This is a genomic window from Microbulbifer epialgicus, assembly GCF_041447265.1.
Classification (GTDB): Bacteria; Pseudomonadota; Gammaproteobacteria; order Pseudomonadales; family Cellvibrionaceae; genus Microbulbifer; species Microbulbifer epialgicus.
The window spans coordinates 1-57,671 of sequence record NZ_JBGMEK010000005.1 but is presented as its reverse complement, the minus strand read 5'-3'; the positions used below and the strand labels follow the sequence as shown (position 1 = coordinate 57,671).

The following is a 57,671-nucleotide window of genomic DNA, read 5'->3' as shown; positions in this document are numbered from 1 at the left end:
ACTGAAGGCTATGTACATGCGGGGGAGCAGGGATTTACCCGCAGTTTGAAAACCCACCTGGATACTCTGCTCAAGGAGGGTGTTGAGCCACCAGAAGAGAGTGCGGCCAAGTTGAGGCGCAGTTTGAAGGAGATTCGAAGGTCACTTTGCAAAGCTGAGCGCCGTTTTTCGCGATCGCTACGGATGGCAAGATTTTTGGGGCCTGCAGGTATGGGTGCATGGCTGGCTCGCCTGGGTGGGTCGCTATTCCGGCGGCGGCTCAATATGGATGGACTGGGGGGATTACAAGAAGCTATCGGTCAACTGCGCCAGCATTTTGAGCAGCAGGCTGCTAGCTATATTAATGCCTGTCGCAGGGAGAAACTTGTCCGGCTGTTAAACAAAGAGAGAAGTAGCCTGGTTAAATTCCATCAGGCTCTGAGGGCAAGGACTTCTAAAACCCAGGCGGAACGATTTGCCAAGACTAACATGAATTTGGTCTTGCAAGCCTATCCTATTTGGCTGGCAAGCCTGGATGAACTCAACGAGATTTTGCCATTAATGCGCGGCATGTTTGATCTGGTAATTTTCGATGAGTCCACCCAGTGTGATATTTCAAGTGCGTTACCTGCACTGTACCGAGCCAAACGTGCGGTCGTGGTTGGTGATGGCAAGCAGCTGCGACATATTTGCTTCCTCCCGGTAAAGCAACAGCAGCGTCTATGGGAGGAAGTCGTTCAGTGTGGAGAACTACCTGCATCTTACAGTTATCGGGATCAATCTCTACTTGATCTGGTATCGGACAATCTGGCTAGCCAGGATGCGGCAACACTGCTTAATGAGCATTATCGTAGCCAGCCAGAGCTGATAGCTTTCAGTAATCACGCTTTTTACGATGATCGACTCAAAATAATGCAGGCCCGCCCTGGGAGTACCCAGGAGCTGGCCCTCTCCTTCCACCAATTAGAGGGACGGCGAGCCAAGGCTGGCAGAAATAGGGTGGAAAAAGACTGGGTTATTGCTCAATTACGTAATTATTTTGATCGCTATGATGACAATTCTTTGAAGCCTTCTATTGGTGTGTTGTCCCCTTACAGGGAGCAGGTCGATTACTTGGACAAGGAAATTTCCAAGGCTTTTTCCGCGGCAAAACTGCGAAGTTTTTCGGTGCGGGTTGCTACGCCCTATGGTTTTCAGGGGGAGGAGCGCGATGTAATGCTTCTTTCCCTTAGCCTTGATGACCAATCCCTGCGGGCTGCTGCTTATCTCAATCGTGCCGATATGTTTAATGTGGCCGTTACAAGGGCCAAGGAGGAACAGCGGGTAGCATACTCCATTAACCCTGAGCTGTTGCCTCCCGGGCATCTACTGCGTCGCTATTTATCCTTTGTACCAGCTAATCTTACGGTGTTGCCAAGTGGGGAGTTTTCCTGCGATTTTGCCAGGGAGGTAAGCGCGGAGCTTGATGCGGAGGGTATCGCTCACTGGATTAACTTTCCTATTGCGGGTCAGCGAGTCGATGTGGTGTGTGAGTACCAGGGAGTGATCCTGGGGGTGGATCTTATTGGCTATCCGGGAGAACACCAGCAGCATTTCACCACCCAGGTTTACAAGATACTGCACCGGGCGGGAATTCGGGTTTTGCCACTGCCTTACTTTAATTGGGTTGAGAACAAGCGGGCTTGTATCGAGCGTCTAATTGTAGAGCTTCGCGGAGCGTTGGTGGAGAGAAGTCAGCAGCTGACTTAGGCAATTAACCTGATTATGAAATGAAAGTTGCGCCGGGGCTGCTAGGCTTTAAGAAAGTCCAGTTTAAAGCCTCAATGAGTGCGCTTATGAAATTGTGGTTGTTGATTCCCTGCCTCTGGGTTTCTAGTGTGGCGGCCGTCGATATTATTGTTGTGGATGCGCAACAGCAGCAGGGTGTGCGAAGCCCAACCCTAAGTTTTTGCCAAGCGCGATTCTATGAAGAGGACAAGGGTAGGCTTTACTGTAACTGGGCAGTCAACTTTCGCTATGCCTGCTTTGTCTGGTGGCCTACCAATAAGATAATTCCGGCTGGAGCGAAGCTGGCTGAGCCAGTGGTTGTTGGCAAATGCGGTAATGGTGAGCCGGTATACAAGCTTCACCACTACTAGCAGAGTATTATTAACAGAGTGGTAACGGGCTCTAAAAGGGCGATGCTGCACCCGAGCAAGTCTATTGAAATCAACCAGTTTTACCCAAGAATCTCTTGAGTTTTCACTCGGTGATCTGTCCCCTCGTTTCCCTTCTTAACCTGTCTGCCACTCAGGCTGAGGCAAGTGTGACCCAGTGTGCTGGCACCGGAATGAGGGAAGTGTTAGCTTTTGTCCTGCTCGGTATAGAGCCCTCGATCTTGCATTTCCCGCGCTTGTTTGAGGATTTCAGGCATGGCGCTGTCTTCAACAGATAAAGCATCAATGATGGCCGCCAGCAGATCAGCTGAAAACATGCATTTGCTCACTTTGCTACGCAAATTCTCAGTGGTCATTGAAATCCCTCTATCGGCCAGGGCCTGGGCCAGATCTCCGTAACGCATACCCTTCAAAGCCATAGAGGCGCGCACATAACGGGCAATGGCCTGCTTGTAAGGAGCCAATGCTTGCTGATTGCCGAGGCTTTGCTTGTGGTCCATGGGCTCTACTCCGTTACAGTTGATATCACCAATGTGGTAAATACTATCCTTATGTGTATTATTTGCAACATAAGTTTGAAATAAGTTATTGACCGTCTTTTTTTTGATGCTATATTTGTGACCAATATTCCACAGTGAGGGAGTTCAGATGACCTGGAATCATGAGAACCTGCGCCAGTTGGCGGAAAACCACACCGGATGGGTGGTGGAATCTGAGGGTGACTGCCTCAGCATTTCCAATGACGAGGGCGTCGATGCATTTGTCTACGTGGGTGAGAAGCAGATCGTTGTAGAGAGTATTCTGTTTCCGGTAAGTCAGGTTGATGATGTGGCTGCGTTAAACGAAATGGTTCTTCAGACGCACCAGTTGGTTCCGCTGACTGCGATAGCCGTAAAGAATATCGGTAGCCATAGTTACTATGTGGCCTTTGGCGCACTGTCTGTGTCCAGTAAAGACGAAGTCGTTATAGAGGAAGTTGAAACCCTGTTTTCCAATGTTGGGGACTTCCTGGATTTATATGCGGATCATTTTGAAATGGAGGGTGTAGCATGAGCTTGAGAAAAATCTGGACTGCCTTAAAGGGTGCGGTAAATGAGGGAACTGAAGCGGTTGCAGACAGCCAGTCCATACGCATTCTCGATCAAGAGCTGCGTGAGGCAAAAGATGAATTAAAAGCCTGTGACGAGAACCTGACTAAAATCATGGCCAAACGTAAGCTGGCAGAAAATAAAGTAGAGTCTCTGCGGGCGGATATTGAGACCTATAGCAATCACGCGATCAGCGCTAGTGAGAAAGGTGATGATAGCTTGGCTCTGGAGTGCGCTGAGCGTGTTACCGAGCTTGAGGCTCAGCTAGAAACTGAGCAAAGCCTGCTGGAGGGATTCCTCAACTCCGAACGTTCTCTGAAAGGCAATATTTCCAAGGCCAAGACCAATGTGCGACGTATGGAGCAGCAGATTGATCAGATCAAGGCTACTGAGTCTGTACAGAAAGCACAGGTTGCGGTTTCCTCCCGCCACATGGGCGCTAATAGCAGGGTAAAGACTGCCTTAGATAGCCTTGACCGTATTAAAAGCAAGCAGCAAGAGCGCGCGGCGGAGCTGGAAGCAGCAGAAGAACTGGCCACAGAAGAGAGTGGTTCGAGCCTCGATGCCAAATTGAAAGCAGCGGGTATCAAACCCGGAGGCCAGGTCAGTGGCAGTGACAAATTGGCACAACTGCTGGCGAGCCGCGAAAAGGCCTGATCCAGTGCTGCTATTTAAAGTGCGACGCCTTCTGGCGTCGCTTTTTGTTAAGGCAAATAAAACAACTATTCTCATTGCCGTTCTGGGCTATGTGGCTGGCAGCTATCTGCTGCTGAGTGCCGCGGGGGAAAGTGAGATTATTGCTCCCCAAAACTTTATCTATTGGCTGGTGGTTACCGCATCGACGGTGGGTTACGGCGATTTCTCGCCGGTTACACTAGCAGGAAAAATCGTGGTGGCGGGCTGGGTGATTCCCCTTGGGTTGAGCCTGTTTGCGATGGTGGTTACCCGGGTGGGATTTGCAGTTTCTGAGTTTGTGCATAGAGGAAAGAGAGGCTTGCGCATGACAAGTAATGTCAATCACACGGTCATTATCGGCTGGAATGGAACACGAACTCTGCGTCTGATTGAACTTCTGCTTTCCAAAACCAATGGCACGACGTCAGAAATAGTGCTCTGTGTAGAGGCTGATATTGAAAATCCCATGCCCGGCAAAATTGACTTTGTGCGGGTTGAATCTTTTGCCCATATCGAGAGTATGCGGCGCGCCGGACTTGCAGAAGCTGCGAGAATTATTATCGATAATCCCCTAGATGATGTCACACTCACTACGGCCCTGTTTTGTGATAAGCACAGTCCTAATAGCCATAAAACTGCCTATTTCCAGGATGAAAATGTGGGTGAGCTATTGCGTGCGCACTGCCCGAATATCGAATGTATTCCCTCGGTAGCGGTGGAGCTGTTAGCTAAGTCCTCGCTGGACCCAGGTTCAGCCCGTTTACACCGTCAGCTGCTGGATAGCACTTATGGAATGACACAGTACAGTGTAGAGTATCGAGGGGAGCAGCCACTGCTGTTTGGTGCCCTGTTTGATCATTTCAAACAGGATTTGTCCGCAACACTAATCGCTGTGCGCCGCAAGGATGTAGTAAAAATAGATGTAAATCCTGCGCTGGCAGACCAGGTTGGTCATGGGGATATGCTGTACTACATTTCGGCCAAGCGACTGGATGAAAAGCGCTGCTTCGATATAAAAATGAATGAAGGGGAAGGTGTTGGTACATGTTTACCAAACTGATCAATAGATTCAAAGGAAAAGATACGCCGGTGGCAAGAACGCCGGAAATTATGGGATTACGACTTGGGGCCAGCTTTGAATTGGACCCGTTGACGATTCGCCTGATTTTGGATGAACTCACCATTGAGTCCTGTTCTCCTACACAGATCATTAAAGCGGCGGGCGTTGTAGAGCTCGACGGTACCTGGGTTTACCGCTTTTATACCGACGATGATGCCTGGCTTCAGGTTGTTGCTGAAGGTGGTCAGGGTGATGAGCACGTGGTGGACGTTAAGCTATTCCACTTTTACGATACTCTGGATGTCTCCAATCAACAGGCGTGGGATAACCTCCTGAAGCGTGAGATTGGAGCTGAAAATTACCAGTTGCGGGATCGCTCTTATAGCAGGGTCTGGACTTCCGCGGGCGATTATCACAACCCAGTGCATATGGCGGAAAAGACCTATGATGATGGGGGGGACTATTCGGTAACAGATCAGTTCACCATGTTGTTCGAACGCGAGCTTTCTGATCAGCGCACTGAATCTCTGTTTCTTTCCGCCGAAGAGAAAGAAGAGGAGGCGGGCTACCTGAGTCGTAGTCTAGTCATTAGTACCGGTATTACACTGACACCTTCACAGCTGACTATTCACGGATAATAAGGAGAAGTATCAATGGACCAGCCTTATGATTTACTGACTGGTATTGTTCATTTTGCGGCCTACTTTGGCCTGTCACTGGTATTTTTGATTGCCTTCAAATTTCTCTATGCGCTGGTTACTCCCCATGATGAGTGGAAATTAATTCGAGAGGAAAAGAATACGGCCGCGGCGATTGGTTTTGGTGGTGCGGTGCTCGGCTTCGCTATTGCTGTTGGTGGTGCTGCCAGCAACTCTGTTTCCATTATCGACTTTGCTACTTGGGCGCTAGTTGCATTGATCGCACAGTTGGTTGCTTTCGCCATTATCCGTTTCGGGTTTATGCCTCGTATCGTTGAGCGTATTGAAGACGGGGAAGTGTCCGCTGGAATTATGCTGGCTGCCACAACGATTTCTGTCGGTGTCCTCAATGCCGCCTGTATGAGCTACTAAGCGGGAGTGAGGATGAAACGTACTAAAAATATCAATCTCGCGCGGATGCGCAAAGGTCGGGGAGTAAGTTTTGTTCTGCGCCCCTTGGCAATTGGTGTGGCTGCAGCTCTCGTCGGCTGTTCCTCTGATGAAGAAGTCAAAGTGGTTTCCTCGGTTGAGGACTGCGTGGACAATACTCAATTGGACGAGGTCCAGTGTGAGGCCGCCTACCAGCGGGCGCTGGAGGAGGCTGAGCGCACCGGCCCCAAATATGCCAATCTCTCCCAGTGTGAAGCGGAGTTTGGAAATTGCCGCGAGTCCAGTAGCGGTTTCTGGATGCCTCTGATGACCGGTTTTATGGTTGCCTCACTATTGGATAATGACAGGCGCCATTACTCATCTGGTTACTACAACCCCGTCTATCGTTACTCTGCCTCTGGTTCCCGTTATTATGATCGATTGATGACTGCGGATGGGCAGGTTATTGGTCGCTATGGCAAGTCATCCTATACGGTTGACAAGAGAGCGATGGACCCGAAACCCAAGGTAACCAAGACCGTCTCCCGCGGTGGCTTTGGCTCTGTGGCTTCAGCTAAGTCCAGCTGGGGTGGAGGTCGCTCTAGTAGTGGTTCCCGAGGCTGGGGAGGCTGATTTAGTGTTGAGGTTGCCGATTGGCGAGCGCCCGCGCTGGCAGGAGCGGGCCCAGGAGTTTGGGTTTCACTTCCACACCATGTATGGCGAGCCCTATTGGGATGAAAGTGCCTACTATCAGTTTTCCCTGGAGCAGATAGAAAAACATATAGAAGAGCCCACCGAAGAAATCCACCAGATGTGTCTGGAGGTTGTGGCAAAAGTGCTGGAGGATGAAGAGCTGTTGCGGCATTTTTGTATCCCCGAGCAACACTGGGACTTTGTGCGCAGCTCTTGGAAAAACGGTGATCCCAGCCTGTATTCCCGTCTTGATTTCGCCTATTGCGGGCAGGGGCCCGCAAAACTCTACGAAAATAATGCGGATACGCCTACCAGCTTATACGAGACTGGATTCTGGCAGTGGCTCTGGTTACAGGACAATGTGGACCGGCGAGTCCTGCCACTGCAGTCGGATCAATTCAATAGCCTACAGGAAAAACTGGTTAATCGTTTCCGGGACTTACAATTTCTTACTCCTGGCCGTGAGCTACATTTTGCCTGCTGTAAAGATACAGAAGAGGATCGCGGCACGGTGCAGTATCTGCAGGACTGTGCCAGTGAGGCCGGTATCGCTAACCATTTTGTCTTTATGGAAGATATTGGTTGCGATGCGGATGGTTTTTTTACCGATATGCAGGACCAGGTGATAACCTGGATGTTCAAATTATACCCTTGGGAGTTTATGTTCCGTGAGGAGTTTGGTTCCTTGCTAGGTACCAATAATGTGCGCTGGTTGGAACCGCCATGGAAAGCTATTTTATCCAATAAAGCACTACTTCCAATGCTGTGGAAACTTTTTCCCGGGCATCCAAACTTGCTGCCCTCGTTTTTTGAGAGTGAGTTGGATAAGGCGGCTGACTTTCCCGAATTGGTGAAAAAGCCAATTTTTTCACGGGAGGGAGCCAATATTTCGATTGTACGTGCCGGGGATGTGCAATTGTTGTCTGATGGCCCTTATGGTGAGGAGGGGTATATTTACCAGGCTATGCATCCCCTGCCAAAATTTGGTAAAAGTTTCACCTTGGTGGGTAGCTGGCTGGTGGATGACTTGGCAGCTGGTATATCAATTAGGGAAGATGAAAATATGGTGACTCAGGATATGAGCCGGTATCTTCCGCACATCATTCTTTAGAAAGTTAGTATTGGATATTCACTCACGCCACATCGCTGTTGTAGACAAAGTTATCTAAACTTGTCACTGCGGTGTGTGTTAATTTTCTATTCTGTTATTTCGTCGGTTCCAATAGGCCACTGGTGATCATCTCTTCAATTTTCTTGCTGAGTTGTTCGTAAGTAAAAGGTTTTTGGATACAATCGAGTACTCCATCGGTAATGACTTCTTGGACTTTGCTATCCACACTGTAACCTGTGGAGAGTATCGCTTTTACTTCAGGATTGATACGTCGCAGGAAAGCGAATAATTCCTGGCCGTCCATGCCGGGCATGATCATATCTAAAATTACCAGATCTACTTGATCGCAATGTTGGCGATAATAGGTGATTGCCTGCTCTGCTGTAGCAAAAGTTACCACACTGTGACCATTCATTTCGAATAGGGTTTTTGAGTAGCTGCGAACAATGGCCTCGTCATCAACCACCATAATATTCAGCTTGCTTTTCGCCGAAGATGCAGCCGACTTCTGGCTTGCTGTATTTGGGTGGGCTTCCGATATTGGCAGGTAGAGTTTAAAAGTGCTGCCTTTCCCCTCATGGCTATAGCACTGAATTGCGCCCTTGTGTAAGTGGATAGTGCCATGCACCGCGGCGAGGCCGAGCCCGGCACCACGTCCACTTTCCTTTGTGGTAAAAAAAGGTTCAAAAATTCTCCGGCGGACTTCGGGTGTCATTCCCGTTCCATTGTCACTGATGGTAATCAGCAGGTAGTGTCCAGGCTGCACTTCAAAATCTGCAATTGTTGTGGTTTTAGCAATGGCCAAATTGCTGCTGGCAAAACGTAGGGTGCCGCCACCGGGCATAGCATCTTTTGCATTGATGCCGATATTCAAAAGGGCGCTTTTCAGTTGGGCTGGATCCCCGATTACATGGGGACGATTAGCTTCTAGAAACTGTTCAATGCGTATACGCCGGTCGATAGTACGTCCCAGCATGGCACAGACATCGCGGGTAATTTCGTGGGTGTTGCAATCCTTCAGTTGATAGTTGCCCTTACGTGCAAAAGTGAGTAACTGTTTGGTTAGCTCCGCCGCGTGACGTGCGGTAGTCAGAATATGGTTGGTGTATTCACTGATGCGAGGATCTTCCGCGATTTGCTGGATCACCTCTGCATAACCGCTGATCCCGTGGATCATATTATTGAAGTCGTGTGCGATACCGCCGGCCAGCTCACCGATAGCCTGCATTTTTTGTGCCTGGCGCAACTCCTCTTCCAAAAGCCGCTGTTTGGTAATATCTGTCCCAATGCTGAGAATACCGTTGGGGCGCCCCTTCTCGTCGGACAGAATTTTATTGGTCCAGGCAATCCAAACCCGTTTGCCGGATTTGGTGACATTTTCATTGATATTGTAGCGATGCTCTTGAGGATGATCACAGATATCATCAATTAGCTTGCGTAGATCACGGCCGCTGGTTTCACTGGCGGCTACTATGGTCCCGACCAGGTGTCTGCCAATAATTTCTGCCTCTGAGTAGCCAAAAAGCTGCTGTGCGTACTCATTGAAGGAGGTGATTCGACCATTTCTGTCACAGCGCAAAATGATAGAGTTCGCATGCTCCACCAACTCCCGATAGCGCTCCTCACTCTTGCGCAATGCCTCATAAACTTGGCTGGAGTCGAGGCTCTTTGCGGGTGCAACGGGGGAGGATGGAAAAATCGGCAAATTGCTTTCCTTAATCACTTGTTCTCCTCCTGAGTTATCGTTGAGCATTTTTTCACCAGAAATTGCACCACGAAGCAATCAAAAAGTATATAGGTAACTAATTCGTTTTTTGATTTAGGGCACAGTCTTTGCTGACAGGCAGTTATTTATAGGCCCTTTTGTAATTACGTGTTTGTGCTGGTGTGAAGCAGATCAACAGCCCTGGATGGTGCGAGGAGGCTCATAAATAAACTGTAAGGACAGCTGATACCCAAAACTTTTGTATGGTCAAGTAGTGGCTAAGGCCGAACAACCTGATAGCATTCGCCGCTACATTCGAAACCATTGGATGAATTACTATGCAGCTGCATTCTCGAGTTTTCGGGCGCGGTATCGCGGCTCTGCTTTGTGCCTCGTTGCTGCTATCCGCGTGCGGAGAGAAAAAAGTCGAGAGCGAGCAAAGATCCCTGGATTTTGCGCGCCTGGACGCCTTCCCTTCGACCTATTCTGTTGCTCAGTCCCAGCCTGTCCTGATTCAGGGGGCGACGCTGCTTACCGGCACAGGGGAGCAATTGGAAAACGCTGACCTTTTGCTGGAAGACGGCAAAGTTGCCCAGGTTGGCAAAGATCTAAAGGCACCTAAGGGAGCCTTAATCGTCGATGGTAAAGGCAAATGGGTCACGCCCGGTATCATCGATGTGCACTCCCATCTGGGCGACTACCCGGCACCATCGATAGAATCTTCTCAAGACGGCAATGAGATGACCTCGCCTAATACGGCACAAGTGTGGGCTGAGCACTCCGTATGGACCCAAGACCCCCAGTTCCCACTGGCACTGGCTGCTGGAGTTACCACTCTGCAGATTCTGCCGGGCTCCGCCAACCTGTTCGGAGGCCGCAGTGTGACCCTGAAGAATGTGCCGGGTCGCAGCGTGCAGGATATGAAATTTCCCGGTGCCCCCTATGGTTTAAAGATGGCCTGTGGTGAGAACCCCAAGCGCGTATACGGAGGTAAGGGTACTTCCCCTTCTACGCGTATGGGGAATGTAGCCGGTTATCGTAAAGCCTGGATCGAAGCCAGTAACTACAAGAAAAAGTGGGAAGACTACGTCGAGAACGGCGGTGATGAGCCTGAGCGTGACCTGGGCCTGGAAACCCTGGCGGGTGTGCTGAATGGCGATATCCTGGTGCACAATCACTGTTATCGCGGTGAGGAAATGGCCGTGATGATGGATGTTGCCAAAGAGTTCGACTTCAAGGTTTCTACATTCCACCACGCCGTTGAGGCCTACAAAGTGGCTGACCTGCTGGCAGAGAACGATATTTGTGCAGCGATGTGGGCCGATTGGTGGGGATTTAAGCATGAAGCCTTTGATATGACCGAAGCGAATATTGCGATTGTCGACCAGGCCAAAGCCTGCGCCATGATCCACTCCGATTCCGGTGTGGGCGTGCAGCACCTGAATGAAGAGGTGGCCAAGGCGATGACTGCTGGCCAACGCGCGGGCTTTGATATCCAACCCAAGGATGCCGTCGTCTGGATGACTTCAAACCCCGCTAAGGCGTTGGGTATCGAAGAAAAAACCGGCAGCCTGGAGAAGGGCAAGATGGCCGATGTTGTGGTTTGGTCTGGCAACCCCTTCAGTGTTTACACCCACGTTGATCAAGTATTTATCGATGGTGAACTGATGTATGACCGCGCTGATAAGCGCCAACCGCGCAGCGATTTTGAGCTGGGCATTCTCAATGCAGAAGGAGAGCGGCAGTGAAAAGAGTAGTTGTTTTTTGTACGCTGGCTCTCGGAGTACTGGCAGCTAGTGCCCAGGCGGAGAGTATCCTTATCAAGGGTGGCAAAGTGCATACCTTGGCAGGCAAAGGCAGCCTGGAGTCTGCCGATGTACTTGTTGTCGATGGTAGAGTGGAGCAGGTCGGCCCCTCCCTGAGTGTTTCTGCTGACCGGGTAATTGATGCACAAGGCAAAGTAGTCACTCCGGGAGTGATAGCACCGGTTTCCGAACTTGGCCTGGTGGAAATCAGTGCTGCCAGCTCGACAAATGATCAGTCGGTGACTGGTGAGAGTATCGGCAGTGCATTTAATCCGCTGCCCGCTTACAACCCTAAATCCACTTTGATCCCCTTCAATCGCGCAGGCGGTGTAACCAGTGCTGTAGTCTTCCCAGGCATTAGCACCTGGGATGACGGTGCTATCAAAGCCCAGCGCGTATTTGCTGGACGAAGCTTTGCCATTAAGTTGAATGGTGAGTTCGATAGTATTGAAGCCAAAGATGTTGCCCAGAAGGCCTATTTGGGTGAGGCCGGCGCGCAGTTAGCCGGTGGCAGCCGTGCTAACGCCTATGCCAAGGTTGAGAAGGCACTGAGTGAAGCTAAGGAGTACCGGGAAAATCGCGCTGCCATTCGTCGTGGTGAGTGGCGTGAGCTGGATTACAGCTTGGCGGATCTAGAGGCTTTACAGCCGGTGATTAGTGGTAAGGAACCCCTGGTCATTACCGCCAATCGTGCCAGTGATATTCTCGGCGCTATTGAACTTGCCAAAGCCTCCAATGTGAAGCTAATAGTGCTGGGAGCAGCCGAGGGTTGGATGGTAGCGGATCAGCTGGCCGAGGCCCAGGTGCCAGTGGTTATCGATGCTATCAATAACCTGCCGATTTCCTTTTCTAGCCTGGGTGCGCGCCTCGATAATGCGGCGTTACTGACCAAGGCTGGTGTAAAAGTAGCTATTAGTGGGCCCGATTACGCCTCCACTCACAATGTATATCTATCTCGCCAGTCCGCCGGCAATGCCGTTGCTCACGGCCTGCCTTATGAGGAAGCCCTGAAGTCTATTAGCAGCAATGTGGCTGATATCTTCAATCTGCAGGGCGGCACCCTGGAGCAGGGCGCAATTGCTGATATCGTAGTTTGGAGCGGTGATCCACTGGAAGTTACCAGCTACCCGGAACAGGTATTGATTGAGGGTGAACCCCAATCCCTGGTAACCCGTTCCACCCGCTTGCGCGATCGCCATTTGAAGCCCACCAAGGGACACGGCTTTGGTTACCAATATTAATTGGCCCGGCCAATGTAGGTATTAAAAGAGCGGGCATTGCCCGCTCTTTTGTTATTTGCTTCCAGGCAACTAAAACATTGAGCAAAAAAGCCCTGTGTATTGCATAGGATCTGTGTGGCGGCAATATGGTCTTTACAGCTATATTCCAGCAGTCTGATGAATAAGAAAAAGGACGGACCTAATGGCCTATGTTACGGCACTTTATACCAGCCTCTGTGCATTCTTGATTGTCTACCTTGCACTGAGGGTAGTGCAGTTTCGCCGCACTAAGCGTGTGGGAATTGGTACTGGTGACGATCGCTCTAATGAGGTTCGTGTGAGAGTGCATGCGAATGCGGTTGAATATACACCTATTGCACTATTGCTCCTGCTGGTTGCCGAACTGGGTGGCCTGTCACATGTCTGGCTGCATGTGTTCGGAATTTCATTTGTTCTTTCCCGAATTTTTCATGCGTATGGTCTCACTGCAGGTAAAGGTGGAACACATATGGGACGCTTTTGGGGCACTTTGATCAGCTGGGTTGTGATACTGGCCTTGGCGGTAGTCAATATTGTTATGGTTGTTAAGGCTCTATAACCTTAATAAAGGTGGGTGCCGATGGTTAAGAGAGGTAAGAATGGCCAGGGGCACCAAGGAGCTGCCTGATAATTATTGAGGGCACTCCAATAAAAAGGCCCGGCTGAACCGGGCAGAGTACAGGGATGAAACTATAAGCGCTTACTGGTTAGCTGCAAAAGGCGTGACGGTTTCGTCTGAGGTTTCTTCAGTGCCGCTTTCTTCTTGCAGCAGGACTTCAGGCTTGCCTTTGCAGGCCTTTGCCAGTGCATCGCGACGCTTGGCCAGTAAAAGGCCAATCTCTTCGCCAACTTGCTCATCAATACCTTCGATATGGCGCTCAATCAGTGAAGTGATATTGGCAGCCAGCTCCAGCATCTTATCGTGTTCTTCAGCATCTTTTTTGTTGTCGAACATTGCTCCGTCTCGATCGCATTTCCAAACAGCTACTACAGCCATGATGTGCCTCCCAATTGCCTGTAAGACATTCCAGATTGTTTGTATAGCCATACGGTAACTGTATAAATATTCAGTGTCAACGAGCGAAGGCAATAAATAGGCGGGAATTTGATTGCGGTCAGGGGAGTAACGCTTGCGATAGCTTGACCGCAAAGGGCTTCCAAGGCTGTCATAATATGAAACCGCGGCTCGGCGTACTCCCCCCAGGCGCCGGGCTGCAACCTCCGCTCTCACAGGCCCGTACACCGGGCCTGTTTTTTTAGGAGTTAAGAGTAGGGAAGCGGGCGCGGAGGCGCCCAATGAATCAGATAGTGAGAACCAGTCGCGCGGCCAAGGCGATGAGTAGCAAACCGAACATCTGTTGGACGCGATGACCAAGGTGCTTACTCACAAGTTGACGCTTGCGGCTGGCATGCACTGCCAGGGCGATGATGCAATACCAGAGGGTATCTATCCCGGAAGCTACTGCGGCCATTCCCAGTTTGGTGGTAAGAGTCTGTTGCTCCGATACAAACTGGCTGAATAGGGCAGTGAAGAATACCGCAATCTTGGGGTTAAAAAAGGCCACACCAAAGCCCTGGGCAATCGCACGCCGGGTACTTTGTTCTGGTGCTTCCAGTTTAGTGGTGCTGGAGCCTGGTGCCGGTGCGCGCAGGGCCTTCCATCCTAAGTACACCAGCATGGCAGCGCCGGCCCACTGCAAGATACTGAACAGCAGCGGTGAGCTGGTAATGAGAACAGCAAGGCCAAAAGCGGTGAGAGCCGCATAGATGGCGACACCGGCTCCATGGGCAATTGCACTGGCCAGCCCCTGCTGGAGCCCCGAGGCGGAAGAGCGCATAACGATCAGGAGACTAGGGCCGGGAGACATGGCCCCGAGCGCACAGATACCTGCGAGTGATAACCAACCAAGTAAATCCATTATTTAAAGCCGCCCCCCTGTGCCAGCCACTGTAACTCTTCTTTTGTAGATTCGCGGCCGAGTGCCGCGTTGCGGTGCGGATAGCGCCCAAACTGCTCAATAACCGCCTCGTGGGCTAGAGCATATCGATAATGGGTCGCAAGGTATGGGGCAACGCTCTGGTCACCCCGGTACTCTCTCTGCAACTGGCCGAAGTATGCCACGGAGCGTCGTTGCATCGGGAGTTTTTCACTGTGTTCCAGTGGCATGCCAACAAATATTTGCTGGAATAGGCCGAGACTTCTAGTGTCTCCGCGCCGCAGAATGCCTTCGGTGATATCTAGGGCGAGCGGATCTCCTGCAAAGGCCTGATCGTTGCCGCGATAGATATTGCGGGCGAACTGATCGCAAAGAAGTATCAGGGCTAGCTCGCCTTGCAGGGTCTGGCGCCAGTGGTTTAGCTCGCCCTCAAGGGCCTGGTCGGTGATCTCGCTGAAATCTTGCTGTATCTCTAAGTCCAGCTCTGGCGTCGCCGCAAACCAGCGCTGCCGCTGCACTTTGGTCGGTGTGAAATCCAGTGCTGGGCTGCCAAACCAGAATGTTAGGACTTCCTTTATTGAAGACATCGATTTGAACTCGCTGCAATGAATCCCGGATTATTGCGACTTTTGTGCCCGCAGGTCCAGGGTGGGAAGAGCATAGTGCTACCGAATAGGTGGCGGGAAAAAAATTTTATGCACCTGCATCCAAAGTTGGTACTGGCCCCGTCATAAAGGTGTACAAGGAGAAGCGATCTGGAGGTCACAATGTTTACTGCGGGATCATTTAAGAGGGTACAATTTTGCGCCGTACTAGTACTGGCGCTCGGCGGCATGCAAGCCGTGCAGGTCAGGGCGACGGATCTGGGGTTTTCTGTGGAAGACATCCACCGGCAGCTTACTGAGAAGACCGAACAGCACTTTATATTGAAGCTTAATGAGTGCAAAGCAAAGGGCGATTCTCAGGACATCAGATCTCCCTATCCGGTGCGCATTGTGGTGGATAAGCCCCAACAAGGCGCCACGCCAAGACCCATTACAATAGGCCGATTAACGGTCATATAAAGCCAACAGTGGTTTTGAATCCCCCGACGGTGCAACAGCACAAACAATGAAAAAGATCAGAGAGCAAACAATGAGAGCGAGAAATTCACAATCCATGCGGGCAGGTGTTCGCTGGCTGGTAACCCTGGTAGCTGCATTTGCCGCTTTGGGTAGCTGGGCACAGGATGACAATATAGCAATGCCTGAGCCTCCAGCTCCCCCCACGCTAGATGCCGAAGCACCGGAGGCCCGCAAGCCCGATACACGGGTGCGCATCATGCACGATAACAACGGCGTACTGACCATTAAAACCCAGGCAGAGGATGGTGAGCGCAGTGAAGTTAGGGTGGATCTTGGCTCAGAGTTTGGCGGCCCCTGGAGTCAGCGAATCATTGAGAAGCTTGAGAGTAAGGGGATTCTCGATGAGCGCGGAGAGGTGGTTGAGGAAGCCCTCGACAGTGTCCCGGATAATGTTGAGATCGGTCTTTCCAAAAAATATGACTCTGCATCCAGTAACCGGGAGGAATCTCACACTGGTATAGATTTCCACCAGGTAGTGACACTGCCGGTGCTGGCTCTGCTCTGTGTCTTTGGTATGCCGGTGCTAATTGTCTGGTTGGTAACTCATAACAGCTACCGCAAGAAACAATTGGTAGTGGAAAATATCAACCGCATGGTCGCTGAAGGCCGCGATGTTCCGCCTGAAATGCTGGATATGCTTGAGGGTAATAGCCCCAGGAATCCTGCCGACAGAGGTATCACTCTCATTGCGGTAGGTGCTGCGGTGTTTATCTGGCTCACGGCCCTGACTGGTTTTGGTGTAGGCAGTCTGGGCTTGATCCCACTGTTTATCGGCCTGGCCCGCTTTATTAACTGGAAGCTCGATAACAAGCAGGCTTAGGGACCGGACTATGGACCTCAATGACGAGGAATTAATCAGGCGCGTCGTCGAAGACGGGGACCAGCGGGCATATGCCCAGCTAGTTCGTCGCTATCAGTCACAGCTGCGATTCTCGCTCCGTCAGCTGTGCGATGGTGACCAGGGTCTGGCGGACGATATGGCGCAAGAGGCTTTTATTAAGGCCTATAAGGCGTTGCCGGCATTTCGGGGGGATGCCCGGTTCAGCACCTGGTTATACCGTATCGCCTACAATCTCGTCATGAGCCACAAACGCAAGAACGCCCCGGAAGTGAACCAGGATGCGGTCGATCGGGCTCAAGCGGAAGAGACTGTGGAAGAGTCCCTGCAACTGGGTATGGCAAGGGACTTGAACTCTGCTATGGACAGCCTGAGTGAAGCCCAACGTCAGGCGATACACCTATGTATGCAGAGGGGCTTTTCCCATGAGGAGGCGGCAAGCATTATGAAGTTGCCGCTGGGTACGGTAAAATCCCATGTAAATCGCGCCAAGGCCAAGCTGCGTAGCTTGCTCCAACCATGGCACGAGGAGGTGGTTAATGGTTAATTTTGAACAGCGGAATACAAAGGGTGGCACCTTGAGCGATGTTGCGATAGAGGGCAAAGATCCACAGTTCGATGCCTGGCTAAGCGAACAGCTGCAGTTCGATGAGCCCTACCTGGACGACGATGGCTTCTGTGAAAGCGTGATGGCAAAACTGCCTGCGCCCTCCAAGCAGAACGAACGCCGCGCCAGTCGCGTCCAGTACATCGCCGTGCTGGCGGCCTCGGGCATCGTTGCCTGGCAATTCCCGTTCGGCGAAGTGTTGAGCGAAGCTGCGCGCCAGTCCATCAGTCTTTATAGCCTGGTGGGCGTGGGGATGCTCTCCTCACTGGTAGTGATGGCTGGCGGTATTTTTGCTGCACGCCGCTGAAGACTTCGATGCTCGAAGAAAAGAGCGTTACTTGAGGTTTTTGCCTGCCTCTAGCTGTGTATGAGGGGCGGGCTGATTCAATTTTAGCTTTCTATTCGCACCCCTGACCCGGCCTCCCTGTAACAGATAGCCTACCCCTAATTAAGAGTCTGTATTGTCTATGCCCATTGATTAGGGTTGCAGGAGAGTACAAGCAGGCCCTATTCCCTGCCGATTTTCGTTTCTTTAAGGTACTGACTAGTATCAAGGGGGCGGGCTGCCCGTAGGCAGCATTTAGGGTTTTTGTTCAGCTGATACCCAATTCTCGCTCGATTTGGGCTTTACGCCACACGGAATAATTTGGGGGATATTTTGCTTCTTTAGTGTTATCGGCAATTATCGCACGTCCCATGCTGGGCCAGCATAAAACGGCCAGTACTCGTGGGGCAATTACTTGAAAGACCTTCGGGGGCCCCATCAGGGTTTTTAGTTTCTGTACAAGAGGCAGCCAGGAAGCAGGGACTACCTGCTCGGCAATCGCCCAGGAAGCCTGGGGTTCACTACCTAACTGTTTGGTAAGTGACTCATAGCGCAGCATTGCTGCGCGTAGGGTTGCTTGTGGAGGTGCTATTATCACTGCGCGGGCTCTCCGCTCGGCACATAACAGGCATATTTCTTTGGGTAAGCCGCTGCGCTCAGCCAGCTCTGGATTCAGTGCCCAGTCACTAGCCTTTATATGGCACTGGCATATTGAGCAGGCATACTTTGGATTGGAAGCAGTAAACAGTGAACTTACTTTCTGTGGGCGTTCATCATTTCGCCAGAAGAGAGGGTATTTTTCAAAAATAGTGCTGGCAAAGTAACGTGCGTAGATTAACCAATCAATATCGGTAACTGTCCCAAATCGGTCTTTGTGCACCAGATCTGGAATATCCAGGCTATACAGGTGGCGCAGGCAGTGAGGGCAGGGCTTTAGTTCGTCCTCTGGAAAAGCCTTTTGTGCGGCAGTGTAGTCGCTGCTCGCCCAAAGTGGTCCCTGGTAGTTGCCCACAGTGGGGCATTTAGGGGAAATATGAATTTGCCCAAAAGAATTTGCCTGTGCATAAGAGATTTGTTCAAGGCCAAACACAAATACTGGAATGCTTCGGTAGCGCCAGCCACAGGCGAGGCTGTCCAGGTCCGAGTGATCCAGCTGAATGCCAGAGAGAATAGCATTGGCCAGGCTATTTCTATTTGGCTTACTGGTAATAGATAGGTTCAGTTTAGGCTTGCCAGCGGGCGGCTGGTGAGCACTGCTTCGCGGAGTAGATGATGCTACTACTATTGGCTTGAAACTGTGCGGTAACGCTTGAGTTTGGCGATTATGGATAGGCTGAAAGTTGGTTAGCTTCACAATGCTTCCTCAAGGATTTGCAGGATATGGCTCTCAGAGTCCCGCACTACCCGGAATGCAACCCTGCGGGAGCGATCCGGATCTTCTATACCATTGGCATTGAGTACTGGGCGGGCGGAGGAATAGCCTACAGCTGCAACTTTTGCGCGGACCAGTACAGCTTGGGGTGGCGGTAGTAGTGAGTGGGCATACTGCATCACTGCCCTTGATCGCTGCTGTGACAGACGTAAATTATGAAAGTAACCTTCTTCTGGTGCGGATTGCTCACCCCACTCAGAACTTGTATGCCCTTCAATTTGGATTGCCGCAATAGAGTCCATATAGGGAGTCAGTGCGGCAATATACCGAGGTACAAATGAGGACATAATCTCCTGGGCATTGTCACTCAGGGTAAAATCCCCTGTTTTGAACAGTGCGTCACTATTGTTAAAGGAGATGGCGAGGGTTTGCTTATCCAGGGATGCCCCCCAGCGATCCAGATCGTGAGAAAACTCCTGCTGTAGGGTTTGATAGATTGCCAGCTGTGTATCGCGATAAGACTCCGCAAGCTCTCGGATCTTGGCACGTTCATCTATCAGGGAGCGCATCACAAAGACGGCAATACAGAGAAACACCATCATCAGGCCGGCCATCATATCGGATAGGCTGATCCATTGGCTTTCACTGGATTCGCTGCTGGAGTGGGCGCCCTCAAACATGCTCCTCTCCGACCACCTGCTTCACTTGATTGTCGATTCGTTTCATTTGCTGGATTAATTGGCGAAAATCCCTTGAGAACTCACCGCTCAAGGTGCCCAGCGCATCCCCCATCGCCGCCATTACACTCTCTACTTCACTATGTAAACGTTGATCCAGCAGTTCATATTGTCGTTTGATGCTTACGTCTGCATTGGTCAGGTCATGAGTGATCACTTGTGACAATTCAGTAATCATCTGTTGGTGGGTCTTGGCGATAAGTTGTGCAAGCTCAACCATTGACTCTCGATGACTGTTTGCAGTCTCTTGGATAATGTTGGAGAAATGGTTGGGGTCGATATTGGTCAGAACATCGGCGAGAGCCACAACTTTGCTGGTTCTTTGCTCAAAGACCTTAGCCTGGGTTTCACTCAGGGAGATAAGGTGTTGAACTTGAGTGCCCAATTGCTGATTTGTCTTATCAATCCCCTGGGTGAGGGATTCAAATTTGGGCGCTATTTCAGGAATCGATTTTTGCAGTATCTCAATTGAGGCCTGTTGTTCATTCAGCATCACAGATATTTGCTCGGAGTGGGCGCGTTGTTGTTCAACCAGTGAAGGAATAACGTTGAAGATCTCCGGTAATTCGGTAATACGTTGGTGTAACTGCAAAAGGTTTTCTTGAGCGCCGTTAATTTCGATTAGCAGGGATGTGGTTTGTTCACGGTAGATCGCTGCAAGCTCAGCGTGCTGCTCATGCTGATCGATTAATGCTTGTAGGGCAGGGGATACTGCTTCCAACTGATGAATAAACTGTTGCAGGTTGTCACCCATTTGTGCGTTCAGACCCTGATTAAACTCCTCCACAACCGAGGTGAGTGACTGTAAAACCTCTTTACTAATATTGTGTTGAAACTTGGCTAAATCCTGTCGCTGACCATTAATTGCCAGCAAAAGATCATCTACAGTGGCCTTGGCTGGCTGTTCTTTACTAAATATTTGGAAAATGGTACGCAAAACCAGTGAAAGGAACAGGCCCAGGATACTGGTCATAAACGCGGTTTCGAGACCCTGCATTAGCCCTGAAATCGAGGTATCGATATCAGTTAGGTCGAAGCCATAGATACCAAGAATAATACCGATGAAAGTGCCAAGTATACCGAGAGCGGTCAGTATGGATGGAGTTTCTTTTACAAAGCGTGGAAACTTGCCAAACGGGTAGAGGGTCAAAGCTATAGTGCCAAGGGCAAGCATAACTATAAGAAAGGTGTCGGTTACCTGCTCTGGAGATAACTTGGTCAACCAGTGGTAGAAAAACTGGGTCATTATTGATCCTTTACAACTTTCTGCATTGTTATTTCGTGATAAAAGGGCCCATTGGGTATCCGCCCAGTGCCCTGACTAAGTACTTTCATTTGCGGTAAAGATTTCACCACATCGGTAATGGTGCGGAACTTTGCCTGCTTATTTCCGGCGGGGTGAATATAGGTCCCAACAAGGCCAGACTGCTGAATCTCGAAAACACCGCAGTTGACTGGAAGACGCTCTTGCTTGAATAGCAGAAAATGCATCACGCTACCATTGCTGAGGTATTGATAGAGGGCATTAGTAATTAATTGAATTTGCTCAACGGAAAAGAAATTGAGTAGATCCCAAAGCAAAATACAATCCAGGTTTTCAGGCAGAGTGGCCTGTCGCAATGCAGCTTGCACCGCGCTATCAAAGGGTACCTTGCGACTACATTGCCACAGAATTGCAGAATAGAGATCCGAGATAAATAGTTCACCCACTTCTCGTTGGAGGTACTGCATATTCCTGCCAGCCTTTTTTCCGACATCGAAAGCCTTACTGACGGGGGAGCGCTTGATGTGTGCTAATGCTGTGTCGAGAGCAGTTAAGGGGAGTTCAGTGAGAGTTGTCTGCCTGAAAGCGGAGATTGCGCCTGAGGCTCCCCCAGCCCGTATAGCATTTTGTGACTTCACGTGGCCATACTCAAACATCAGCTCGATAAGATCTTTACGCATGCCTTTCCTGTGTAGGAGAGAGGAGCGCAGGGAAAAGTTACCCATGGTTTTCATCAGGTTAAGTGAAGAATACCGATACGTGGGTAGCGGCTCTTTCAGTGCTAGAGCTTCAGAATTAAAAGTAAATCCAGATAGGCGCTTAAAGTCGGCGGGTGCTTTAGGCATTGTGCCGGTGTAAAGCATCGTATGAAAGATAGTACCAGGCTTTAAGTGAGGGCGGATTTCCTCAATTAGCTGTGTAATAAGCTCGGGTTCCATAAAGTTAAATAGATCCCAGCAGAGCACAACATCAATTTTAATCCGTTGCGGCTTTCTGGTTAGATGTTCAGAGAGCCGTGTGGCTCGGGTTTGCGCATCAAATGAACAGGTGTCAAGCAGAAGGCTACGTAAATCTTCAATAAATGTCTGGCAAGAAAGCTCCAAAAAGGTTTGTGTGGTGCCGAATGAAAGGCATCCCAAATCCAATACTTTGCCACCGGGCTGAATGACTTCATCCACCAAGGCGGCAATACCAAACGAATGATGCTGCAACATATTTCCACATTAAAAGCTAGAGCCCCGGCAATAGCCGGGGCTCGTACTGAGGTTTATCCGAGGTAGTTAACTCAGCTCTCCTCTGCTTCCTCTTCGGTCTTCTTAGTGCCGAACAGGTAGTCGCTGGTATCGGACAGGCGGGATGAATCACTGGCAGTTGAGCTGCTGGAGGTATAGGAAGAATTGCTCTGCGAGCGATTTGCGGGTTTATCTTCTGTTGCCGGCAGGTCTGGGTGTACCAGTCGGTCTGAGAATTCCTTGTGGCGTTCCTTCATTTCGGAGTCGGTATCTACCATATCCATGGAACCACGGAATTTACCACCATCATCCAGTTTGATTCTTGGCGCGATGAGATTGCCATTTACCTGAGCAGTATTTCGGATCTCGATCAGTTCGTCAGCAAGAGCGTCGCCATCCAGGGTGCCTTCCACAACAATATTTTTTGCGTGAATATTTGCAGTCACCGCACCGCCGGTACCGACAGAAAGGTTGTGGCCAACCATGATAACGGTACCGTCAACGGTGCCTTCTACATGAAGATCTTCAGTGCCAATCAGCTCACCACGGAAATTAATACCCTCGCCAAGCACTGATTTGGCGCCTGAATTCGAGAGAGATGATTGCTGTTCACTAGCGCTCATGCCTGCTAGAAAGGGTGTGGAGTCATTTGTTTTCTCAGTGCTCATCTAAATAATTCTCTTCGTTGTGGAAAAAGTCAGCTATTGAGTCTCTTGTAATCACGCCCACAGTTGAAGTGTTATCGGTGGGTTAGGTTATACGTCGAGGTGAAAAATCACAGGTACCCCATGTGAGAGTAGAGTTCTCATAATGGCAGTACATACATGTCTATTTTTTCGTAAAAACCTGAATGCCGCTATACAATTATCTTCTACTATTAAGGATTTCTCTTTCTCCTATTCCATGCTCTTGACGATGGAGCATTTGTTTCATTCAGCTGGAGAATTTTTGTACATGTATTTTCATTTCTACATTAATCGTTGGGTAGATTTTTTATACTATTTCTGAGCGGCTTCTTCTTTCCACAGGTGTTTGGTGTCAGATTTAAAGGTTAGTCCTGACTAATGTGAGCGCTCGCTAACACCGATTATGCTAAGCGATTTACAAAACTTTACCTGTGACTCTTGTCTGTATAAAAATAGTCCTACTACCTAACGACGACTGACCTCTACGATTGTTCACTATCTCGTCGCATTCTTACTATTACATTAAGCTGTAATTTGTAAGTAAATATTTACTTTCTGGCGTGGAGGGCATACTGCTTATTGTCTGCTGATGGGTATTGCGCCCTGCCGGGCACACATCAATATGATTGGGTTGTTACTACCTTACAGCGAGCTAGCTACCGTAAAACGGTTCGGCAATCAATCAAGCTGACCTCGACTTGAATGGGCTGAATTTAGCACGAATTGCACACAAAAAGTGTGACATGGAGCACTTTTTGCTTGGCTTAAAGCTGACTGTAGATGCATTGGTCTATCCTGATCAATAGTGCCGTATATTACCAAGGGGTTTGCAACGGAAAAAGTTGAGCCAGCTCTTCATGGTGGTTGAGATGTAAAAATTTTTGAAAATTTAACGCCTAAGGTGCAGGTAGTAGCTTTTTGTAAAAAGACGATACCCCTAATTCTTGGCGCTGATGATAAATATTTCAGCAAGAAACTATTTTATAGTTGAGAGTTTTTCTATCCACTTCTGAGTGCAATTTGCATGTATATTTTCCCCTTTCTTTAGAGGTTATTAATGGATGAATGGTTTTAAGAATGTTTATTCCTTGGTAAATAACTTTTTGCCGGAAGGCCTGCTCAAGACACTTCAAGATGAATTTTCAGATCTAAGATTTACAAGGAGGTCTGGAGGGATACGCAATGCAGAGAAAAAGAATAGTTCTATAGCGGCCCTGGCCAAATCAGAATTGGTTTTAGGGTTAGTTCAGAAGTATTTAGCCGGGCCTCCTCGGCTAGTAAGGAGTATCCTGTTTGATAAAAACGAGAGGAGTAACTGGCTTGTTACCTGGCATCAGGATAAAACTGTAGCGGTTTCCTCTAAATTTTCTGAGCTCGGATGGGGCCCCTGGACTATTAAGGACAGCGTTCATCATGTACAGCCCCCTCTATATGTTCTTAAAAAAATGATTAGTATCCGTATTCATCTGGATGGTGCTGGCGTTGGTAATGGTTGTTTAAAGCTTCTTCCTGGTAGTCACCAACATGGGATATTTCAACAAGATGAAATAAACAAATATGTTAAAGAGCATGACCCGATTGCTTGTGAAGTGACGTCCGGTTCTGCACTAATAATGTATCCGCTTATTCTTCATGCATCAGATAAGGCTTTACGCCCTAAACGCCGGAGAGTAATACATTTGGAGTATAGCTGCTATGAGCTACCATCTGGCGTTACCTGGGCATAGTACTACCATAATTAACTCATAATTTAATACGAGTTGAAGACCCTGGTTGTTACATATAAGAAAAGGGAGTTAAGGTCTATATTCTACAATGCCGGGTTGCTTGAACCAGGCCCGGTATGTGTCTAGCTGATAATTATTGATTTATTTCTCTCTAGGCGATTTCGTTGGTTCCTGGAAGGTGCTGCTGGGTCAGAAGGAAAGAATACACTGCATTCGAGACGCGCTGCGAATACATCCCTGTAAGCTTGTAATCGGCATCCATGCTTCATACGGTCTATTCTTCGCTCCCCCCTTTTAGTAAGGCGTGCCGGATGTTATGTGTTTGGAGAAGTGGTCTTTAAACATCCATAGGATTTGACGCTTTTATGTAGCAGGTATTTGTTGTTGGGAGTGGCTTTTCCATATTTAAAAAAATAAAAATATATATTTTGTGAATTTTTCTTTTTAATGGTATTTGGAGTTGCTAGAATCTTGGGTGGCCAAATATAGGGTTGATTTATTGGGTCGGGAAGCAGGTTTGTTCCTCCTGTTATTGTAAGGATAATTAAGTTAAAAATGGTGAAAAATGAATATTCAAATAATAAAGTTTTTAGCAAAATTGGCGATTATTTTCGGAGTTTTTCAAGTTCAAGCATTTGAACCTAAATCTGATTTTCCGGTGAGTTTGGAGCGTGTTCGTCATTGCCAAAACTTTTTTTGTACTCGGCAATATACTCAACCTGAGTATCATGCGTGGGAGCAAGAGGGTGTCAGTAACACCCATCAGTTATACACTCAGATTGCCAGAATTCGGCAGCCTGAACGGGAAGATGTGCGAAATCTGGTATTTATTTCTGCCGGACAGCAGCCACCGGGATATGGTTCTGAAAGTGCTGTAACAGGTCAGGGGGATAACTATAAAAAAGACTGTGGGATCTCAGAAAGATCCTGTTCTCGGAGTGTAGATGGTCGCTCACTTGCTCGGCAGGTGCTGGATTCAGAGCATTTTCCTGCAGACGATACTTTCTTTGCTGTAGCCTTTGATGCGCAATTTAACTATTTGGTGAGCAGTAGTGAGAAATCTCGTATAGAAAGGGCCTACCTCAATTGGCTAAAATCAAAAGCTTACGTTTCAAATCTTGAAACCATCTACTTGGCGGGATCATCTAGGGGTGGTTGCTTGGCAATGCGCTTGGCTAAAGCGCTGCGCAATGATCCAGCCTTTCGTAACATCCGAACTATAGTTCATAGTTTTGATGGAGTCTGCAAGTGGGATCAAAATGAGATGGGTGTAACTTCCTCATTTTTTCGCAATCCAGGAAATACAAACTATTTGAGCTACTATACAGATCTCAATGCTCAGTTTCCCTATAAAGACAACTTATATATCCGACAATTGGCGGGAGGTGATGAGGTTATTGAATTAACAGGAGTGCACTCTTTTGTTTATACGGCAACGGATATCAATTTAGGGTGGTATACTCAAAAATGGGTCGATTTGAGTCATATTACTATCGATCGAGATATGAGTCCGACCGTGAGAGATCAGACCGTAGTACCTTTTTTGCAACACTTGGACGAGGTTCTTTAGTCAATCGTCAGTATTTATACTTGATTTGGAGTTAGGTTTTTATACTTTTTTTAGGTTTATTGGATGGAAGATGAGGGCAGCTGGGAAGTGGTCCTCGTTGTGTGTGGAGGTTGTTAATTCATATCTTATCATTATGTCTATACGGGAAGGATAATAATCGCCTGCTAGTCTATTTAATATAGCCAGCCTGTCCTGAAAGAGATCCCTACGTATACAAACAGAACGGAGAGAAGTGTTACTGGAATTATATGGTAGGCGAGAGCCCTCAGGTTTTGGGTGGAGAGATTTGGAATGACCCTGAGTCTTGCGTCAATAGCAAGGAGGAATGTACAGCCCAATATGATAAGCTTGTATGAAATAAGTCTCGAAACCGGATTCGAGAAGTTAAACCATTGGGATATATCGGGCAAGAGATTGAAAGCTAGATAGATACCGGAAAAAATCTGTAGAAGAAGGGCAGGAATACCAATTTTCTCATAGCTTCTTTCAAACCTTGAGATAAATTCAATATCATTATTTCTCAGGGCGAAGGGGAGGATGGTGCATGCCAGCACCAGATGACCTCCAGTCCAAATGGTTGCACCTAGCAAATGCAAAAACAGTACTACCTCGTACATCTTAACCTCAGTTACGAATCCTTTGTCGGGCACTATATCGGCAAATTTAATTAATGCCTACCAGTTTTTAGAGGGCTAGTGAAATATTCATTAATATTTTTCTTGTGAGAGATGCCGGGTGGGCTTGCTTGCTACTAATAAGGCTGCTCATATGAATATGATGGTATTTGATAGTGTTTTTTCGGGGGTGTCTCTAAAAAAATACTAAAAAGTTGATGTGGATCAGTATGACTTGTCAGGGGTAGAGGTAAGGCCTAAGCCTATTTGTTAGGTTCTGAGTGGGACAAGGTCAGTGGACGCCGCAACTGATACTATCTTTGGTAAACATCGGCAAATAGCAATTGTTAATATGGTGAAATCGAAAGCCAGCGAGATGGCCCTTGTTACTCCTAGGTTCGAGTTATCCCCACAATTCGAGCGAAAGGAAATAGCATGCCGCTTTGAAAAACTAACGTACTACTGGGTCAGAAGGAAAAAATACACTGCGCTCGGGACTCGCTGTGAATACATCCCTGTAATCTCGTAATCGGCATCCATGCCTCATACGGTCCCGAGCGCAGTGTATTTTTTCCTTCCTAGTATGTTTTGCGACACTGTCAATATCGCAGTTTTGGGGTTCCCAAGTACCTCTATATGGAATATTAAAGGGATCAGTTGCACAAGAGCTGTACAACTATATTTGGGTTTATTGCGGTCCGCCTTGTTACAGAGTGGTAGGGCTAAATGCCCAAGCATACCAGATGCATCTTTCGTGAAGGTACTGTGGAAGGTGCCAAATTCAAAGCTGTTGGGAGTTGTAAAAGTTAAGACGGACCAGAGAGTGTTACCGCTATTCTGCTGTCTTCGGAAGAAGCCATTTGGGGACAAAGAGTGCTGCGCAAATTCGGTTGACGTTGATGTCGACACAATTCAAAAGTATGTGAAGTAACAGGAAAAGCTCGACCAGCGGCAGCCCCAGTTGGATCTACAGAAATAAATCCAGGTTGAGATAATTCACGGCCAGTCTTCTGAGAGGCTTGGCTTTATAGCCCCTTTTAAGAGGCAGAGGAAATTCCGCATTCAAAGAATACGGATTTTTACTCTTGTAAACAGCCGGCTAAGGTGCAAAGTCAAGTTGCTAAGACAATCCTTGCGATCTACAGAGCTTCCCAGGATTTCATCTCCCTTAAAAATCAACCTGCTCCCAGTCTGCAACTGTTTCCAGAGAAAACCGCTGGCCCTTATCGGCGGTGTTGCACTGATAAATTTGTAGTTGTTCCCCGTTATCAGCACTGGTCCCGGGAGTGTCAATACAGTATTTCCAGTCTTTGTCTCTATTTTGAATGATACTGCTTTCCTGCACCTGCCATTTTTCTGAATTCCCCCCATCGCAATCCCACAGGTGCATCTTATCGCCATTATCTGCATTACCTGAGTTGTAGTCCACGCAGTATTTATTATTACCCTTGGGTCTTAATTGTCCTTCGGCGGTATAAACAAATTGTTGGTTGTTGCTGGAATTGCAGCTACTCAAGGTTAAATCTGAACCATTGCTATAACCCTGAGCCACATTGAGACACAAACTGGAGTCCTCTGTAGAGCGGATACGGAAATATCCCGGCAGGCTTCTTCTTACACCGACAAAAGGGATAGCTTGGATGGTGTAGTCAGGTGTGTCAGCGACAGTAATTGGGTCTATACCAATTACTGTAGCGCCGTGGGCCACAGCGAGATAGGCATAGCCGAAATCGGTGTTGTTAAAATCTCCAGAGCTGCTCCAAAGGTGCATTAGCTGTTTGCTATCGGATGCCTCATTCGCGGTAACCTGATAGTGATCGCCCGCTTTAACATTCCCGCAAAATATCTTTTTGGAGCTGCTGGAGTCCATTGAGTCAACGGTGCTGGAAAACTCCTCGGGGTCAGCAGTGTCGATGTCCGGGCAGAGGAAGGCTTGCAAGGGGTAGCTATACAGGGCTGACTCCATCCGGTTATTAACGTTACCACTCTGCCCCCCAGTAAATATCACCAGTACCTTTTTGTTCTCGGATAATAGCTCTCCCACCGTGGGCCAGCCGGTCTCCCTTAGGGTATCGCGGTAGTTTGTTGAAGTTGAGCTCTCTTGGAGGTGGATCAACATATCTTGATAGCTAAACTGTAAATCGCCCAGTTCCCGTTTGATATATTGATCCAATAGGTAAATCTCATCTGCATACCAGGCGGCAAACCAATTATTATTCGGTTTCATATCAATATAAAGCATTAGGGGTGCATCAAGCTCGTTGTTAGCAAGCCAGGCCTTAATATCGTCCAAGCAGTGCTCCAGTCGATCATCTCCCCCGTTGTTCTTACACATATGATTACCGATATCGCTTTGGCCATGGGCAACATAGGGGCCGTGACTGCTACCTTGCCATGAGCCGTGATCGACCACATCCAGCTCCAGAGAGCGAAAGCCCTTGTCCAGCCAGTCGGTCAGGGTTTCCCCCTCGGACAGTCGCTCGTAACTATTGTGGGGTTGTAGGTAGTAAAGTTGATCGATGCGGTGATGCTCTTTGACAGATTCGGCTTGGAATTTAGGCATTAATTGGGTTGTGGCGTTGATATCAGCACTTAGTGAAACCATAAGTGAGAATGCCATGGAGCAGAGAGGTAATTTGATCATTTTAGCTTCCAGTAAAATTTTTATCGGGCCTGGCGACTATTGTAAATGGGGTGACGATTTTATGGATGGTATGTGAAGGAGATATTACGCTGGGGTGCTTGAATACACAGGTGATGTTTGTGTGTCTGGTCACAAAATAATCCCATTTGAAAAGTTTGTGATTATAAATCCCAGTGAGAGTACCTATTTACGAAAAGGATTACTGAGGACCTGGGTAGGGGCACATGGTGGAGTCTATTAGACTATATTGATCTACTTTCGGGTTCATTTGGGTGTAAATAAATGGAAAATGAAGTTGGAGCTCACTTTACTTTTTAGGGTGCGATTTTGACGTTACAGCTTTCTTACTAAAAAGGGGGAAGGAAAGAATACACTGTGCTCGGGACCGGATGAGGGATGGATGCCGATTACGTGCTTACAGGGATGTATTCACAGCGCGTCTCGAGTGCAGTGTATTCTTTCCTTGAATAGGGTTTAAAGAGTGCTATCCGTTTGATTTTCTGGGCGGGCATTAATAAAAGCCGGCAGCTCATTACAGGCTTGTGCAATTTTCTGTATTTTGGGGTAACTACCGATATCCATACCAAAGCGCTCGGCATTGTAGATTTGCGGTAGCAAGCAGCACTCAAACAGTCCGGGTTTATCACCAGCGGCAAAGGGAGCCGGTTCGAGTTCTTGCTCCAAGGCTGAGAAGCCTAGATCAACCCAGTGCTGAATCCACTGTATTTTCTGCTCGTCGCTGATTTTGTATTCGGCTTGCAGATATTTAAAAGTACGCAGGTTTTGTAAGGGCTGGATATCGCTGGAAATAATGTGGGCAAGGGCACGGATATGAGCCCGATTTTCGCGCCCTTCTGGTAGCAGCGGTGGCTGTGGATAGGCCTCCTCCAGCCACTCCAATATGGCAATGGATTGGGTTAGGCTTAAGTCTCCCTCGTTTAGGGTGGGTACCAACCCCTGTGGGTTAAGCGCTAGGTAATTATCATCAAGTTGCTCCCCTTTCGACAGGTTCACTGGATGATAGTTGTACTCGAGCTGCTTCAAATTGAGGCCTATGCGAACTCGATAGCTCGCCGAGGAGCGGAAATATCCGTAAAGGTCCATTTTCTTTCCTTTCTTCAGTTGTTATCTGTGTGGTAATTCTTGCTAATTATGTATTTGTAACGAAATCAGTCACTGAGTTTTCCAAGAGTCGACGTAATTCGTTAATTCTACAGCGTAGGCATCAGGCAGTATGTCCCACGGTGTGCGGCTGTCGATCATTACGGCGACCTCATCTGTCTCTTTCCTGGCGTGCCTGGCGGCTGTTGCCAAGGCCTTTGGGTGCGGGCCATGGGTAAAGCCCATTGGGTGTAGAGTCAACATACCTGGGTGAATATTGTCGCGGCTAAAGAAGTTACCGCGGTGGTAGAAAATGAGCTCATCGTAGTCGTCGTTACTATGAAAAAACGGCACTTTGAGCGCGCCCGGATCACTTTCCAGGGGCCGCGGTACAAAGGTAGCTACTATAAATCCGGATGCAATAAAGGTGGTATGTACAGAGGGTGGAAGATGGTAACGGTGGCTCATCAAGGGGCGTAAATCCCGCCAATTGATCCGCACCGCTAGGTTGTCGCCGGTCCAGCCGGTGGCATCAAGTGGATTAAAGGGGTAAATAATGGTTGAAAGCTGTTGACGGGCCTTCACGACAACACGCCATTCTGTATCTGCCTGCTGCTCCTGAAATGCGTTGTCGATTGCGGGAACATCCAACATTGCCTCGTCGAAGATCGCATTGGGGCCCAATATGCCTTTTTCTGGCATCTGGAAGGCGCCGCTGCTCGCTTCCAGCATCAGTAGCTCCAAGGGTTCATCCTCTGTGGGAACCAAGCGCCACATAGTGCCCCGAGGCAGTAGGATGTAATCGCCATCGCGAACTTTCAGGTGGCCGAAATCACAAAATAGCTCGCCGCTGCCATTGTGAACAAAAAGGAGCTGATCCCCGTCGGCATTGCGTACCAAATGATCCATTTGCTTGTGGCAGGTCCAGAGCCCTATAAGGCTGTTACTGTTGCGAAGTATTGGCTTTTGGTCCCAGGGGCTGCCCTCCTTGTGGATCATTTTTGTACTGTCAAAGGCATGTGGGCGCAGTGGTCCCTCGAAACCGCTCCAGGCGGTGGGAGGATGGCTGTGGTAAAAGTGCGTACAAGGGCCTAAAAAGCCCTCCTTGCCCATCTCTCTTTCAAAAGTGTTTGGAGGGAGGTCTGCATGAGCCTGGCGGCTGGCCTTACCTTCGGTTCTGGGAAAGCGTATCCACTTGTTCATAGGCAACCTCGCATCTGCGGGGCAGGGCGGCGTTTAACGGCTGATTGAGGTTCGCCCCATTCAGCCAAGGCACTGCGCATACTTTTCGCGTTTTTCCAGTATATGTTTAGCAAAAATGGCGCATAAACCCCTATAATGTGCGACCAATTTTTCCTCGTGGCCCAAAGGATTTCAAGGAAACATTTGCACCCACAGTGGTTACAATTGAAACCAATGTTAGTTAAATTGGACATCTGGTACAACCCGGATTCGCAGACAGGTAGGTGTGAGAGCAGCCATGACTAATGACCCGAAAACGCCAGATACGGCAGAAAAACAGGATGAGTTGCGCTTGGAGAAGTTTTTACCATATCGCTTATCGGTACTCTCAAACCGGGTGAGTAACGCTATTTCACAAGCTTATGGTGCGCGCTTTCATCTCACCATTCCGGCCTGGCGCGTCATGGCCATCCTGGGGCGTTTTCAGGACCTTTCTGCGGCCGATCTGGTAGAGCAAACGGCCATGGACAAAGTGGCAATCAGCCGAGCTGTTTCCTCGCTGCTAAAGAACGATTACATCACCCGCAGCGAAGATCCTGTGGACCGCCGGCGTCAGGTGTTGAACTTGTCTGAGTTAGGACGGGAAGTCTACGCGCGCATAGTGCCGCTTGCGCAGCAATACGAAAATGATTTGATCGCCTCGCTCTCCGCTGAGGAGCGGGAGCAACTGGATGGCATAATTGAAAAACTGTTAGTTCGCGCTAAGGAATGGTCCGAGCGCGGCTTGATCGATGAATAAATAGGATAAATAAAGGAGTTTTCAGATGTTTGAGCATTTAAGCAGTCTCCCGCCAGATCCCATCCTGGGTCTGTTGGCCAGTTATCGTGCGGATGAAAACCCCAGCAAAATCGACCTTGGAGTAGGGGTCTATAAGGATGAGGCCGGCCACACCGCGGTTTTGCAGGCGGTAAAAGAGGCGGAGACTCGCTTATTGCAAAGTGAGGAAACTAAAGCCTATATCGGCCCCGCAGGCACACCCGGCTTCAATTCAGTGATGCAGGAATTGGTACTGGGCGCCGGACATTCCGCCTTGGTAGGTGGCCGCGTACGTTCCGCTCAAACTCCGGGTGGTTGTGGCGCCCTGCGCGCTTTGGCGGAATTGATCAATCGTGCCAAGGAAGGAGCTACTGTTTGGGTGAGCGACCCCACCTGGGCGAATCACGTGCCGCTATTGGGGAATGCGGGCCTGAACATCAAGAGCTACCCCTATTACGACCGCGCCACCAGCAGCTTGCAGTTCGACAAAATGGTGGAGACTCTGAAGAACGTGGGCGAGGGCGATGTGGTCCTGTTCCACGCCTGCTGTCATAACCCTTGTGGCGCAGACCTGTCCCGCGAGCAGTGGAAAGTATTGGCGGAAATGGCCCAGAAACAGGGCTTTACCCCGTTTATTGATATGGCCTACCAGGGCTTCGGCGAAAGCCTGGAAGACGACGCCTATGGCTTGCGCCTGATGGCGGAGTCCGTACCCGAAATGTTGGTAGCGGCTTCCTGTTCGAAAAACTTTGGTCTCTATCGTGAGCGGGTTGGCCTAGCCATGGTGGTCTATGCCAATGGTGAGAGTGCCGATAAAAGCCACAGCCAGATGCTGAGTGCAATTCGTGGGAACTATTCCATGCCACCTTCCCACGGTGCGGCGATTGTGGAATCTATCCTTACAGATGCAGGCCTGAAAGCGAACTGGGAAGCGGAGCTTACCGAGATGCGTGAGCGTATCAACGGACTGCGCTCCGGTTTGGTAGAAGGGCTCGGGGCCGCCGGAGCAGCAGGTGATTTCGGTTTTATCCGCCAGCAGAAAGGTATGTTCTCCTTCCTGGGCATTAGCCCAGAGCAGGTGCAACAGCTGCAAAAGGATTATTCTATCTATATGGTGGACTCCAGCCGCATCAGTATTGCCGGTTTGAGTTCCAACAATATGGAATACTTCTGCAAGGCGGTTGCCAGCGTGCTGTAAATTCGGCACATTTAGGGTGAGCAGTACGCTCACCCCTTAAGATTTACCTAAAGAAGTAAGAGTGAAAGATGGAAGTTGAGCTAGGAGTCCCAGTGTCTGAATCCCCCACCCAAATCTGGACCCCGCAGAGCTGGCGAAACTTCACCGCGCACCAACAGCCCAAATACACCTCCGCCGATGATGTTACCCAGGTAGCCAAACAGCTTGCTGGCTACCCACCTTTGGTATTTGCTGCCGAAGCGCGCGAGCTACGCCGTCAACTGGCCCAGGTTGCGGAAGGAAAGGCATTTTTGTTGCAGGGCGGCGATTGTGCAGAGTCTTTTGCTGACTTCAACGCAAACCGTATACGCGATACTTTTAAAGTATTACTGCAAATGGCAGTGGTACTCACTTTTGCAGGTAATCTACCGGTAGTAAAAGTGGCACGGATGGCAGGCCAGTATGCCAAGCCGCGCTCAGCAGATACTGAAACTGTGAATGGTAAAGAGCTGCCCAGTTATCGCGGCGATATTATCAATGGCATCGACTTTACTGCAGAAGCTCGTCAGCCCGATCCCCAGCGCATGGTCACCGCCTATAACCAATCTGCGGCAACCCTCAACCTGCTGCGCGCTTTCGCTCAAGGTGGTCTGGCTGATCTTCACCGGGTGCATGGCTGGAATCTAAGTTTCCTCAAGAACAACCCCCAGCGCGAAAAATATGCACAGTTAGCGGAGCGCTTACAAGAAGCGCTGGAATTTATGGCGGTATGTGGTGTTACTTCAGAAAACACCCCCGCAATTCGTGAGACTGTGCTTTACACGTCTCATGAAGCACTGCTACTGGAATACGAGCAAGCGCTGACGCGCACAGACAGTCTCACCGGTAAGTGGTATGACTGCTCTGCGCATATGCTCTGGATTGGTGAGCGTACTCGCCAGCTGGATGGAGCCCATGTAGAGTTCCTGTCTGGTGTATGCAACCCTATTGGTGTAAAAGTTGGCCCAAGCATGCAGCCAGATGAGCTGTCGCGTTTGATCGACAAGCTCAACCCTGAGAATGAAGCTGGCCGCCTCACGTTAATTACTCGTATGGGTGCTGACACTCTCGGAGACAAGCTACCGGAACTCGTACGTGCAGTGCAAAGGGAAGGGCGCTCTGTAGTTTGGAGTACAGACCCAATGCACGGCAACACCGTAAAAGCCGGTAATGGCTACAAAACTCGCGACTTTGATAAAATCCTTCGTGAAATTCGGGACTTCTTCTCAGTACATTGGGCTGAGGGCAGTCACCCTGGCGGTATCCATTTGGAAATGACCGGTGAACACGTAACTGAATGCACCGGTGGCGCCTGGAAAATTTCTGAAGCGGATCTTGCCAGTTGCTATCGAACCCAATGCGACCCGCGCTTAAATGCCGACCAAGTATTGGAACTGGCTTTTTGTGTGGCTGAGTGGTTGCGTGCAGGGCGGATTGCTTAGCTACTTAGTTCAGGAGTTAAAGTAAGCAAATCAAACCCCTTATTCTAAGTTAAAAGCTTGAACAAGGGGGGGGTGGGGGTTGTTACCAATCCAGAAAATATAGTGGGATTTGAAGAGATCTTATTATATGACGATGTGCCAGAAATAGATGTAAAGAGTATAGATTGGTACGGCCCCTGAAAGTAATAGGAGTTCCTCCTATATACGAGCTTCGATGGCATGTACTTTGTATGAATTAAATTCTGCACGGGCATGACTCCCTTTTACAACATAATACCATTCTTCCGGTTTCGTATAATGAATGCAGCCATATAAATGATTTACTTTCACTTGAAAGTACAAAGCAGTGGCCGTAATTTGTTCTATCCTTATATACCCTCCGTCAGCAGTTAAGCGGACTCTATAATCATTTTGAACGACAAAAGCGCCGCCTGGGTAAGGCCGGTATAATGCTTTTTGCGCGAATTGATTGATCGCCGATTTCACGACTACCACTTTTTTTGCGAATTCTTCGTTTTTAATTGGCATATTTATATCCAGATTTGACAGAATTGCCATAACATAAGGCAATGGTTTTCTTTAATATGAAGCTATTTGTCGCTGCCTGAGTAATAGTTGTTACATATCTGACTTCAATTTTCATTACACATAATTACATTGCGTGTTACAATTGTAATCGTTTGTATTTATCCCTCACAGGTACGTCCTGTACGCCCCCTCAAAAGATGCATTATGCGATTAATTCTAACTATTATTTTATTCGTCGCTCAATTTGAGCCTATGGCTAGATTCCTATACCGATAACTTCTATCCACTGGCTTCTTATCTGGATATTGAACCCTAAAAAGCGTGTCCCTATAAATTATTTTAATTAGAATGAAGCGATCAGGATCTGTGCCAGCTCTTCGGGCATATCGATCATCACATCATGACCACAAGGCAAAGAAATAGTATCCCACGCAGATGCCTGCTCGGCTTTCTTAAAAAATGGCCTGCCGATACCTGGACTCCAACCAGTGGCGTAGATATATAAGTGTTGAGGCACGTTTTTCCATGCGCCTTCCAAACGAATTGGTTGCACAAAGGTCTTGAATGGGTGGTCGACGCACCGACGATCTACCCAAGCCCGATCATGAATATTGACCCCGAAATCTTTTGCTGGCGCTGGTGTTACCCGAAAGCCTGCGCCTTTAGTTTTGACATTTTCCCGGAAACCAGACACAGTTTCAGTGGGCAAGAGATCTAGCACGTTCTTACCATTAGCTGGCACTAAAGCGTCAAGATAAACAAGTGAACAAATACGTTCGGACAATTTGTCAGCAACACCGGTAATTACCACCCCTCCATAGCTGTGACCGCACAGGACGATGTTGGACAGTTCTTCACAATAAATAACGCCTAGAACATCCTGGATATGCGTATCCAGATCGATCTGATCGTCCAATAGGTGTGCCCGCTCCCCAAGGCCCGTCAAAGTGGGGGTGAATACTTCATGGCCAGACTGGCGCAGAATAGTCGCGACTCGCTTCCAACACCAGCCCCCTTGCCAAGCACCGTGGACCAATACAAATGTCGCCATATATTACCTCTTTTCCTATTTCGGCCAAACGGTGCGAACTTGCAAGAGTCAGGCGACCGTAGAGAGTGAATTGAACGGTTTGTATGGCAATTGGATTACAAGAGAAATTAATACTAGCAAAGTTAGTCTTTGATATAGGTTGTCGTGTAATAGAGTCTCTGCTTAACAAGCCATTCCCCGTGGAGCTATTCTAGTGCTGGAAGATTTTTAGACTTGACCGGTTTCACCTTTTTAGCGTCATTCGTGTAATCTCCCTTTTTTGGTCTTGCGGATCTTTGAATCACAGGCCCGCTTTCGATTCTGAGCGGTGTTGGGCGTTGTGATAATGGTCGCATGTCCAATGAGCCCATTTCCACAAAGATCTGGCGTCTAAGCTACTACTCTTCAATTAGGTTTCGAAAGTTGTGGAAATTAGTTTCACCCGGGACCTGGTTTATGAGTGCCGATTCCGGACAATGGTAAATGGGCTCTATCTCATATAGAGTGTCCTTCATATCGAGATTATTGAGCTGATGAAATAGCCCCATAAAATGAATACGCAAGATGATCCGAAGCGGTTATGTATGATGGCAATGTTTAAATTTTGTGATAAAGGGCTCATTCTTGACTTCGAGATCGCCGATTGAATCAAAGGAAGCATGTTTTCAAGGAGCTTATTACAATGAGTCCTTCGGCGCTTACTCGGGTTCGGCAAATAATAGAATACTCGTTGCTGCAATACAGATTTGACAGCAATAACGAATGTATAAATTCTGAATAATTACGTAATATCTCTGGTAGTCTCGAGAGTTACAGACGATAGGCGCTGCTCGTAGCGAATGGACATTTTTTTTAAGAACTGTACCGCATAGCTGTAGCCTTCAATTCCCGTTCAAGGACTCTTCCGGAGCGTTCAATCATGCCTTGAAGCTTTTTAAAGGGCTTAGAATTGCGGAATCGCGTCATGGTTGTGAATCGCCCCTGAGAGTCAGGGGCATTACGGAATTATTCGGAGTTTCCCTAAACATGATATTTTAGCGGTGAACTCTGGGCAAAGGTTAGTTTTTTGAAGAGCTAATTGAAGAATGTCTATGACATCCTTGTGTACGTATGCGATTCAGCACCTGACTATCAATAAAAATACGACTAATGTGAATATTTAACAAGCTCACTCGCAAAGAAACCTAAAACATGTACTTAGGTGCGCCTTTTAACCTTTGTATAAATACCATACAAATAGAAGGCTGTTTATATTACGCAAGCCGTGTATCGAGATACTCTCTCATATAAAAGATTGCTTAGTAATTATCGATTTTTACATTGCTTAGCCATAGGGAATATATATCTACTGTAGATTAACATAATATATAAGTTTGTATTGCCAAGTCACCGGAATGAATATGATTGTATTTTACCTCAATCGACTTCATATGGTTGACTTTATAAAATATCCCATATAAGCTTGATCATGTAACCGGTTTCATTAGCTCTGAATTCTTAGGGCGTCAGAAATTAATGGGACTCGTGCATTTTAAAATATTAGTACATATATGACTTGATCATTTGTACTAAGTAGATGTCAGATTGGACCATCTTGCGATTGGGAGCCGGACTCACGGGCGGAAGCTTGCCTGATCGCAGCAGTTTTCATAATAAAAAAATCGTCTTTTTATCAAGTTTAGAAGACTATGCATATTTCAATCATTTCTCAGGGATGGAAATTGCAATTCTTCACTTCTGGGCCATTATCCAAATAAATTATATTTGAATAATGGGATTCATTTTTACTGTGCAATCTTTTGGATATTCATTCTTGAGAAGGAGCTTTTACTATTTTTAATATTTATGGTAATTCGAGGGTGCCAGAAGGCAAGTGAAAGACAGCTATAATCTGAGGAAATTCCTATAAATCAAATAATAATAAGACTATCACAAAATAGTACATTAAAAATAATTAATATTACATGTGATTTTCACGGTATGTAAACTTCTGTGCATCAACATGCTTAGAAGGAAGTTATACATATTAGTTATGAGGATATATAATGTATTGCTGGTATTTACTTTGCTGTAAACCAAAACAAGATAAAAGAGCAGTGGTACTTCTGGAGAATCAAAAGTATGAAGTCTTTTCCCCGCAATATAGAAAGAAAAACAAAAAAAATACTGTGATCAAGCCATCTCTGGAACCCTTGTTTCCTGGTTATATTTTTATAAAATTGCATAGTGAGGCAAGTAACTGGTGTGCAGTTCGTTCTACAGGGGGAGTTAGGGACTTTGTGAGATTTGGCGAATACAAGGCTACTATTTCTGATTCTGTTATTAATCAATTAAAAGAAGATTCTGAGAGGTTAAGCCAATTAAATATTAATCCGCCCGATCTAAATCCAGGCGACCAGATATACATCTCTGGTGGAAGCCTGGAAGGCTTGGAAGCAATATATAAGTGCAAGTCTGGAAAGGATAGAGTAATTGTGCTTCTGAGCATCATGGAAAATCAGAGAGAAGTAGAGATTAATAATCAATTTATAGAAAAAAAAGTTTCTTGAAATTTAACTTTTTAATTGTAGATAATTTTATCTCGAATTCAGACTCTAAAAAGTTAATATAATTCAATTATTGGGTTTGAATACTACCTTTGAAAATTACTGAAAAATTAAGATGTTGAAATTTCCCATTAAAAATATCCATTACGGTTAAGCCGTTTTTTTCAAAATGAATAAGAAGCTATATTTCAATGAAGATCCCCCGCTGAAGCTGCATTTACAAGTTGCTCATATTACGGGAATTTTACCCCAAAATAATTCCTCGGTTCACTTTCTTTTCCAAAATTACTTCACATGCTGCTGTAATAATGCACCAGATAATTTCGCATTTTCATTTTCCTACCGAGAGAAAATGATGTCACATCCAAAACTGCATTACTATCAATATAATGAATATTACTATGGTAAAACAATATTTGATAAAAATGAATACTTGGAAATAATTATCGAATTAATTGATAATGGATACTATGTGGAGTTGCTAGGAAATGTTAAACATATTTTAAAGCTAAAATATAACTCCCTTAAAGAGTCTGTTGTGTTTGGATATGATAAGACGAAAGAAGTCTTCCATTCTATAGGATTTAATGCAAGAGGAAATTTTCAGCCTAATGATATTAGTTTTGATGATTTTTACTTGGCGTACTCAAGTACACACCCAATTACAACAGGAAAAATTTTAAATAGTATTCGTGAAAACCTTCCTTGGCTAACTACCAACAAAAATCCAGGAGAAATATTTTACTATAAACTAATGGATGATTTTAAGTGTGACACGGATAGAAATGTAATTATTGGCATGGTTGAAGCGTATCAAAATGGTGTATTCCCTACTCGAATAATGCCTAAAAATGGCCGCTTCCTAAAACCAAGAGATAAATGCTATGGTGTAGATTGTTATAATTACATTATTGATCTATTTAAAAGTGAATATACTAAAAAAAAGAAGATTTCAGATCTCAGATTAATGTATGGCTTGTGGGAGCACAAAAGATTAATTGGGCAGTTTATTAAGGTGTTACAGGAGCGATATAAAAAGATAGTAGATTTCGGTAGTTTGACTAAAAACGCAAATATTGTAGAAGGGAAAGCCAAACAACTTCGTTTTCTATCCATGGATCTTCATGTTAACTGGCACCCTGATAAATATATTGAAATTATTGATGGTTTAGAAGAATTAAGAGAAAAGGAAAGCTACTTGCTAAGCGAACTTGTTCACAGGCTAGATTTCTAACCTATCATTGTTGGTGATTTTCTAGAGAGATATTTCAATATCGCATTTTTTTACTCTAGAACTGTATGAATTTCGCCAGTCAAAAAAATAATCGCAATTGAGATGAAAATCAAAGTTACAATTTAGCGGCTATTGGAGCAAAATATGCGAACAACTAGTCTTAAATTTCATCTTAACATTTGGTCATAAGTTTATCATGGATAATAAACGCATAAAAATTCTATGTTGTTAACGATGTAACAGCAAAATGTCCGGAAAAACAAAAAATTAAATGGCCAAAAAATTTTTCCGTGAGATAGTTGATAGCATAGGCCAAAAAATGGCAACTGAGCTGCAGGTTGCATTAGTATGTTGAATATCAATAGTTTATTCATTAACAGATTTAGGTCAATAAATTTAATAAAGATCACTCATCTACTTATCTGATGGTAGTATTGCAGCGCTACCAACAGTTAAAGAAATAATGACTGATATAGAACCCCCAAAACCTTATCAGTATAAAAAATCAATCCCAGTATCGGCTGCCAATCAAAAGGCGGTAATTATTTCAACATGAATCTCAGCGTTCCTTACTAGATTGCTCGTTAAGTTACTCGGTATCGAATTGTGGTCTTTTAGATAATAAAAAAATATGAGGTTAAACTTTCAAAGGCACCAGAGGAAATAATTATTATCATTTCGTAACGAAGCCGTTCAAAAATTGGATGAACAGACGTGATAACCTTTGAACTTCATTTGGGAAGAAGGGCATTATAGATATGAATCCCCTAAGATTTTATTGTGTGAACAGAAGAACAAATAAAACATACAAGTAAAATACCAACTTCCCTCAAACTTTAGATCCGCCTTCTAAACCATAAGATTAATAAAAGATATTATTTTTATGGGTGAAAAGTTTTTTATGCAGCAGGCATATAGGATCAGCGTAAATAAAAAAGGACAAGATCTTTATGATGGATTCTATTACTGAAGACATTGTTTCCATATTAAAGAAGAGAGCTTCAAAATGTAGTGGGAAGATTGCTTTTTCATTCGTTGACACGGATGGAGAAGTAAATATGACCTATAGTGAAATTGATTATAAGGTGACCCAGATTGCTAATGTTCTTGCTTCTAGATTTAAAGCAGGTGACAAAATCTTACTTCTATATCCCGCAGGACTAAATTTTGTATGTGCATTTTTTGCGTGTCTTTATGCTGGGCTCATTCCCATACCGCAGAGTATTCCTAGGCGGAAACAATCATTAAAGAATATTATTAGTGTCTCACGATCCTGCAAAATTCAGGCAATTTTGACACAGTCAGATGGCACAAGTAGGCTTCAGTCTAGGATTTCTGAGGATCACGAACTAAGTACATTTAGTGTGATTAAGACAGATTCGTTAATTGATTCCCGTGATACAAGAAAAACGAAAAGAGACAGAGAAAACGTTGCATTTATACAATTCACATCAGGATCAACCAGCTCACCAAGAGGCGTGTTAGTCTCACATAAAAATATAATAGAAAACCTCAATTCGCTAAAAGTCGCTACTCAATCAGATGAAAATGATATTTTCGTAAACTGGTTACCGCTATTTCATGATTTAGGGTTAGTCAACACGGTATTATTACCTGTGTACTTAGGTGCCACGACAATTTTAATGTCCCCCATAAGGTTTATTAAAAATCCGAGATCCTGGTTAGCGGCTATATCTAAATACGGAGGAACAATTGCAGGGGCACCAAACTTTGGATTTGATCACTGCGTTACTAGAATTTCTACGGAATATGTTACGGGATTAGATCTATCAAGTTGGAGAGTGTGTTTCAATGCAGCGGAGCCAATCAGCTCGAATACTTTGCTTAACTTTAATAAAAGATTTTCCTCTGCAGGTTTCAGATTTTCCAGCTTCTACCCTAGTTACGGGATGGCTGAGGCTACAGTCTTTGTTTCAGGCGGCAATCCGAACCTTGATCCTGTCATTACAAATTTTGATCGATCTGGGCTTCTCAAAAATAAAGCTATACCAACTAGAAACGCTGATTCTGTATCTCTTGTAGGGTGTGGGCATGCACATACAAATCATAAAATAAAAATAGTAGACCAAAGTAACTTAAAGGAACTGAAAGAAAGACAAATTGGAGAGATTTGGGTTAAAGGCCCGAGTATTTCAAGTGGTTATTGGATGAAAGGATGTCAGAATGAGAACAAATTTAGACAATCACTATCATTTGATGATCATGGATATATGAGAACTGGCGACCTAGGCTTTATTGATAAAAATGAGTTGTATGTTACAGGTAGAATAAAAGATCTAATAATTGTCAGAGGAAATAACTACTACCCGCAGGATATTGAAAAAGAAATATATTCCTCAAGTAAACTATTTCAAAGCGGCAATTGTGCTGTTATAGATAATCAATTTGATGACTCTATTGATGTGATCGTGGTACAAGAACTATCAAAGCGAGATACAAGAACGCACACTAAAAAAGAGACGGAAAGTGCTATCAAATGCGTTCTTTCTAAAGAGTTTGATCTCAGCTCACGTATTATATTTGTTAATGTAGGTGACTTACCCAAAACATCTAGTGGAAAAGTTCAAAGACAACGAACTCTTCGCATGGTTTCAGATGGAAAACTAACTGAAATATTTCCTGACATAAAAATTGATACTAAATGTAGAAATATTTCTATAGATGGCAAGTCTTCGACAGCATACTTATTTATTATAGGACTATGGAATCAATTACTAGGGGAGGGGACAGCTCATAATGGAGTAGATTTCTTCTCAAGTGGCGGGGATTCAGTGGGAGCTGCAAACTTAGTACATGAAATCGAAAAGACTTTCAGTGTCGGAATGTCTCTCGAAGATTTCTATGAAAATCCTACAATCGAATCACTAGTAGCCAAAATAGAAAAAGGTAAATTGGATAAGAATAAGCGTTTAAAAAATATAGTAAAAATAACAGGTAAAAAACGAAGCTGCATATCTGATGCACAAAGGCGAATATGGATACAGCATAATAAAAACCCAGGAACTCAATTTAATCTGCTAGAGAAAGTGAAGTTAAGAGGGAAACTAAATCCGAATTCATTAACTGAATCACTAGAAAAAGCGTTGTCTGAAAATGAGACATTCCGAACTCGATATTTGATGGAAGAAGACAACGTCATTCAAGTCGTTGGAGATAAAAAAGCAGGAAATATAAAATACCTGGATTTTTCAAAATCTTCAAATGTAATTGAAAAATCTGAAGAATACTACAATAAAGAGCGACAAAGGGTATTTGATTTAGAAAAAGGTGACCTATACAGAATCATATTAATAAAACAACAAAACAATACCTGGCTTCTAATTGTAAATATACATCACATAGCAGCGGACGCTGAAACTTTTAGAATATTAATTAGAAGAATTTCACAATATTATAATGGCAAAGCATTGAGTCATAAAAATAATATCCTGCCTACTTATATAGATTACAGTATCTGGCAAAATGAATGGATTCAGAGCAATAAATATAAAGAATTGGAATCATTTTGGATAAATGAACTAAAGCATCATAACGATTATCTCCAGCTACCGCTAGATTTTAATAGATCCATTGTACAGACCTACGAAGGGTCAGTAGAATGTGAGGCAATACCAGAATCCGTAATCGCTCAATGTCTGGATCTATCAAAAAAACATGGTGCCACATTATACGTAATCTTATTGACTGCTTATCAAGTTTTACTTCATAAAATTACCAACCAATCTGATTTTTTAATTGGGGCAGATGTTTCTAATAGATCTCCATCAGATATAAAGGAAACACTAGGTTTCTTCGTTAACCATGTTGCTATTCGAAGTAAGTTTTCTTCAACAGACACATTATCTGATCTAATAAATAGAGCTAAAGACAAAGTTTTTTCGGCAGTTTCTCACCAGGAGCTACCCTTCGAGAGGCTCCTTTCTGCACTTGGTGTCGCTAGAAATCCAGCTTATTCGCCATTATTCCAAACCAATTTTCTATTGAGCAACTCACCAATAGATGAACTAAATTTGGAGAGCGTTAGTGCATCGAGAATTGAGTTTGAGGAAAATTTCTCTACACACGACCTTACCCTCAATGTGAAATACTCAAAAGAAAAAGGCTATATTGCCACGCTTGTATATAATACTAATCTATTTAAGAAAAAAACAATAAATAACTTTTTAAAATATTACCTTTCTATCCTAAAAGTATTAAGTCTTTGTGAAAAAAAGAACCTGGAAGACCTTCTATTTATCTCAGAGCAAAAATTACTTCTCTCAGCATTAGAGAATAAATTTGGATATAGATCTGATCTAGCTTATACAAACAGAGAGAGTCAATTCTATCAAGCTGAAATGAAAGAAAAGCTTACAGAGATGAGTGATGAGCAAAATGTAACTAATGAACTAGATCATAAAAAAGATTTCTCACTTAGTCAGTATGTAATCATAGCTGATTGCAATTCAAATAATAACAATAAAATTGAGAACCTGATTGGAAAAATTTGGATCTCAAAGGCACTTAGTATTGATACCCTTAAGACAATACTGTCAAAAATTATCTCAAGACACGAGATTCTTAGAACCTTAGTTTTTGTTGAAGACGAAATTAGGAAAAATAGAGTTGTTGAAAGTTTCCAAGTTGAGGTCCAAAAAGTAGATTTATGCAAGTTAAATGAATCTGAAAAAAGAACTGAAATTCTTAATCTAGAATACTTAGAAAAGACGAGACTATCTAATTTAAATAGAGATTTACCAATCCGCTTTAAGCTATTAAAGTGTTCCGAAAACAGCTACCTTTTACTTGTGTGTATGCATCCAATGGTGTCTGATTGGAATTCCATGGTAATTTTTTCTAAAGAATTTGAATTACTATTCAACGAATATATTAATCATATAAAAAATGACCAATTAATACCTTTACCAAAGCAGTACACGGACTATGTAACTTGGCAAAGGATGTTACTCTCCAGTGAATTGCTGGAAAAACAATTAAAGTACTGGCAAAAGAAGCTTAAAGATTTGCCGTCAGTACATAGTTTACCCTTAGATAGACCACGTCCTGCCAAGCAAAGCTTTAACGGTGGGTGTCACTCGCAATCATTTGATGAAAATCGTCTTAAAAATATACAGCAATTCTGTACGGATCAAGACGTGACTCCGTTTATGCTATTTCATACGGTACTATCAATACTGTTAAGCCGCTATAGTAATGAGAAAGATATAGTCATTGGCACTGCGGTTTCTGGACGGATTCACGAAGATTATGCTTCTTTGATCGGATTATTCGTCAATAGCTTGGTACTGCGAAGCGATCTTTCTGTCAACCTGCCATTCGATAATTTTTTACAAAAGAATAGGCAGACAATTCTAGCTGCATATGAACATCAGCAGATTCCGATTGAATTACTGGTAGAGGCTATAAATCCAGAGTATAAGACAAACCATAGTCCGTTATTCCAAATAATATTATCTCTACAAGATAATAAACATCAAGAATTATTTCAGGGTGATGTAATCCTGTCAGGTGTGTCGAAAGAAAAATGCAGAACTAAATATGATTTGGAAATAAATATCGTCGAAAGTGAGCGTGAGCTGATATTTGTCTGGACGTATAATAAGGACTTGTTTGAAGAGGCGACAATAGAACGATTTGCTTCTAGTTTTCAGGTATTACTTGAAGATGCTATTTCAGCGCCAGAAAAGAAAATACAAGAACTATCCATACTTACTGAATCTCAGCGAAAGCAACTGCTGGTTGACTGGAATGATACCGCTGAAGAATATACACAAGATGTAAGTGTTTCTGAGTTGTTTGAACAACAAGTGAAGCGGTCGCCGAATGCTATGGCTGTCGTATTTAATAATGAGGCTCTAACTTATGAAGAGCTAAATATTAAAGCAAATCAACTTGCCAATTATCTAGTAGATCATGACATAGAAAACAATAGGTTGCTGGGAGTTTGCGTGGAGCGATCTCTGGATATGGTAATTGCGTTGTTGGCTATTATGAAAGCCGGATGTGCCTATTTACCTTTGGACCCTAGCTATCCAAACTCACGGCTAACCTATATGTTACAAGATGCCAATGTTGACATAGTTTTAACTCAACTAGCTCTAGAGGATCAATTGGCATCAAATGAAATAGAGTTAATCATTCTGGATGACCCTTCTTTTCAAAATCAACTTGAAGATTATTCAATACAAAATCCAAAACCAACATCAGTCGGGTTAACCTCCCAAAGTTTGGCTTATGTCATTTATACGTCAGGTTCCACAGGGCAGCCAAAAGGGGTAATGATAGAGCAAGCTGCATTAGTGAATTTTTTATTTTCTCTACAAAGTTCCCTGGCAGGCAGATTTTGCTCCACTACAAAGTTGTTGGCTGTTTCAACTATCTCATTCGATATTTCAGTTTTGGATTTGTACGGTACGCTCTTATCCGGAGGGCAAGTCATCATAGCTTCACGAGATGACGCTAAAAATCCTTATAATCTTATAAATTTAATTGAAATTTATGATATTAATATCTTCCAAGCAACACCTACAACTTGGCAACTACTCATGGATGTAGGGTGGCAAGGTAAAAGTGATCTTTTGGCATTATCCGGTGGGGAAGTTATTGAAACGAAGTTGATAGATTATTTATTACCGCGTTGTCACCAGTTAATGAACTGCTATGGGCCAACTGAAACGACAGTATGGTCGATGATGTATAAAGTTGAAAGTAGTTCTGATGTTACGAATTTTAGTGGCTCACTAAACAATTACACTCACTATGTATTTAGTCATAACGAACAACTTGCACCAATCGGTGTAGTAGGGGAATTACATATAGGCGGTAAAGGCTTATCCAGAGGCTATCTAAATCGTCCAGAGTTAACACGAGATAAATTTATCCCTAATCCCTTCAGTGAAACATTGGATACACACCTTTACAAGACTGGTGATTTAGCTTGTTGGTTGCCTGACGGAAAACTAGAGTTCATAGGGCGTATTGATGATCAAGTAAAGCTCCGAGGATATCGTATAGAACTTTCCGAAATACAAATTCAATTGAGTCGCGTAAACGGCATAAAAAGAAGCTGTGTGGTTGTTTATGGGAGAGATTCTGGGAGGGCTCACTTGGTAGCCTGTATTGAGTTGAATTCAAAAGAGTTAAGTTTTGAACTGAAAAACCCAGAAAATAGAAAAATTTTAATAAAAACTTACAGAAATTTCCTCTCAAAAAATCTACCAGATTACATGATTCCATCAGAATTCACATTTTTTGATAACTTGCCTAGATTACCTAACGGAAAGATTGATCGATTATCCACCATTAAATCCTTGGATATAAATAAATCAGTAATTGAAAGTAATTTTATACCAAATGTTAAAAATAAAAAGGAAAAGATTTTATGTGAAATATGGCAAGAAATTTTTGATCAGAAGGGTATCACTGTAAAGGATAACTTTTTTGAGCTCGGAGGCGACTCAGTTGTAGCAGTGAAACTTGTCTCTCGTGCCAGACAGCGTGGATTACAATTTTCCTTGAAACATATCTTTGAAAGTCAGACCGTTGAGAAGCTAGCAGCGGTCATTGAGTTAGATAGTCAAACTGAAGTCAATCAATATGATGATTCTTCGACAGCACATTCTGCACTTATAGATCTATGGGATCAATATCTAGGTGAGGGGGCAGCTCATAGTGGCATCGACTTCTTTTCAAATGGTGGAAAACTAGCAGGTGCTAGAAATCTTGTACATGAAATCGAAAAGAATTTCAGTGTGCGAATGTCTATCGAAGATTTTTACGAAAATCCTACAATCGAATCACTTCTTGCCAAAATAGATAAAGGCAAATTGGATAAGAGCAAGCGCTTTAAAAATATAGTAAAAATAACAGGTAAAAATCGAAGCTGTATATCTGATGCACAAAGGCGAATATGGATACAGCATAATAAAAACCCAGGAACTCAATTTAATCTGCTAGAGAAAGTGAAGTTAAGAGGGAAACTAAATCCGAATTCATTAACTGAATCACTAGAAAAAGCGTTGTCTGAAAATGAGACATTCCGAACTCGATATTTGATGGAAGAAGACAACGTCATTCAAGTCGTTGGAGATAAAAAAGCAGGAAATATAAAATACCTGGATTTTTCAAAATCTTCAAATGTAATTGAAAAATCTGAAGAATACTACAATAAAGAGCGACAAAGGGTATTTGATTTAGAAAAAGGTGACCTATACAGAATCATATTAATAAAACAACAAAACAATACCTGGCTTCTAATTGTAAATATACATCACATAGCAGCGGACGCTGAAACTTTTAGAATATTAATTAGAAGAATTTCACAATATTATAATGGCAAAGCATTGAGTCATAAAAATAATATCCTGCCTACTTATATAGATTACAGTATCTGGCAAAATGAATGGATTCAGAGCAATAAATATAAAGAATTGGAATCATTTTGGATAAATGAACTAAAGCATCATAACGATTATCTCCAGCTACCGCTAGATTTTAATAGATCCATTGTACAGACCTACGAAGGGTCAGTAGAATGTGAGGCAATACCAGAATCCGTAATCGCTCAATGTCTGGATCTATCAAAAAAACATGGTGCCACATTATACGTAATCTTATTGACTGCTTATCAAGTTTTACTTCATAAAATTACCAACCAATCTGATTTTTTAATTGGGGCAGATGTTTCTAATAGATCTCCATCAGATATAAAGGAAACACTAGGTTTCTTCGTTAACCATGTTGCTATTCGAAGTAAGTTTTCTTCAACAGACACATTATCTGATCTAATAAATAGAGCTAAAGACAAAGTTTTTTCGGCAGTTTCTCACCAGGAGCTACCCTTCGAGAGGCTCCTTTCTGCACTTGGTGTCGCTAGAAATCCAGCTTATTCGCCATTATTCCAAACCAATTTTCTATTGAGCAACTCACCAATAGATGAACTAAATTTGGAGAGCGTTAGTGCATCGAGAATTGAGTTTGAGGAAAATTTCTCTACACACGACCTTACCCTCAATGTGAAATACTCAAAAGAAAAAGGCTATATTGCCACGCTTGTATATAATACTAATCTATTTAAGAAAAAAACAATAAATAACTTTTTAAAATATTACCTTTCTATCCTAAAAGTATTAAGTCTTTGTGAAAAAAAGAACCTGGAAGACCTTCTATTTATCTCAGAGCAAAAATTACTTCTCTCAGCATTAGAGAATAAATTTGGATATAGATCTGATCTAGCTTATACAAACAGAGAGAGTCAATTCTATCAAGCTGAAATGAAAGAAAAGCTTACAGAGATGAGTGATGAGCAAAATGTAACTAATGAACTAGATCATAAAAAAGATTTCTCACTTAGTCAGTATGTAATCATAGCTGATTGCAATTCAAATAATAACAATAAAATTGAGAACCTGATTGGAAAAATTTGGATCTCAAAGGCACTTAGTATTGATACCCTTAAGACAATACTGTCAAAAATTATCTCAAGACACGAGATTCTTAGAACCTTAGTTTTTGTTGAAGACGAAATTAGGAAAAATAGAGTTGTTGAAAGTTTCCAAGTTGAGGTCCAAAAAGTAGATTTATGCAAGTTAAATGAATCTGAAAAAAGAACTGAAATTCTTAATCTAGAATACTTAGAAAAGACGAGACTATCTAATTTAAATAGAGATTTACCAATCCGCTTTAAGCTATTAAAGTGTTCCGAAAACAGCTACCTTTTACTTGTGTGTATGCATCCAATGGTGTCTGATTGGAATTCCATGGTAATTTTTTCTAAAGAATTTGAATTACTATTCAACGAATATATTAATCATATAAAAAATGACCAATTAATACCTTTACCAAAGCAGTACACGGACTATGTAACTTGGCAAAGGATGTTACTCTCCAGTGAATTGCTGGAAAAACAATTAAAGTACTGGCAAAAGAAGCTTAAAGATTTGCCGTCAGTACATAGTTTACCCTTAGATAGACCACGTCCTGCCAAGCAAAGCTTTAACGGTGGGTGTCACTCGCAATCATTTGATGAAAATCGTCTTAAAAATATACAGCAATTCTGTACGGATCAAGACGTGACTCCGTTTATGCTATTTCATACGGTACTATCAATACTGTTAAGCCGCTATAGTAATGAGAAAGATATAGTCATTGGCACTGCGGTTTCTGGACGGATTCACGAAGATTATGCTTCTTTGATCGGATTATTCGTCAATAGCTTGGTACTGCGAAGCGATCTTTCTGTCAACCTGCCATTCGATAATTTTTTACAAAAGAATAGGCAGACAATTCTAGCTGCATATGAACATCAGCAGATTCCGATTGAATTACTGGTAGAGGCTATAAATCCAGAGTATAAGACAAACCATAGTCCGTTATTCCAAATAATATTATCTCTACAAGATAATAAACATCAAGAATTATTTCAGGGTGATGTAATCCTGTCAGGTGTGTCGAAAGAAAAATGCAGAACTAAATATGATTTGGAAATAAATATCGTCGAAAGTGAGCGTGAGCTGATATTTGTCTGGACGTATAATAAGGACTTGTTTGAAGAGGCGACAATAGAACGATTTGCTTCTAGTTTTCAGGTATTACTTGAAGATGCTATTTCAGCGCCAGAAAAGAAAATACAAGAACTATCCATACTTACTGAATCTCAGCGAAAGCAACTGCTGGTTGACTGGAATGATACCGCTGAAGAATATACACAAGATGTAAGTGTTTCTGAGTTGTTTGAACAACAAGTGAAGCGGTCGCCGAATGCTATGGCTGTCGTATTTAATAATGAGGCTCTAACTTATGAAGAGCTAAATATTAAAGCAAATCAACTTGCCAATTATCTAGTAGATCATGACATAGAAAACAATAGGTTGCTGGGAGTTTGCGTGGAGCGATCTCTGGATATGGTAATTGCGTTGTTGGCTATTATGAAAGCCGGATGTGCCTATTTACCTTTGGACCCTAGCTATCCAAACTCACGGCTAACCTATATGTTACAAGATGCCAATGTTGACATAGTTTTAACTCAACTAGCTCTAGAGGATCAATTGGCATCAAATGAAATAGAGTTAATCATTCTGGATGACCCTTCTTTTCAAAATCAACTTGAAGATTATTCAATACAAAATCCAAAACCAACATCAGTCGGGTTAACCTCCCAAAGTTTGGCTTATGTCATTTATACGTCAGGTTCCACAGGGCAGCCAAAAGGGGTAATGATAGAGCAAGCTGCATTAGTGAATTTTTTATTTTCTCTACAAAGTTCCCTGGCAGGCAGATTTTGCTCCACTACAAAGTTGTTGGCTGTTTCAACTATCTCATTCGATATTTCAGTTTTGGATTTGTACGGTACGCTCTTATCCGGAGGGCAAGTCATCATAGCTTCACGAGATGACGCTAAAAATCCTTATAATCTTATAAATTTAATTGAAATTTATGATATTAATATCTTCCAAGCAACACCTACAACTTGGCAACTACTCATGGATGTAGGGTGGCAAGGTAAAAGTGATCTTTTGGCGTTATCCGGTGGTGAAGCTATTGAAACTAGGTTGGCAGAATTTTTGTTATCGCATTGTAACAAGTTAATGAACTGTTATGGGCCAACGGAAGCAACAGTATGGTCAATGATGTATGAGATTAAAAATAATTCAGACGTCATGAGACTTAGTGGCGGGCTTAAAAACTACACTCACTATGTTTTAAATCATAATGAAAACCTCGCGCCAATCGGTGTGGTAGGAGAACTACACATAGGAGGTAAAGGGTTATCTAGAGGTTACCTAAATCATCCAAAATTGACTACTGAAAAATTTATTCCTAGCCCCTTTAGTGACGCACTCCATACACGCCTATACAAAACTGGTGATTTAGTCTGTAGGTTGCCCGATGGGTCGATTGAGTTTATTGGGCGTATTGATGACCAAGTAAAGATTCGTGGATATCGAATAGAGCTTTCCGAGATACAATTTCAATTGAGCTGCGCAAAAGGCGTAAAAAGAAATTGTGTGATTGTCCATAAACAAGAGTTTGGAAGAGTCCGCTTGGTGGCCTGTATTGAATTGAATTCAACTGAGTTATCTATTAAACAGAAAGATAAAGAGAAGAATAGAACACTTACTAGAAAATACAGAGATTTTCTTTCGAGAAAGTTACCAGATTATATGATTCCGTCAGAATTTATGTTTTTTGATAGTTTCCCTGAATTGCCAAATGGAAAGGTTGATAGAAAATCCCTTGTTCAAAATATTGATCTCGATGAGATTAAAGTTGAGAATCGTTTTAAATCCAGTATTTTCAAAACAAAGGAAAATGTCTTATGTGAAATATGGCGGGAAATTTTGGGTGAAAATGAAGTTACTATTAAAGATAATTTCTTTGAGCTTGGAGGCGACTCAGTTGTAGCAGTGAAACTTGTCTCTCGTGCGAAGCAGCGTGGATTACAAATTTCATTAAAAAATATCTTCGAGAATCAGACGGTTGAGAAGCTCGCAGCAGTCGTTGAGCTAGCAGATCAAGCTGAAACCAACCAAGATATAGTTAAAGATGCAAAGTCGAAATTGCCATCTCAATTAGAGATATTGAGTAATCAGGTAAGAGATTCAAGCGATTTCAATCAATGGGTACTATTGGAATCTCCTTTGGATATGAACTCTGCCAGACTTGCGGCTGTAGTAGAAGAGTTGCTTAGAAGGCATGATGTATTACGGCTTCGGCTTAATAGATTGAAAAGTAACGTATATCAAGAGGTGAATAAAGATATGCTAGCCAGCTCGACTTATTATTTCGATTTTAGAAATATGGCTGAAAGTAATCGATCTTTTGCTTTTCAAGAGCAGTCTAAAAACCTTTATTCAAAAATTGATACGTATAATGGTCCGACATTTATAGCTGCATATTTTGATTTTGGATTAAGTCCTGGCCGACTACTAATTATACTGCATCACTCCATCATTGATTCTATCTCATGGCAGATAATTCTATCTGATATCGAGCAAATCTTCCTTCAATTGCGCACCTCTAAAGTTATAAAACAGACAATAGAGAAGAGACCATTTAAAAATTGGTCAGATAGTTTAGATAAATATTCAAGAAGCGATGAACTTATTTCTGAAAAGGATTATTGGTTAGCCCAGTTATCAGAACAATTTTACACTCCGAAAGAAAGCTTTCATGATATAAGTTCTGATACCTTAAAGCTCGTAAACTACAATATTCGTTTAGAAAGAAAATATTCTGAAATAATTACTGGGGATGGGAAATGTGTATATAAAACTCATACCATCGAGTTACTTTTGACTGCTTTGTTAGCGTCGTTTTACAAAATAACTAGCTTATCATCTCTAGGAATATATCTTGAATCTGATGGTAGATCTGTAGATCTGTGGGGTGTGGATAACCGTGAAATTGTCGGTTGTTTCAAAGTTGTGCATCCTTTTGTTTTGTCCTCAAGTAATCCAGAAAGCTTTTCTACTACATTAAAGCAAATAAAGGAAGCGAAACGTCGCATCCCTAATGCTGGGGTTGGGTATGGATTAATAAAGTCGACCATTGATGGACTTGATTTTTTGAACTCAAGTTCAAAATCAGAAAAGAGTCTTTTGTTTAGGTTTTGTGAGAATGATCAAAATTTAAAAAGTGATGTTTTTAAATTTATCGATAAGTCATCAGATTCAACGGTTAGTGCTTTAGCTCAGAAGAAAAATAAATTAGTTGTGACAGGAATGTATTTAGATGGAGAGCTTAATTTTTCTTTTGAGTGTTTTTCAAATGAGATATATGAGCAGTTTATAGTTAGCTTTGCAGATCAATATGTACATGCACTTAAGAAATTATCCGAGGAATTGAAAATCCTTAGGTGTAGGCAGAAAATTCTTGATGATAATTTTGATGTGATTATGCCCACTGGGGAAATATCTGAGTTAGAAGGTATTGAAATATGAAAGTTGATGAGCTTTTTGAGTTACTTCGCCAAAAAGATATCCGTATTAGTATCGCAGATGATAATCTTAGAGTCCTGGATCCGAATGGGAATATTACGTCAACAATTATTTCTCAATTAAAGTCTTTTAAAATCGAGCTAATTGACATATTAAAGAGTGCAAGCCCCTTCCAACCTTCAGATTTTCCTTATGTTAACTTTGAAAATGAAGCAATAGATGAGATACAGGAAAAAAACCTATATTTGGATGATGTGTATATTACAACTCCAATGCAAGAAGGTATGATTTATCATGGGATATTAGATGGTAGCGCTAAATCATACACAAATCAATTACATGCTTCTATCAAAGGGAATCTTGATGTAGTAGCATTTCATACTGCATGGAAAAATCTGATCGAGAGATACAGTATTTTTCGTACTAGCTTTAGTGACTCAAAGTATAAACAAATACACCAGATTGTACATAAATCTGTTGATTTAAAAATAAGAATTGAAGATTGGCGAGAATCTGATTGTAAAAATTTTGAGGAAAAATTAGATGCATTACACTTTGCAGATAGAAATAAGGGTTTTGATTTTGGTTTTCCACCTTTAATTCGATTAACTTTAATACGTCTTTCTGATGATGAGTGGCATTTTCTTTGGACCCATCATCATATAATAATTGATGGATGGAGTTTGCCGATCATTTTTCGGGATCTAATAGAAATTTATCGGTCCTTAATTAGTAAGGATACTCCAGAGTTATCTCCAGTGATTCCTTACAAAAATTATATTGCCTGGCTTTTTAGTCAGAATCATAATAATGCCAAGATTTTTTGGCGGGATCATTTGGCGAATATCAGTCATCCTACGCCGTTAGCTGTTAATAGGCTTTCCTATATTTCTGATCAGCCTGATTACCACGTTTCGAAATTAATTATACCAAATAAATTGAGCGGACAAATAGCAGACTATGCAAAGAGAATGCATAGAACACTTAATACCATTGTTCAGGCTGCTTGGTCCTACTTACTATATCGTTATAGTGGTGAAGATAGGGTGGTGTTTGGAGCTACCGTTTCCGGACGGCCAACAGAGATAGAGGGGGTCGAAGGCATGGTGGGTTTATTTATTGCCACCGTACCTATCCCTGTGACTTTTGCGGATGATTGGACTTTGGATTCAATATATGGGCAATTGCAGATCGGTAATATTGAAAGAGAAAATTTTTGTTACTTAGGATTGCCGGAGATACAAAAGCAGAGTGATATTCCACCGGGGAATCAGCTTTTTGATAGCATTTTATTGGTTGAAAATTATCCTATTGAAGGTCTATTAGAAGGGCTAAATAATCAGCATGAGACTGATATTACTTTTGAGTCAATTCATTGTGCAGACCATACAAATTATCCATTAACAGTTGAAGTTAGGTTTACGGAACAGATTGAATTAAAGATTACCTTTAATAAGGAGCAATTTTTAACTAGTTCAATCGAGCAAATGCTTAAACATCTAAAGAATATACTAATCTATTTTACAGAAATTAAGGAAAATCAACACCTGAATCGGATGGATATTTTATCCGATGATGAGCATGAGAATTTAACTGACTGGAACAACACACAAGCAGATTATGCCGATAAGTATTGTATACACGAAGTATTTGAGCAGCAGGTACAATCTACACCTGATGCTATTGCTGCTGTGTTTGAACATGAATCTCTGACATATCGAGAACTCAACGAGCAAGCGAACCAACTTGCACATCTACTGGTGAAGCAAGGTGCACAGCCAGACGGATTGATCGCCTTATGTGTAGACCGCTCACTGGAAATGCTTATCGGTATATTGGGTATCCTCAAAGCCGGGGGCGCCTATCTGCCAATTGATCCGACTTACCCAGAGGAGCATATCGATTATATTCTGAAAGACTCAGGCGTTGTAACCGTAGTTACACAAAGTGAACTTTTATCTGAAATATCATTTGAGGACTTGAAAGTTATTCCGATAGACGTAGATATGAGATCCGCGTTGCTATCTGGGTATAGTAAAGATAACTTGGGAGCGCAAGCTTTATCTCTGTCTTCAACGCATCTTGCTTATGCTATCTACACCTCTGGTTCTACAGGGCAACCCAAGGGTGTTTTACTCACGCATCAAGCAGCAGTTAATTTGGCACAGTCCCAACAGCAGCTGTTTGAAGTGGAATCGCACAGCCGGGTGCTGCAGTTTGCATCACAAAGTTTTGATGCTGCGGTTTCCGAATGGTTGATGGCCTTACTAAAAGGCGCAACATTATATATTTGTAGTCACGTAGATAGGCAATCGCCACAGATACTAGAGCGTTATCTAGTTGATCGAAAGATAACTCATGTCACTCTGCCACCGGCTCTGTTAGCGCATATCTCTCCAGACAAGGCTTACGCCTTGAAGAGTTTGATCGTTGCAGGAGAAACCTGTGATAGTTCACTTGCCCATACTTGGTCAGAACACTGGCGCTTATTCAATGCATATGGCCCCACAGAGGGAACAGTATGTGCCAGCGTGGCAAAGTTGTCTCCAAGTGAGCCAGTGTCAATCGGTCGGCCTATAGACAATGTACAGTTGCATGTGCTGGATAAGCGGATGCAACTGGTACCGATTGGTGTTATTGGCGAGCTACACATCGGCGGTATTGGCGTAGCGAGAGGCTATCTGAATCGCCCTGAATTAACTAAAGAAAAATTCATCCCAAACCCCTTCGGTAGTGACCCAAAAGACCGACTATATAAAACCGGCGATCTGGTACGTCGGCTGCCTGATGGCAACTTGGAGTTTATGGGCCGTATTGATGATCAGGTGAAGTTGCGCGGCTTCAGAATTGAGCTTGGGGAAATTGAATCCGCCTTATCAGAAATTAACGGTATCAAACACAGTGTGGTGCAGGCCCGCGAGGACGCAGGCCGAGAGAAGACGCTGGTGGCTTATGTGGTATTGGAAGCAGCGGCGTACGCGCAGGAGCAGGAAGAATCAGCACGAGCAGAGCGTCAGCAGTACATAGAAGAGTATAAGCGCACATTAAAGGCCCGTTTGCCAGCGTATATGGTTCCCTCAGTCTATGTGTTCTTGCCAGAGTTACCTTTGACTCCAAATGGGAAAGTAGACAAGTCAGCACTGCCAGCACCGGACGAGAGTGATTGGGTGAAGGCGCAGTATGTGGCCCCACGAAACGACGATGAGGCGCGGCTGTGTGTTCTTTGGAGTAACATTTTAAAGGTATCAGAAGTCGGCGTTCACGACGACTTCTTTGCCTTGGGTGGACACTCACTACTGGCTACCCGCCTGGTCAGTCAGATCAGACAGGAATTTGAAGTAG

General features: G+C 44.2%; 41 protein-coding genes (1 of these 41 running past the window's edge). 25 read left to right on the top strand and 16 right to left on the bottom strand.

Features of this window, described 5'->3' with window-relative positions; all coding sequences use genetic code 11:
• Both ACCI49_RS04075 and ACCI49_RS04070 read left to right on the top strand, forming a co-directional pair.
• On the top strand, window positions 1-1,728 hold the 3' portion of the coding sequence (locus ACCI49_RS04075) for a DEAD/DEAH box helicase (RefSeq protein ID WP_371837702.1). It extends 339 nt beyond the left edge of the window; only the last 1,728 of its 2,067 coding nucleotides appear in the window; its start codon lies off the left edge, out of view; its stop codon occupies window positions 1,726-1,728.
• A gap of 86 nt (window positions 1,729-1,814) precedes the next feature.
• On the top strand, window positions 1,815-2,117 hold the full coding sequence (locus ACCI49_RS04070; protein ID WP_157533678.1) for a hypothetical protein: 303 nt from the start codon (window positions 1,815-1,817) through the stop codon (window positions 2,115-2,117).
• A gap of 203 nt (window positions 2,118-2,320) precedes the next feature.
• Here ACCI49_RS04070 and ACCI49_RS04065 read toward each other — a convergent pair whose 3' ends face one another.
• Window positions 2,321-2,635 (bottom strand): DUF6471 domain-containing protein, encoded by a 315-nt coding sequence (locus ACCI49_RS04065; protein ID WP_371837701.1) that lies wholly within the window; start codon window positions 2,633-2,635, stop codon window positions 2,321-2,323.
• 148 nt (window positions 2,636-2,783) lie between these two features.
• Between ACCI49_RS04065 and ACCI49_RS04060 the strand changes: the two genes are divergently transcribed.
• Genes ACCI49_RS04060 through ACCI49_RS04030 form a run of 7 tightly spaced genes read left to right on the top strand, consistent with a single transcriptional unit; the run spans window position 2,784 to window position 7,829 of the window.
• The gene (locus tag ACCI49_RS04060; protein WP_371837700.1) at window positions 2,784-3,188 is read left to right on the top strand and encodes a DUF2170 family protein; all 405 of its coding nucleotides are present in this window, start codon (window positions 2,784-2,786) and stop codon (window positions 3,186-3,188) included.
• On the top strand, window positions 3,185-3,880 hold the full coding sequence (locus ACCI49_RS04055) for a PspA/IM30 family protein (protein WP_371837699.1): 696 nt from the start codon (window positions 3,185-3,187) through the stop codon (window positions 3,878-3,880). The genes ACCI49_RS04060 and ACCI49_RS04055 overlap by 4 nt, the downstream gene beginning before the upstream one ends.
• Window positions 3,881-3,884: 4 nt before the next feature.
• Window positions 3,885-4,958 (top strand): potassium channel family protein, encoded by a 1,074-nt coding sequence (locus tag ACCI49_RS04050; protein WP_371837698.1) that lies wholly within the window; start codon window positions 3,885-3,887, stop codon window positions 4,956-4,958.
• A complete protein-coding gene (locus tag ACCI49_RS04045; protein WP_371837697.1) occupies window positions 4,943-5,596 on the top strand; it encodes a YjfK family protein in 654 nt (217 codons plus the stop codon). Before ACCI49_RS04050 ends, ACCI49_RS04045 begins: the two co-directional genes overlap by 16 nt.
• Window positions 5,597-5,611: 15 nt before the next feature.
• Window positions 5,612-6,028, top strand: coding sequence for a DUF350 domain-containing protein (locus ACCI49_RS04040; RefSeq protein WP_371837696.1), 417 nt, complete (start codon window positions 5,612-5,614; stop codon window positions 6,026-6,028).
• A 12-nt stretch (window positions 6,029-6,040) separates the two neighbouring features.
• On the top strand, window positions 6,041-6,658 hold the full coding sequence (locus ACCI49_RS04035; RefSeq protein WP_371837695.1) for a DUF1190 domain-containing protein: 618 nt from the start codon (window positions 6,041-6,043) through the stop codon (window positions 6,656-6,658).
• Between the two features lie 4 nt (window positions 6,659-6,662).
• Entirely contained in the window at window positions 6,663-7,829 is a 1,167-nt protein-coding gene (locus ACCI49_RS04030) for a glutathionylspermidine synthase family protein (RefSeq protein WP_371837694.1), read from the top strand.
• Between the two features lie 94 nt (window positions 7,830-7,923).
• Here ACCI49_RS04030 and ACCI49_RS04025 read toward each other — a convergent pair whose 3' ends face one another.
• Entirely contained in the window at window positions 7,924-9,582 is a 1,659-nt protein-coding gene (locus tag ACCI49_RS04025) for a hybrid sensor histidine kinase/response regulator (RefSeq protein WP_371837693.1), read from the bottom strand.
• Window positions 9,583-9,872: 290 nt separating this feature from the next.
• Between ACCI49_RS04025 and ACCI49_RS04020 the strand changes: the two genes are divergently transcribed.
• The 3 genes from ACCI49_RS04020 to ACCI49_RS04010 all read left to right on the top strand — a co-directional run bounded on the left by ACCI49_RS04020 (window position 9,873) and on the right by ACCI49_RS04010 (window position 13,157).
• Window positions 9,873-11,282 carry an amidohydrolase gene (locus tag ACCI49_RS04020; RefSeq protein ID WP_371837692.1) on the top strand — a complete coding sequence of 470 codons (1,410 nt, stop codon included), beginning with the start codon at window positions 9,873-9,875 and terminating at the stop codon, window positions 11,280-11,282.
• The gene (locus ACCI49_RS04015) at window positions 11,279-12,580 is read left to right on the top strand and encodes an amidohydrolase family protein (RefSeq protein WP_371837691.1); all 1,302 of its coding nucleotides are present in this window, start codon (window positions 11,279-11,281) and stop codon (window positions 12,578-12,580) included. Before ACCI49_RS04020 ends, ACCI49_RS04015 begins: the two co-directional genes overlap by 4 nt.
• A gap of 181 nt (window positions 12,581-12,761) precedes the next feature.
• Window positions 12,762-13,157: an MAPEG family protein gene (locus ACCI49_RS04010; protein ID WP_371837690.1), complete on the top strand. Its 396-nt coding sequence runs from the start codon at window positions 12,762-12,764 to the stop codon at window positions 13,155-13,157.
• A 141-nt stretch (window positions 13,158-13,298) separates the two neighbouring features.
• Here the strand turns inward: ACCI49_RS04010 and ACCI49_RS04005 are convergent, their stop codons facing one another.
• The 3 genes from ACCI49_RS04005 to ACCI49_RS03995 form a co-directional block, all read right to left on the bottom strand.
• Window positions 13,299-13,595, bottom strand: coding sequence for a YebG family protein (locus ACCI49_RS04005; RefSeq protein WP_371837689.1), 297 nt, complete (start codon window positions 13,593-13,595; stop codon window positions 13,299-13,301).
• 304 nt (window positions 13,596-13,899) lie between these two features.
• Complete coding sequence (locus ACCI49_RS04000; protein ID WP_371837688.1) at window positions 13,900-14,517, bottom strand: LysE family translocator; 618 nt, start codon at window positions 14,515-14,517, stop codon at window positions 13,900-13,902.
• Window positions 14,517-15,122, bottom strand: coding sequence for a DUF924 family protein (locus ACCI49_RS03995; RefSeq protein ID WP_371837687.1), 606 nt, complete (start codon window positions 15,120-15,122; stop codon window positions 14,517-14,519). Before ACCI49_RS03995 ends, ACCI49_RS04000 begins: the two co-directional genes overlap by 1 nt.
• Before the next feature lie 180 nt (window positions 15,123-15,302).
• Here ACCI49_RS03995 and ACCI49_RS03990 point away from each other — a divergent pair, with 180 nt between their 5' ends.
• From ACCI49_RS03990 to ACCI49_RS03975, 4 genes are all read left to right on the top strand, one after another.
• A complete protein-coding gene (locus tag ACCI49_RS03990) occupies window positions 15,303-15,599 on the top strand; it encodes a hypothetical protein (protein WP_371837686.1) in 297 nt (98 codons plus the stop codon).
• Window positions 15,600-15,669: 70 nt separating this feature from the next.
• Window positions 15,670-16,479 carry a DUF6249 domain-containing protein gene (locus tag ACCI49_RS03985; protein ID WP_371837685.1) on the top strand — a complete coding sequence of 270 codons (810 nt, stop codon included), beginning with the start codon at window positions 15,670-15,672 and terminating at the stop codon, window positions 16,477-16,479.
• Between the two features lie 10 nt (window positions 16,480-16,489).
• The gene (locus tag ACCI49_RS03980) at window positions 16,490-17,044 is read left to right on the top strand and encodes a sigma-70 family RNA polymerase sigma factor (protein ID WP_371837684.1); all 555 of its coding nucleotides are present in this window, start codon (window positions 16,490-16,492) and stop codon (window positions 17,042-17,044) included.
• Complete coding sequence (locus ACCI49_RS03975) at window positions 17,037-17,411, top strand: hypothetical protein (RefSeq protein WP_371837683.1); 375 nt, start codon at window positions 17,037-17,039, stop codon at window positions 17,409-17,411. The genes ACCI49_RS03980 and ACCI49_RS03975 overlap by 8 nt, the downstream gene beginning before the upstream one ends.
• A gap of 286 nt (window positions 17,412-17,697) precedes the next feature.
• Here the strand turns inward: ACCI49_RS03975 and ACCI49_RS03970 are convergent, their stop codons facing one another.
• The 5 genes from ACCI49_RS03970 to ACCI49_RS03950 form a co-directional block, all read right to left on the bottom strand.
• On the bottom strand, window positions 17,698-18,783 hold the full coding sequence (locus tag ACCI49_RS03970) for a hypothetical protein (RefSeq protein ID WP_371837682.1): 1,086 nt from the start codon (window positions 18,781-18,783) through the stop codon (window positions 17,698-17,700).
• On the bottom strand, window positions 18,780-19,481 hold the full coding sequence (locus ACCI49_RS03965; protein ID WP_371837681.1) for an OmpA/MotB family protein: 702 nt from the start codon (window positions 19,479-19,481) through the stop codon (window positions 18,780-18,782). The genes ACCI49_RS03970 and ACCI49_RS03965 overlap by 4 nt, the downstream gene beginning before the upstream one ends.
• Window positions 19,474-20,784: a MotA/TolQ/ExbB proton channel family protein gene (locus tag ACCI49_RS03960; RefSeq protein WP_371837680.1), complete on the bottom strand. Its 1,311-nt coding sequence runs from the start codon at window positions 20,782-20,784 to the stop codon at window positions 19,474-19,476. The genes ACCI49_RS03965 and ACCI49_RS03960 overlap by 8 nt, the downstream gene beginning before the upstream one ends.
• Window positions 20,784-22,016 (bottom strand): class I SAM-dependent methyltransferase, encoded by a 1,233-nt coding sequence (locus ACCI49_RS03955; RefSeq protein WP_371837679.1) that lies wholly within the window; start codon window positions 22,014-22,016, stop codon window positions 20,784-20,786. Before ACCI49_RS03955 ends, ACCI49_RS03960 begins: the two co-directional genes overlap by 1 nt.
• A 71-nt stretch (window positions 22,017-22,087) precedes the next feature.
• A complete protein-coding gene (locus tag ACCI49_RS03950; protein ID WP_371837678.1) occupies window positions 22,088-22,702 on the bottom strand; it encodes a bactofilin family protein in 615 nt (204 codons plus the stop codon).
• A 1,079-nt stretch (window positions 22,703-23,781) separates the two neighbouring features.
• Between ACCI49_RS03950 and ACCI49_RS03945 the strand changes: the two genes are divergently transcribed.
• Entirely contained in the window at window positions 23,782-24,447 is a 666-nt protein-coding gene (locus ACCI49_RS03945) for a phytanoyl-CoA dioxygenase family protein (protein WP_371837677.1), read from the top strand.
• Window positions 24,448-25,012: 565 nt separating this feature from the next.
• Window positions 25,013-26,017, top strand: coding sequence for a hypothetical protein (locus tag ACCI49_RS03940; protein ID WP_371837676.1), 1,005 nt, complete (start codon window positions 25,013-25,015; stop codon window positions 26,015-26,017).
• Between the two features lie 173 nt (window positions 26,018-26,190).
• Here the strand turns inward: ACCI49_RS03940 and ACCI49_RS03935 are convergent, their stop codons facing one another.
• The 4 genes from ACCI49_RS03935 to ACCI49_RS03920 form a co-directional block, all read right to left on the bottom strand.
• The gene (locus ACCI49_RS03935; protein ID WP_371837675.1) at window positions 26,191-26,667 is read right to left on the bottom strand and encodes a CopD family protein; all 477 of its coding nucleotides are present in this window, start codon (window positions 26,665-26,667) and stop codon (window positions 26,191-26,193) included.
• Between the two features lie 1,132 nt (window positions 26,668-27,799).
• Complete coding sequence (locus ACCI49_RS03930; RefSeq protein WP_371837674.1) at window positions 27,800-29,275, bottom strand: ricin-type beta-trefoil lectin domain protein; 1,476 nt, start codon at window positions 29,273-29,275, stop codon at window positions 27,800-27,802.
• A gap of 474 nt (window positions 29,276-29,749) precedes the next feature.
• The gene (maiA, locus tag ACCI49_RS03925; protein WP_371837673.1) at window positions 29,750-30,379 is read right to left on the bottom strand and encodes a maleylacetoacetate isomerase; all 630 of its coding nucleotides are present in this window, start codon (window positions 30,377-30,379) and stop codon (window positions 29,750-29,752) included.
• A gap of 69 nt (window positions 30,380-30,448) precedes the next feature.
• Window positions 30,449-31,579, bottom strand: coding sequence for a homogentisate 1,2-dioxygenase (locus tag ACCI49_RS03920; RefSeq protein WP_371837672.1), 1,131 nt, complete (start codon window positions 31,577-31,579; stop codon window positions 30,449-30,451).
• A 277-nt stretch (window positions 31,580-31,856) separates the two neighbouring features.
• Between ACCI49_RS03920 and ACCI49_RS03915 the strand changes: the two genes are divergently transcribed.
• The 3 genes from ACCI49_RS03915 to ACCI49_RS03905 all read left to right on the top strand — a co-directional run bounded on the left by ACCI49_RS03915 (window position 31,857) and on the right by ACCI49_RS03905 (window position 35,033).
• Window positions 31,857-32,357, top strand: a complete 501-nt coding sequence (locus ACCI49_RS03915) for a MarR family winged helix-turn-helix transcriptional regulator (RefSeq protein ID WP_371837671.1) — start codon at window positions 31,857-31,859, stop codon at window positions 32,355-32,357.
• A 25-nt stretch (window positions 32,358-32,382) separates the two neighbouring features.
• Complete coding sequence (locus tag ACCI49_RS03910) at window positions 32,383-33,573, top strand: amino acid aminotransferase (protein ID WP_371837670.1); 1,191 nt, start codon at window positions 32,383-32,385, stop codon at window positions 33,571-33,573.
• Window positions 33,574-33,665: 92 nt separating this feature from the next.
• Window positions 33,666-35,033 carry a class II 3-deoxy-7-phosphoheptulonate synthase gene (locus tag ACCI49_RS03905; RefSeq protein WP_442928482.1) on the top strand — a complete coding sequence of 456 codons (1,368 nt, stop codon included), beginning with the start codon at window positions 33,666-33,668 and terminating at the stop codon, window positions 35,031-35,033.
• A gap of 198 nt (window positions 35,034-35,231) precedes the next feature.
• Here ACCI49_RS03905 and ACCI49_RS03900 read toward each other — a convergent pair whose 3' ends face one another.
• Together ACCI49_RS03900 and ACCI49_RS03895 are read right to left on the bottom strand one after the other, a co-directional pair.
• Window positions 35,232-35,561, bottom strand: coding sequence for a hypothetical protein (locus ACCI49_RS03900; protein WP_371837668.1), 330 nt, complete (start codon window positions 35,559-35,561; stop codon window positions 35,232-35,234).
• A gap of 343 nt (window positions 35,562-35,904) precedes the next feature.
• Window positions 35,905-36,612, bottom strand: coding sequence for an alpha/beta fold hydrolase (locus tag ACCI49_RS03895; protein ID WP_371837667.1), 708 nt, complete (start codon window positions 36,610-36,612; stop codon window positions 35,905-35,907).
• A gap of 2,024 nt (window positions 36,613-38,636) precedes the next feature.
• Here ACCI49_RS03895 and rfaH point away from each other — a divergent pair.
• The 4 genes from rfaH to ACCI49_RS03875 form a co-directional block, all read left to right on the top strand.
• Window positions 38,637-39,140 carry a transcription/translation regulatory transformer protein RfaH gene (gene rfaH, locus ACCI49_RS03890; protein ID WP_371837666.1) on the top strand — a complete coding sequence of 168 codons (504 nt, stop codon included), beginning with the start codon at window positions 38,637-38,639 and terminating at the stop codon, window positions 39,138-39,140.
• 166 nt (window positions 39,141-39,306) lie between these two features.
• Window positions 39,307-40,371: a hypothetical protein gene (locus tag ACCI49_RS03885; protein WP_371837665.1), complete on the top strand. Its 1,065-nt coding sequence runs from the start codon at window positions 39,307-39,309 to the stop codon at window positions 40,369-40,371.
• Window positions 40,372-41,321: 950 nt separating this feature from the next.
• Entirely contained in the window at window positions 41,322-54,332 is a 13,011-nt protein-coding gene (locus ACCI49_RS03880) for a non-ribosomal peptide synthetase (RefSeq protein ID WP_371837664.1), read from the top strand.
• Window positions 54,329-57,671, top strand: a 3,343-nt coding sequence (locus tag ACCI49_RS03875) for a non-ribosomal peptide synthetase (protein WP_371837663.1), incomplete at its 3' end; no start/stop codon positions are given. The genes ACCI49_RS03880 and ACCI49_RS03875, both read left to right, overlap by 4 nt.

Excerpts from the sequence above, each read along its gene's own strand:
- ACCI49_RS04070 (WP_157533678.1), top strand. The coding sequence starts at position 1,815 with ATGAAATTGTGGTTGTTGATTCCCTGCCTCTGGGTTTCTAGTGTGGCG.
- ACCI49_RS04065 (WP_371837701.1), bottom strand. The coding sequence starts at position 2,635 with ATGGACCACAAGCAAAGCCTCGGCAATCAGCAAGCATTGGCTCCTTAC.
- ACCI49_RS04060 (WP_371837700.1), top strand. The coding sequence starts at position 2,784 with ATGACCTGGAATCATGAGAACCTGCGCCAGTTGGCGGAAAACCACACC.
- ACCI49_RS04055 (WP_371837699.1), top strand. The coding sequence starts at position 3,185 with ATGAGCTTGAGAAAAATCTGGACTGCCTTAAAGGGTGCGGTAAATGAG.
- ACCI49_RS04045 (WP_371837697.1), top strand. The coding sequence starts at position 4,943 with ATGTTTACCAAACTGATCAATAGATTCAAAGGAAAAGATACGCCGGTG.
- ACCI49_RS04040 (WP_371837696.1), top strand. The coding sequence starts at position 5,612 with ATGGACCAGCCTTATGATTTACTGACTGGTATTGTTCATTTTGCGGCC.
- ACCI49_RS04035 (WP_371837695.1), top strand. The coding sequence starts at position 6,041 with ATGAAACGTACTAAAAATATCAATCTCGCGCGGATGCGCAAAGGTCGG.
- ACCI49_RS04025 (WP_371837693.1), bottom strand. The coding sequence starts at position 9,582 with ATGCTCAACGATAACTCAGGAGGAGAACAAGTGATTAAGGAAAGCAAT.
- ACCI49_RS04020 (WP_371837692.1), top strand. The coding sequence starts at position 9,873 with ATGCAGCTGCATTCTCGAGTTTTCGGGCGCGGTATCGCGGCTCTGCTT.
- ACCI49_RS04010 (WP_371837690.1), top strand. The coding sequence starts at position 12,762 with ATGGCCTATGTTACGGCACTTTATACCAGCCTCTGTGCATTCTTGATT.
- ACCI49_RS04005 (WP_371837689.1), bottom strand. The coding sequence starts at position 13,595 with ATGGCTGTAGTAGCTGTTTGGAAATGCGATCGAGACGGAGCAATGTTC.
- ACCI49_RS04000 (WP_371837688.1), bottom strand. The coding sequence starts at position 14,517 with ATGGATTTACTTGGTTGGTTATCACTCGCAGGTATCTGTGCGCTCGGG.
- ACCI49_RS03995 (WP_371837687.1), bottom strand. The coding sequence starts at position 15,122 with ATGTCTTCAATAAAGGAAGTCCTAACATTCTGGTTTGGCAGCCCAGCA.
- ACCI49_RS03990 (WP_371837686.1), top strand. The coding sequence starts at position 15,303 with ATGTTTACTGCGGGATCATTTAAGAGGGTACAATTTTGCGCCGTACTA.
- ACCI49_RS03985 (WP_371837685.1), top strand. The coding sequence starts at position 15,670 with ATGAGAGCGAGAAATTCACAATCCATGCGGGCAGGTGTTCGCTGGCTG.
- ACCI49_RS03980 (WP_371837684.1), top strand. The coding sequence starts at position 16,490 with ATGGACCTCAATGACGAGGAATTAATCAGGCGCGTCGTCGAAGACGGG.
- ACCI49_RS03975 (WP_371837683.1), top strand. The coding sequence starts at position 17,037 with ATGGTTAATTTTGAACAGCGGAATACAAAGGGTGGCACCTTGAGCGAT.
- ACCI49_RS03965 (WP_371837681.1), bottom strand. The coding sequence starts at position 19,481 with ATGTTTGAGGGCGCCCACTCCAGCAGCGAATCCAGTGAAAGCCAATGG.
- ACCI49_RS03960 (WP_371837680.1), bottom strand. The coding sequence starts at position 20,784 with ATGACCCAGTTTTTCTACCACTGGTTGACCAAGTTATCTCCAGAGCAG.
- ACCI49_RS03955 (WP_371837679.1), bottom strand. The coding sequence starts at position 22,016 with ATGTTGCAGCATCATTCGTTTGGTATTGCCGCCTTGGTGGATGAAGTC.
- ACCI49_RS03950 (WP_371837678.1), bottom strand. The coding sequence starts at position 22,702 with ATGAGCACTGAGAAAACAAATGACTCCACACCCTTTCTAGCAGGCATG.
- ACCI49_RS03945 (WP_371837677.1), top strand. The coding sequence starts at position 23,782 with ATGAATGGTTTTAAGAATGTTTATTCCTTGGTAAATAACTTTTTGCCG.
- ACCI49_RS03940 (WP_371837676.1), top strand. The coding sequence starts at position 25,013 with ATGAATATTCAAATAATAAAGTTTTTAGCAAAATTGGCGATTATTTTC.
- ACCI49_RS03930 (WP_371837674.1), bottom strand. The coding sequence starts at position 29,275 with ATGATCAAATTACCTCTCTGCTCCATGGCATTCTCACTTATGGTTTCA.
- maiA (WP_371837673.1), bottom strand. The coding sequence starts at position 30,379 with ATGGACCTTTACGGATATTTCCGCTCCTCGGCGAGCTATCGAGTTCGC.
- ACCI49_RS03920 (WP_371837672.1), bottom strand. The coding sequence starts at position 31,579 with ATGAACAAGTGGATACGCTTTCCCAGAACCGAAGGTAAGGCCAGCCGC.
- ACCI49_RS03915 (WP_371837671.1), top strand. The coding sequence starts at position 31,857 with ATGACTAATGACCCGAAAACGCCAGATACGGCAGAAAAACAGGATGAG.
- ACCI49_RS03910 (WP_371837670.1), top strand. The coding sequence starts at position 32,383 with ATGTTTGAGCATTTAAGCAGTCTCCCGCCAGATCCCATCCTGGGTCTG.
- ACCI49_RS03900 (WP_371837668.1), bottom strand. The coding sequence starts at position 35,561 with ATGCCAATTAAAAACGAAGAATTCGCAAAAAAAGTGGTAGTCGTGAAA.
- ACCI49_RS03895 (WP_371837667.1), bottom strand. The coding sequence starts at position 36,612 with ATGGCGACATTTGTATTGGTCCACGGTGCTTGGCAAGGGGGCTGGTGT.
- rfaH (WP_371837666.1), top strand. The coding sequence starts at position 38,637 with ATGTATTGCTGGTATTTACTTTGCTGTAAACCAAAACAAGATAAAAGA.
- ACCI49_RS03885 (WP_371837665.1), top strand. The coding sequence starts at position 39,307 with ATGAATAAGAAGCTATATTTCAATGAAGATCCCCCGCTGAAGCTGCAT.
- ACCI49_RS03880 (WP_371837664.1), top strand. The coding sequence starts at position 41,322 with ATGATGGATTCTATTACTGAAGACATTGTTTCCATATTAAAGAAGAGA.